Below are 57,671 nucleotides of genomic sequence, written 5' to 3'. Positions count from 1 at the left end.
AAGAGAATTATTTTACAAACCTGGGTATTGATGCCATTTGGCTTACACCAGTGGTAGAACAAATTCACGGTGCGGTAGATGAAGGACATGGAAACACTTATGGTTATCATGGATATTGGGCAAAAGACTGGACTGCCTTCGAGCCCAATTTTGGATCGGAAGAGGACTTTAAAAAGCTTGTAGAAACAGCTCATGCAAAAGGGATTCGTATCGTGCTCGATGTTGTAATCAATCAAACAGGTCCGGTCACAAGCATAGATCCGGTATGGCCCGACGAATGGGTGCGTACCTCGCCCCAGTGCAGTTACCAGGATTATGAGTCGACAATCACATGCACCCTTGTGGAGAATTTACCAGATATAAAAACCGAGAGCAATGAGGAAGTTGAAGTGCCTCTGTTTTTAAAAGAAAAATGGAAAGCCGAAGGCCGACTCGAATCTGAAATGGCTTCGCTGGATTCATTCTTTAGCAAAACTGGCTATCCCAGAACCCCCCGTTACTATTTTATAAAATGGCTTACCGATTTTATTCGAAAGTATGGTATCGATGGATTTAGAATTGATACCGTAAAACATGTGGAAGAATCGGTTTGGCAAGCATTAAATACAGAAGCGCTTAAAGCCTTTGAAGAATGGAAAGAAGCAAACCCAACAAAAGTGCTGGACAACACTGAATTTTATATCGTTGGGGAAGTATATGGCTACAACATCCAGTCGGCAAATAACTACTTTTTCAGCGACACTGTGGTAAACTATTTCGATTATGGGTTTAACAGCCTTATCAATTTTAGCTTTAAGGGCGATGCCCACAGAAGCTACAATGAACTGTTTACAGTATATTCCAATTACCTGAAATGCATGGACGGCAACTGGGTAATGAACTACATTAGCTCCCACGACGATTGGCATAGCTTTGATAAAGAAAGAAAAAATCCTATTGTAGCAGGCACCAAACTTATGCTTACTCCCGGAGCTGTGCAAGTATATTATGGCGACGAAACTGCTCGAAAGCTAATAGTGGAAGGAGAAGAAGGCGATGCCAATCTTCGATCGTTTATGAACTGGGACGAACTTGAGAGTAACCTCGAAAGAAACGGATATAAGATTCAGGATGTGCTGATGCATTGGCAAAAACTGGGTCGATTTCGCCAGGCTCACCCGGCGGTTGGGGCTGGAATTCACACCACAATTTCTTCAAAACCTCTAATATTTTTGCGTGAATATAGTTCTGCATCGCTTCAGGATAAAGTGCTTGTCGGACTCGATCTGAATAAAGGAGAGAAAACCCTACCAATAAACGGAGTGTTTGCTGAAGGAAGCATGCTTACCGATCACTATTCAGGCATGGAAGTTCAGGTAATCGATGATAAAGTAAAAATCAATACCGTTTTCGACATTGTCCTGCTATCCATCAAATAATAAGGAATAGAAATCCAGAAAAACCCGGTTCATTTCTTTCATGAACCGGGTTTTTTAATCCTTACTTAATAGGCGTGGCCCGTAATAATTAATTCCGACAGCCCCCAGTGGAGCGGTTATTACAATACTTAGCACAGCAAGGGCAAGAATTGCCTGTCCGTTTGTTTCGGAAATACTAGTGATAGTGCCTGACTGAATTAGTGAAAGAGGTACCGCTCCAATTGCAGCCTGTACCGTAGCCTTTGGTATATAGGCTATCATGCAGAAGAGTTTTTCTTTACCATTCAGCTTCGAGCCCAGTAGCGACAACCATACGCCAAAGCCTCTGAACAATAAACCCACCAGAAGTATGATTAATCCCGAAAGCAACAACTTACTTTTTAATGCCGCGATTTCGATCTGGGTACCAATGTAAACAAACAGAAGAATTTCTGCCAAAACCCATACTTTATCAAATTTAATAGCTAAACGACCTGCCACTGACGAATATTTCTCCAGCAGCACAAAACCAATTGCCATAATACCCAATAATCCAGCTATTTGAATGTGTTGCTTAATGTATGGAGTTTCCGTAAACTCATAAAACAAAATCGAAACTACCATGAAAATGATCACTTTCTTTGTATCGCGGATGTGTACCTTCCGAAAGTAAAGCATTAACAAATAACCCAATCCCGCCCCAATTAATGCTCCGGCAAGTATTCCAACCGGCACCGAAAATAGCAGGTAAGGAACATTGATCGCATTCCCACTGGCAAGTCCAATAAACACCCCAAAAATGGTTATTGCAAATACATCATCGACCGAAGCACCTGCAAGAATAAGCGTCGGTATCTCCTTCTTTTTACCAAATTTGTTATCTTTTAAATTGAGCATAGCCGGCACAACCACAGCTGGCGAAACTGCCGCGAAAATGAAGCCAAGCAATCCGCCTTCGATCCAGCTTAGGTCAAGCAAATAATGCGCAACAACCATAATTGTAGTTCCCTCGATGGTTCCGGGAATAAAACTCATACGAATGGCAGGTTTTCCAATCTTATTTAAAGTATCACGATTAATACCCAGACCTGCCCGGATTAGAATGACAATGAGTGCCACGGTTTTTAGTTCACCTAAAAGATCGATTACATGATTGTCAACCAGATTAAGAACCGAAGGTCCTAGAAGAATTCCAGCCATTATCATTCCGATAAGTCCCGGCAAACCGATTTTTCTGAAGAGATAATTCAGCATCAGTGCCAACAATACAATAAAAGCAAAACTTGTAAGCATTTAATCCGATTTGAGTTTTTATTTGACTTTTGCCATTTAGGCATATCAACGCAATCTGTAGTTTTAAGCCATGTGTTCAATTTCTTTGATCTCAAATGAAGCTTGAAAAAAAACAAAATAATTTAACATTTCATTTGCATTGGTTTTACAATTATTTCATAACTTTACATCGACTTAAGGGAATGAGGCACTTAATAACGCCCGTTATTAAGTGATGTTAAAACCAGTCAGCTCCAAGCTTGACTGGTTTTACTTTTTTACACTCCCTATCTTTTCTTCGATCGAAAGTATTTTCCCTGCCAATCGCCCTTCTGGTCCCTGACGTATATCGAGCTTAAGTGATGAATAAATCCGCTTGCAATCCGGCTCAAGAAGCATATAGGCTTTGTGTACAAGTTCAAGCGCCTGTTGCAGGTTTTGAGTTTCGACAATGGTACCCATAGGAGTGAGTTGATAACTCTCCCCACTCTCGTCAATCATTTTTATGATACGGCTTACATAGGTACTCACACTTTCTCCCTTGTCGGTAGGGAACATGGCAAATTCAAGCAAAACAGACATGCTTATTTCTTTCTTTCTATTTCAGAATGAAAGGTAATATGATTTTGCTTTTTTGTAGGAAAAATTATTTACAATCGATTAATTTCTTTGTTCAGCTTACCCGAAACAAGTCCTTCCTGGTCGATTTCGAGATGATAAAAGCCAATGGACTTGAAAGAATCCTGCAGTTCAGTCTTCAACAAATTCAATTTTTCGAGTTCGCTAAGCGGCACCTCAATTCTGGCTGCGGATTGGATATAGCGAACACGCACCGAGCTAAAACCCTTGTCCAACAATAAATCTTCAGCCTTTTCCACCATCTTTAACTTCTCTACGGTAATGGATTCGCCATAAGGGAAGCGACTGCTTAAACAAGGACTGGCTGGTTTGTCCCAAACCTCTAATTGGTAATGCTGAGCGAGAATACGGATTGATTCTTTATCGAAACCACACAAAATTAGTGGACTTAAGGCCTGCAACTCCTGAGCTGCAGCTAATCCTGGCCGAAAATCACCCAAATCGTTCAGGTTGCTACCATTTATCAACTCAAAATCAGGGTATTGATACTGCCTTACGGAATGCATGGTAGTAAAGAGTGCATGCTTGCAGAAGTAACATCGGTTAACCGGGTTGGCGGCATAATTAGGATCGGATAGCTCATCAGGAAAGATTTCCTGCAAAACAATATCGTGATTATTGCAAAAATGCTTTGCATTTTCGAGTTCGCGTTGTTTTAAACTAGGAGAAACCCCAATAAGCGCCACTGCATTTTGCTTGCCGCAATATTTTCTGGCCAGGTAACTTAACAGGCAGGAATCGACCCCACCAGAAAGCGCCACAAGTACCCTGGGATGCTCCTTGAACCAATCTTTTAATAGGGCTTCGCAAGAAAGTGCCTTGTTTAACAAAATGAAAGTTTTTTTGCAAGATAATAGAATAAGTCTGTTGCCTTGGCAAACGTAAAGGCAATTAACACAAAGTTAACCAAAAGTGATTGCAATTAAAAAGTGTGAACAGCACATTCAGGGATGAAGAAAACTGAAGCATAGCCGAATTCAGTTTGAGGTAATGAGAATGTGAAATCTTACCGCTGCCCTTTACACTGAAGCCTGGCAGTCCGGATACAAACTGATGGAAACAAAAAAACCTCCTGATTGAGGAGGTTTTGTTTGTGGTACCACCCGGGATCGAACCAGGGACACCAGGATTTTCAGTCCTGTGCTCTACCAACTGAGCTATGGTACCTTGCTAAAACAGCGGTGCAAATGTAAATAAAAAAATGAATCTACAAAAACACAAGCTTCATTTTTGTAGGTTAAGTAGAAAGTAAGCAACGAATCAAGTATTTTACCTTGAATATCAAGCGTTTAGCTTGAAGCAGAAAATGACTTGGAATTTATACATTTGTAGCCTATAAAATAAGGGACTATGGAGGGTAGCATATATGAATTGGGAAATGGCATAAAACTCATTCACAAGCAAACCGATTCGCCGGTAGCACATTGTGGATTGATGATTAATACCGGTTCGCGCGACGAAAAGGATTCGGAGTTTGGGATTACCCACCTAATCGAACACCTTATATTTAAAGGAACACGTAAACGTAAAGCCTATCATATTCTCAGCTGCATGGAAGATGTGGGTGGTGAGCTGAATGCATTTACCACCAAAGAAGAAACCTGCATCCACACCAGTTTTTTCAATAATTATTATTCAAGGGCTTTCGAACTGCTTCGCGACATCGTATTCAACTCCGTTTTTCCGGAGAAGGAAATCATTAAAGAAAAAGAAGTAGTAATTGACGAAATTAACTCCTACAAGGATTCGCCTCTCGAACTGATTTTCGACGATTTTGAAGAATTGGTTTACAAAGGACATCCCATGGCCAACAACATACTTGGATCAGCCGAAAGTATGCAAAGCATTACCCGTAATGACATTTTAAAATTCTATCAGCAAAACTACTCAACCCAACAAATGGTGATTGCCTCTGTTGGAAAGCTTGATTTTAAAAAAGTCAAGCATTATTTCGAAAAACATTTTTCCGATATCCCAACCCGCGCTGCCACCAACCCAAGAAGTGAATTTCAGGTTAAAAACTATCAAGCTTCATTTTTGCAGGTTGATAAAGATACTCACCAAACCCATTGCATTGTAGGAGGGCCGGCTTATAGTTTTAACGACGAAAAAAGGCTGATACTACACCTTTTAAACAATTACCTAGGTGGACCAGGACTAAATTCGAAACTCAACCTGAGTCTGCGCGAAAAAAGAGGCTATGCCTATAATGTCGAAGCCAATTACACAACCTATTCCGACACAGGCATTGTGAGCATTTATTTTGGCACCGATGAAAAAGATTTAAAAAAAAGCCTGGCACTGACACATCGCGAACTGGCAGCCTTACGCAACAAATGCCTTGGTCCAAACCAACTGCAAAGAACCAAGCGCCAATTGATCGGCCAAATAGCCATGTCGGCCGAAAACAACGAAAACCAGATGCTTTCCATCGCAAAAAGTCTGCTGGTATATAATAAGGTAGACGAACTGGAAGAAGTATGTAAAAAAATAGAGCAGATCACAGCCTCTCAGATTATGGAAGTAGCCAACGAAATTTTCGACGAAAAAAATCTTTCGGTGTTGGTATTTAAATAATAAGCGCATGATAGTAAATAGGCCTTTGGAAGATTACCTAGTCCAGCATAGTAGTCAGGAGGATCCGCTGCTTAAAGAACTCAGCCGCGAGACCCACCTGAAAGCTATTAACCCTCGAATGTTATCAGGACACCTTCAAGGAAAGCTTCTTGAGTATATCAGCAGAATGATTCAACCTTTGCGCATACTTGAAATAGGCACCTACACCGGCTACTCCACCATTTGTCTGGCAAGAGGATTAAAAAATGGCGGACACCTTCATACCATCGAATGCAACGATGAAATTGTCCGCATACCAAAAAAGTACTTTAAAAAAGCGGGACTTGAGTCCAACATCACCCTGATTACTGGTAATGCCCTGGAAATTATTCCGAAACTCGATGAAATATACGATCTGGTATTTATCGATGCCAACAAGCAGGAGTACTTGCAGTATTTTGAACTTTGCCTCGAAAAAACACGAAGCGGCTCAACAATACTTGTCGACAATGTACTTTGGGATGGCAAGGTATTAAACGCAGATCTGAACCCTGATGCCGACACAAAAGCCATCATGGATTTCAACCAGAAGTTAGTTACCGATGCAAGGGTGGAGGTTCTAATGCTTCCTCTGCGAGATGGAATCAGCATTATACGCAAACTTTAACTCAAGTTTGTTTAAACATCGAATAAAATTATTTAACAATACATTAAACTATCGTCAATACGATTTGTTATAGACAATAACAAAATTACAATTACTGTCCATGGGTACCTATTCCATTAAAGATCTTGAGCGACTTTCGGGTATTAAAGCCCATACCATCAGAATTTGGGAAAAACGTTACGGGATGATTGAACCTGACCGAACCTCCACCAACATCCGTTCTTATTGTGACCTGGAACTCAAAAAAATCTTAAATATTTCGATATTAAACAGGCATGGCTTAAAAATTTCGAAGATAGCCGAATTATCTGGCGAAGAAATTGCCAGTTTGGTTTTAAAGCTTACCGAAAACCCTACCGACCAGGATAGTCAGATCGAAAGCCTTTACATTGCCATGATTGATATGGACGAAAGCCTTTTCGAGAAGCTGCTTTCGCGAGCAACCATACAAATGGGATTTGAGCAGATGGTTTTGCAATTACTCTATCCCTTCTTTAAGCGAATGGGAGTTATGTGGCAGGCAGGCACCATCACACCTGCCCAGGAGCATTTTATTTCCAACCTTGTACGCCAAAAATTTATTGTAGCTATTGACAGTGTGGTGCCTAACTATTCGCCGGTATCAAAAACCTTTATCCTCTATCTTCCAGAGAAGGAACTCCACGAACTTGGATTACTTTTTTTAAGTTACCTGCTCCGTAAAAGAGGTCACAGGGTTATTTACCTTGGCGCTATGTTGCCACTTAGCAGCCTGGTTTCGATGCAAAAATTAAAACCAACCGATTACCTGGTAACCTCTGTGGTAGGCTCCATGGAAGAGGACGAACTTCAGGAATACTCCCAGGAATTGGCAAAGGAGTTTAAAGATACCACCATCTTCTTTACCGGACATCAGGCCCAAAGTCTCAAGAAAAGTCCGAAGAACATAAAAGTAGTGGCATCCGTAAATGACTTCATTAAGATAATTGATAAACTCAGCGCCTAATACCTCCTTCTTAGTTTCTTGCAATTAAACTATTCATTCACTGTTTTTTACAGTGCATCCGTTTAGTTTTGTTTAATCCTTCTGAAATATATTGTTTAATGTTTAGCATTTTACGTTAAACATTTTAAGATTTTTTAGCTATTTAGAATTCTAATCTATAATTGATTGTTTTTGTGGTGATTATATGTATACATAAAATTTAATTGAGTTAGAATTCAGGGTCAAAAAACGAAACAGATTTGCATTGTGTTTAATCGTTTCATACCTTCGTTAAACAATTTAATTAAAACATACAGCCATGACAGCCATAGAATTTAATTATCAATTGACAAGCCTGAGCGACAACTTGCAGCGTTTTGCTCTAAGCCTTACTTCGAATAAAGAAGATGCCAAAGATTTGCTGCAGGAAACCTTTGCTAAAGCAATTTCATACCGCGATAAATACATCGACAATACCAACCTGAAGGCATGGACCTTTACCATCATGAAGAACACCTTCATCAACAATTACCGCAGGGCATCGAAAGCAAACACCACTTTTGACAACACCGACGATTTGTTCTACCTTAACCTGAACCGCGAAAGCCGTTCCGAAACGCCCGAAAGCGAAATATCAGCCAAGGAGATAAACAAAGCCATCAGCGAATTGGAAGACGAATTTCGTATCCCTTTTTTAATGCACACCCAAGGTTTTAAATACAAAGAAATTGCAGATGAGCTCGACCTTAAGATTGGCACAGTGAAAAGTCGCATCTTTTTTACCCGCAAAAAGTTGATGGAGAAATTACAAGATTACGCTTACTAAACAGTACACACCATGAATGCACAAAATAAAACCACGGTATATGCAGAAAATACCGAATCGATACGCTCGCGCGAATTTTTAAAGATTATCTCCCCTTCTGACGAACCCAAACTCGACCGAAACGATTTACATCTCGACACAGAGATGCAAGATACTGAAACCCGCATCAATCTGATATCAAATCACTTTGCCGAGATTATGCGACTATTGGGTCTTGACCTGGAAGACGAGAGTTTGCGCGACACACCCAAAAGAGTAGCGAAAATGTATGTCAACGAAGTTTTTAGCGGGTTAAACCCTGCCAACAAACCGAGTGTCACATTATTCGACAACAGTTACAATTACAACGAAATGCTGATTGAGAAAAACGTGAAGGTACATTCGTATTGCGAACATCACTTCGTTCCAATCATAGGCAAAGCCCATGTAGCTTACATTTCGAACGGTAAAGTAATTGGATTATCGAAAATTAACCGTATTGTCGATTTCTTCAGCCGCAGGCCACAGGTGCAGGAACGCCTGACTGTGCAAATAGCCGAAGAACTTAAAAAAGCTCTTCAAACCGAAGATGTAGCAGTGGTGATAACAGCCGACCATATGTGTGTTACCCTGCGTGGAATAAAAGACCAGGACAGCTCGACCTATACCAGTAGCTTTCATGGCAAATTTAAAGAACCGGAATACCGGCGGGAGTTTCTCGATCAGGTCAAACAAGCATAACCACAAAACAACATACAAAACCAAATTACCACCTTAAGTTTTAAGGTGGTTTTTTGTTGAAATCCCCTTCAACAGGAGTTTGCAGGCCACCACCATAGTGGTGGCCACAAATCAGTTCCGTGAGTCAATAAGTTTTATTATTTTTGCACCAGAAATAAACCAAAGGTATGAGCAAAGCAGAACGTTACGGCAGCAGAGGAGTTTCGACACAAAAAGAAGATGTGCATTCGGCCATTGCTGACATAGACAGCGGTTTGTACCCCAATGCTTTCTGCAAAATTCTGCCCGACTACCTTACCAACGATCCCGATTATTGTATTGTGATGCATGCCGATGGGGCCGGAACAAAATCATCTTTAGCCTATATTTATTGGCGCGAAACGAGCGACTTTTCGGTCTGGAAAGGAATTGCCCACGATTCGGTAATCATGAACCTCGACGATCTTTTGTGCGTAGGTGCCACCAACAACATTTTACTTTCATCGACCATAGGCCGTAATAAGCTAAAAATACCCGGCTCTGTAATTATGCACATCTTAAAGGGTTATGACGAACTGATTAAAGAACTGGCCAAACATGGTGTACACCTGCACCTTACCGGAGGCGAAACAGCCGACGTAGGAGACCTTGTGCGCACCATCATTGTCGATTCAACAGTCGCTTGCCGTATGCCACGGAAAGATGTGGTTGTAAACAATATACAGCCAGGAGATGTGATTGTAGGGCTTTCTTCTTTCGGACAAGCCTCCTATGAAAAACAATACAACGGCGGTATTGGCAGCAACGGACTTACTTCGGCCCGTCACGATATGTTTAAAAACCATCTGGCACTGAAATACCCCGAAAGTTACGACGACCTGTTGCCCCAATCGCTTGTGTATACTGGAAAATTCGATTTGACAGATGACATACCCAGCTTAGGAGTCGATGCCGGACAATTGGTACTCTCTCCTACCCGCACCTATGCACCAATTATCAAATTGGTACTTGAAAAATTAAGACCTCATATACACGGAATGATTCATTGCTCCGGCGGTGCGCAAACGAAAGTGTTAAAATTTGTAGACAAGCTGCACATCATCAAGGATAATATGTTTGAAGTACCACCGCTATTCAGAATGTTACAAAAACAATCCGGCACCGACTGGTCGGAGATGTACGAAGTATACAACATGGGGCATCGTTTCGAGATCTACTTACCTGAACAATATGCCCAAAGTGTAATCGACATTTCTAAGTCTTTTCAGGTAGATGCGCAAATAGTTGGGCGTGTGGAAGCGGCAACAGAAAAAAAACTAACCATTAGCAGCGAATTTGGCACTTTTGAATATTAGTGCCTTTGCGATATTGTGGAAGAGTGAAGCAGCATGGCTGTTATCGCTCTTTTTTATTTTAGCGAATACAAACCAATAATTTCCAAAACAGGAAAAATGAGCGAGAATTTTATTTTAGAAAAACTTAGAGGAATTAATCAACGTTTTATTGAGGTTGGCGATTTAATTACCCAACCTGATATTGTTTCAGACATGCAACGCTATGTCAAACTCAATAAAGAATATAAAGACCTTGAACCGATTATTGAGGCGTACAAAAAATTCGAAAATCTGTTGAGTAATATAGCCGATGCACGCGAGATATTAAATTCCGAAAAGGATGAAGAAATGCGTGAAATGGCCAAAGCCGAACTCGAAGCTTTGCAACAACAGGTAGAACCTATTGAGGAAGAAATTAAAATACTACTGCTTCCATCTGACCCGGAAGACTCGCGCAATGTTACGCTCGAAATAAGGGCAGGCACAGGAGGTGATGAGGCCAGTATTTTTGCCGGCGATTTATTGCGTATGTACAACAAATACTGCGAATCGAAAGGTTGGAAATCAGAAGTAATTAGCTTTAGCGAGGGTACATCCGGCGGCTATAAAGAGATTATACTCAATGTTTCAGGGCTGAAGGTTTATGGCACACTCAAATACGAATCGGGAGTGCACAGGGTACAAAGGGTTCCGCAAACCGAAACCCAGGGACGCATTCACACTTCGGCAGCTACTGTGGCCGCTTTGCCCGAAGCAGATGAGTTTGATATCGAACTAAAAAACGAAGACATCAAGCGCGACGAATATTGTTCGTCAGGACCTGGCGGCCAATCTGTTAACACCACTTATTCAGCCATTCGTCTGACACACATTCCAACTGGTGTTGTTGTAACCTGCCAGGACCAGAAATCGAAGCTTAAAAACCTCGAAAAGGCCATGAAAGAACTCCGCACCCGGCTTTATAACCTCGAGTATCAAAAACGTATGGATGAAATAGCTGCCAAGCGGAAAACTCTGGTATCGACCGGCGACCGTTCGGCAAAAATCAGAACCTATAATTATCCTCAAGGAAGGGTAACCGACCACCGAATTAACCTAACGCTTTATAACCTTCAAGCGGTTGTTAATGGCGACATTCAGGAAATAATCGACAAATTGCAGATGGCTGAAAACTCCGAGCGCCTTAAGGAAAGTGGTATGGCTTAAGCAGAAATTAACCATTGAAAGAAAAAAAACTTCTACAGAAACAGTTTATTTTGAACCAAGGAGATTGTAAACTCAAAACAGGCAACTATGGACTTAAAACATCTGGTTGAACAGATTAAAAAAAAACAAAGCTTTTTGTGTGTTGGCCTCGACAGCGATCTTGAAAAAATACCCACACAGCTTTTATCGCACAAAAGACCTGTTTTTGAGTTTAACAAGGCCATTATCGATGCCACTGCTCCCTATTCCATTGCATACAAACCCAACACTGCCTTTTATGAATCGCGGGGAGCCGAAGGATGGATTGATCTGGAACTTACTGCCAACTACATTAAAACTCATTATCCCGAAATTTTTCTGATTGCCGATGCCAAACGTGGCGATATCGGAAATACATCGGGTATGTATGCCGAAGCTTTTTTTAAGCAAATGCCCTTCGATTCAGTTACCGTAGCACCATACATGGGTGCCGATTCCGTAAAACCATTTCTGGCATTCAAGAACAAATTTGTCATTCTGCTTGCACTCACTTCGAACGAAAGTGCGGCTGATTTTCAATACTTCAGCAACCGCGAGAACATTCCGCTTTTTACCGAAGTTATTAAGAAATCCAGCAACTGGGGTACCCCTGAAAATTTAATGTTTGTGGTAGGAGCTACCAAAGCCTCTATGCTCTCACACATCAGGGAATATGCACCCAATAATTTTTTGCTTGTTCCGGGTGTCGGGGCCCAGGGTGGTTCGCTTCAGGAAGTAGCCAAATATGGCATGACAAATAATTGCGGATTAATTGTCAATGCCTCTCGTTCCATTTTATTCGCCGGTAAGGGTGAGCAATTTGCAGAGGCTTCTGCCAGAGAAGCACAAAACATGCAATCTGAAATGGCTGAATTATTAAAAACATATACTACCTAAACGGCAGCAATTTTTTTCTTCGAAAGAAACTTTTTAGGAGGTTATTGGTTTATTCTATTTAAAGGATAGCAAGTTTGAACCGGGTTTAGGCATTTAAAAGAAATTAAAAATTTCAACAAATGCATACCCAATCAAATGAAATATCGTTAAATAAGAACACAAAACTACCACACCATGACAAAGAGATTTTTCTTTGCATCATTCGCCATGATACTGGCAACTTACGCACAAACTGTTTTTTCTCAGCCCAATTTTAAGTATGGTTTTGGAGGCGGAATCAACTTCGCACAAATCAGCGAAGTAAATTCTTATTCCCTGTACGAAGACCTTACCGGTAACCCTTACTCAAGCAATTATTCAGGGTTGTTTTCCAATCTTGGAAACCAGTTTTTTTTTCATGGCGAGATTGTATTTAAACATTTTGTAATCGCCTTAAAACCTGGCTTCTATACCTTTCGGTTCAGCAAAACAGACCAGATTGATTTTATTACCGAACCAGTTGAACAAACAAACACCTACCTGTTGCGTTACCTTCAGATTCCTTTAGAAATTAAATACATGCTGGGAAATGCCAAGCTAAAACCCTTTATTGGAGGTGCAGCCAGTTACGGACACCTGCTTCAGCAAGGTGGTAATGCCACACATTCGTTTATTCGTCCTAAAATAAGTGTGGCCCCCATTGGCGGTGCGCATTATTCCTTTACATCATTCGAACTCGTGCTTACCGGCGCCTATAATTTAGGCATGCATAGTATTACCGGAAAAGATGAACGCTTCATGACCGATTCCGACACACCCTATTCGCAAAGCGATATAAAGCTAAACGATCTATCAATCAGTTTGTCGGTGTTGTTTTATTTGGATCAATCCGAATCGAAAGGTGCCCTTGATTGTCCGGCACCCGGACAAGCCAAACAAAAGCAACCGAAACCAAAAAACAGAAAATAAGAATGAAAACACATATATTTTCCCTTATTCTATTGGCAGGAACACTTTCTTCCTGCGAATTAAACCAGAAAGATATAAGCCCAACCGACAATTTTGTCAAAATATACAACCATCCCGACGAAAATCTGGCTTTTTATGCCGAAAGTGTGCTCCAGCTTGCCGATGGTTATTTAATCCTGTCGGGAATAAAAAACTACAACGACAATCTGAACGAATATCCCACCACATCGCTTATCAGAACAAATAGCCTGGGTGAAGTTAGCTGGAGCAATGAATCTGAATGGAGAGCTCCGGTTTCGAACCTGCTTACATTTAATGGTGCCACAGGTTTTGTGGCAATGAACGCCTCCGAAGATGCTTATTTTGTGGAAGTAAATATCGAAAACGGTAGCCTGTCCAGCCAGGCGCTGAACCTCAAAATGCCTTTGGCTGCTTTTGTCAACAGCGATGGGAACCTGGCTATACTTAGTTACGATTATGTCTCGTGGAGCTCCGTAATTTCTCTTTTTTCACCTTCCTTTACTTTACTGAATTCCGTGAACCTTTTTGTTGGCGACGACCTGGTTGTTCCTGTTCAAAAACATCTGAACAAAGCAGATACCCAATTCCCTTTCTTCTTTGGCGATTGGCAAAACGAAAGCCTTAGTGGTTTTTTTGTGAACTGTTTATCAAACTACACCCTTGGTGTGCGCTTTTTTACATCCGACGGAAATTCTACTGGAGGTTGGATTTATTCCCACCAAATTGAGAATGCTGTAAGCTCCCTGCTCCATAAAGAAGGCAATTTATATGGTATGACCCGCTATTTTAACCGGAAGAATTACCTCAATTCCACAGTGGAGGTGGATGTAACCTCTTTGCAAAACTTTAACGATTCCACTCAAAATCCAATACCGGAAATTGTACCCGATGCCAAAGTCGAAGCAATTCGGGCTACCTTTGACAATACCGACTACCTGCTTTTTGCCAGTACCACCAACTCCAACTCCATTGTTATTTTTAAGTATAGCCTTGAAAACGATGAACTACTCAAAGAAGTAGAGGTGAGTTTTGCCTACAATATAGAAGTAAGAGCTATCATACAAGACCCCTCGGATGAAGGTATCATACTCTTAGCTCACCATTTTGTTACCGGCCGATACCTGAGACCGGTTTTGATAAAAATTCCAAAACGCGATTTTTAACACTTTACAGCATAAAAAAACGGGAGATCATGTGTGACCTCCCGCTTTTTTTATGGTACTCTCGTTACTGCTTAATAAATGCCGACACAAACACTTTCTTTCCTGCCCTTACCTGAGCAATGTATTTGCCTGCATCGAGGCCCGAAGCATTCATTTCGAATTTATTGGTGCCATAAAGACCGTTACCTTGTTGAGTAAATACCTGTTTGCCTTCGAGGTTAAAAAAAATTACCTGGTACAAACCCGGACCAGTAAGATAAAATTCGGCCGTAAATAAGCTCTTTACCGGATTGGGAAATACCTTCAGCTGACTTCTATCTGCTGAACCCATCAGATCCCTGGTGTTGGTTGTGCCAATCAGGTCGATTTTATTGCCAACCCATTCGTCGAAACCTGTAGCTATCAAGGCCTCATCGCTTGCGCCCAGCCAATCCTGAACCACCGAAGTATAAATCTGTCGGTAATCGATATTGTATTTGAGGTTGCCATTTTCCAAGTCGTTCAAATCTGGGTTCACCCCATGAACGCCTGCATTCAGTCCAGTTCCAAATAAAATTACCGGAGTAGAGGTACCATGGTCTGTGCCATAACTGTTGTTGGAATAAGCACGTCGGCCAAATTCTGTAAAGGTCATCGCCATCACCTTATGATCCAGGTTCAGTGCCTTCAGGTCGTTAAAAAATGCTTTAACCCCTTCGGAAAGGTGATAAAGCAATGCTGCATGCATACCCAATGAAGGCTCACCGGCCACTACCTGTTCACCATGCGTATCGAAACCACCAATACGCACCAGGAAAATCTTTGTTTTAATTCCTCCGCTAAGCAGTCGGGCAATTAACCTTAATTGAGGTGCCAGCTGGTTGTTGATATAAGCTTTTGGTGCATAACGGGGGTATGCATCGGGATATACTGTAGAGGAGTTTGTACCAGCTTCGTAAACAGCCTTTAACCTGGGTGCATACTGATTGTTTTTAGCCTCAAACTCCATAATGTATCGCAGCTCATCGCCTGCATGGCTGTCGGGGTAAACAATGGGGGGTTGGGTGGTATAGTTTCCTACGCTGTTTATCAATTCATAAAAACCTTCGGGACTATAAAAGCTTAATCCGTTAGGAATTCCTGTTTCGGTATGAAAGGCAAGCGATTGAGCCCCGCTTAATTCTATGCCGAGAGGGTCAGGCATAGTGCTGTTTGGATAAGCATCTGGATAACCCGGATAGGTATACTCGAGGTAGCGACCCATCCAACCCGATTCGTAATCGCTTTGAGCATCTCCACCCATAAAAACAATGTCGGTACCACGGAAATGAGAAAGGTTCATTTCGGGATAACCCACATTTTGCACCAGGGCAACCTTCCCCTCATCGTACATTTCTTTCAGGGCAATCATTTCGGGGTGTGCCCCTACTCGGTATTCATCGCCCAGGCTTGAATCGAGTTCTTTGTAACCTCTGTCGCCCGATTGCAAAATAGCCAGGTTGGGCCGTAATTCGTAATACCGGTCGTATTGAGCCACCGGAATGAGCGTATTCAGGGCATCGTTTCCGCCGTGAAGTTGAATAAAAATAAGCACCTTATCGCTGTTCGCCGAGGCGGCTGCCAGCTGGAAAAGTCCATTTCCTTTCATTGCGTTGACCGGCACACCACCTAATACCATGGCGCCTGCGCTAGTATAGGAAAGACGTCGTATAAAATCTCTTCTTTTCATAATCTATAGGAGTTGAAATTCGGGTGTTTGAATTAATTTAGAAACCAGGTATTCGATGCGTTCCCGCACCACCGTATCACTGCCACCACCTTTGTAGACTCCCCATTCGTTTCTCCATGAGGCAGCAGTAAGGGTATCAAGAAATACGGTGTTCAGGAAGTATTCGTACCGCTCGGTATTGATTTGGACAGCCAGCAAGTGAGTAGTGAAAAAAGTCACCAGCTCATTTGCATCGCCCGGGTCTGAGATATGTCCCGAATTTTCAACCCAACCAAATACATCCATGCGAAAGCTAAAGCCCTCAGTACCTCCAATGCGTTTCATAAACACTTCACCTACCTGATAGCGTCTGGCAAGTTCGGTTGGCATCACCCAATTCCGGCCAAACCCCGGCATTTGATGAAAAGCCGGAAAACCAGCAACCTCAAAGGGTTCGTAAAAATTCAGCCCCTGCTCCACAAATCGCGGAAGAATGCCGTTTATAAAGTCGTTGTAAAAAGCTGTAGTTTGTGTATCTCGGTCGGGCAGCACAGTTTCAAAAAAACGCAGAAGCCCTACACATAAATCTACCGGCGACTTAATCACCCCACCTATGTTGTTGTTGGAGGTAAGCGCATCGTCGGCATCGTAAAAATGCTGGCTCTTGAATAATTGCTTTAGCACAGCCTGTATCTCGTAATTGTTGGCAGAAAGGGTATTGGCAAGCGGTACAATAATATCGTTCTCGACCTCTTCGGATATAAAATGGTACACAAAAAACCGGTAGAGTTTGCGTACAATAAACCGGGCTGTTTCTATTTCATCAAAAATCATATCTATCATGTCGCTCAGCTCCTGGCGGGCAGCAGCGAGGGTAGCATATCCACCATCCAACTCTGCAGGTTGAATGCTTTGGTTGCTGAATGCAGCACTAAAGGTTTTTGGAGAAAAATCGTGGGCGGTAGCCTGATTTCCGACACTTTGTAATTTACCGCTTGGCCAGCTATGGTCGGCATCGAGGGTAGTAAAAGTATCATCGAACAACCAACCAGTAAGTACTTTGGTTGCTTCTCTGATATCAAGCTCGGTATAATTGGTATAATTTCCTTCTTCAAGCTGGGGACCTTTGCCAATGCTGTATAGCTCAAGCATTTCGCGGGCAAAGTTTTCGTTTGGACTGTTGCGGTGGTTGGTATACCCATCGAGGTATTTCAGCATGGCATTGTCGATACAGATTTTCTTAAAAAGTTCCTTAAAACTTCGAAGAGCATAGTACCTGAACACAGCATTCTGGTAATAAATAGCCTCGCTTGAGTTCACTTCAGTCCATGCTACCGGTAAGTGTGTATGGTAGAACCAGGTTATGCGTTCCACCACATTTAATTCTGATTTTATCATTACATCGCTGTGCCAGGCACGGAAGTAATTTATTAAGGTATCCTGTTCGCTATTCACATCGGCAATTGCCTTCGGGTAAGCAGGCGGATTAACCCATGAGCTACCTGTGGCAGGATCGATAGGTGGAAGAGGAACTGGGACCAAATCGGGGTTGGCCGGAAAAAGCAGATCGACCGCCTGAGCCGGAGTAAGGCCAGAAAAAGTGTTGATTTGATCAACCGTAGGGCCGAAAGTACTACGCCGAAGCAAATGCGCAGCCATTGCAGAACCCAACTGGTTTGTAAACTCAGCTAGAGATGCCATAGTTTGTGGTTTAGAATTGTGGTTAAAAAATATTGCAAATATTGCTTACTTAAAACGCTATCTGTGAAGAAAATATTCTAATTTACAACTAATATTGTTTCACTAGTGGGCATTATAAATTAAGTTACGTTCTTTGAAATTCTTTGTACATCGCAGTTGTAGCGTTTTTTGATAGCGTGACGATTTGAATTGAATAGTTAGATATTTGCTTCAAAACAAGCAAATTCTATGAATCAAGGTAAATTATCTTCGCACAACTTACAGATTTTTTACCCCGCAGGGTTTTTGATCGGATTGTTCAAAATCATGAAGGGAATAAGTATGTTAGAACATTCACTTGTTGGAATCAGATGCTTTGCATGGTCTTTGGACAGCTAACTTCAAGAGACAGTATGCGTGATCTAATGCTTAGTTTGGAAGCACATCAACCCAAATATTATCACCTTGGATTTGGGCCTTCAGTATCCCGACGAAATCTAGGCACTTCAAATGCAAAACGCAGTTATAGAATATTTGAAGAGTTTGCTTACGTTTTAATTGAGCAGGCCAGAAGGAGTTGCTACAAAACCGATTTCGAAGTCAAGGTAGACGGTAACGTTTATGCATTAGATTCCACAACTATTGATCTATGTTTGAGTGTTTTTTGGTGGGCTGAGTTCCGAAAGGCAAAGGGAGGCATAAAACTTCACACCTTATATGATGTGAAGACATCCATCCCAAGCTTTTTACATATCACCAAAGCAAGTGTCCATGATGTCAATATACTTGATCTCATCCAATTTGAAGCTGGAAGTTTTTATGTGGTTGATAAAGCATATATTGACTTCCGTCGTTTGCATAGATTGCATTCTCAAGGCGCATATTTTGTAACAAGAGCCAAAGAAAATATGCGTTTTAGGCGACTATATTCCAGAGTTGTTGACAAAACAAAAGGAGTACAATATGATCAGGTTGGAAAGCTAGAAACACACTATTCGAAAAAGGAATATCCCGATAAACTTCGCAGAATAAAGTATTATGATCAGGAAAGTAAAAATGAACTTGTTTTCTTAACCAATAATACCGAGTTAGAAGCCAAAGAGATCGCCATGTTGTATAAGAAACGCTGGGAAGTTGAACTATTTTTCAAATGGATGAAACAACACTTAAAGATTAAATCCTTTTGGGGAAATTCAATGAATGCTGTTAAGATCCAAATATATTGTGGGATCATTGCTTACTGTTTAGTCGCCATAATTGGAAACAAACTGAAAGTTGACCGTCCAATCTACGAAATATTACAAATATTCAGCATTTCTCTACTCGATAAAACGCCTGTAAGAGAGATACTTACAAAATGCGATTACAAATATGTCAAAGAACTTCAAGTTAAACAATTAAAAATCAGTGGGTTTTAAGTGCCCACTAATGATATTGTTTTGTAAAAAGTCTCATTCCAAAAAGTCGTTCTAAATAACCAACAGCAATATAAGTCAATTGCTCATTGCTTTACGTTATGACTGTATAAATTATTTATTAAACATCAGGCAATTTTGGGGTCCCATACCTGTCGGTTGGTCAAGGATACCAATACCTTATTCTAAACCAAACACCATGCACGAGGAATTCCTTCATCATTTATGGAAAAACCAGCTTTTTCTTCAGGAAGATCTGCGAACCGTTCAGAACCAAGCACTCGAAATCATTACTCCTGGCACACACAATACCGATGCCGGACCCGATTTTCTGAATGCCCGCATTAAGCTCAACAACATTATATGGGCAGGAAACATAGAAATTCATTGCGACTCGACACAATGGACCAAGCATGGGCACCATAAAAATAAAGCTTACGACAACGTTGTACTCCATGTAGTTGCAAACCACAACGCCAATGCAAGCAACACACGGGGAGAAATCATACCTACCTTTATTCTGCCTGTACCAAAAAATCTGGAAGACAGCTTTAAAAATTTAATGTCAGCCTCGGGTAAAATTCCTTGCAGCGGCAAACAGCATATTGCTGCCCCAATCGAATGGAAAATGTGGCTTGACCGCATGTGCATCGAACGGCTCGAAGAAAAATCAGAATTCGTCTACTCGCTATTAAGCCAAAATCAACAAAACTGGGAAGATTGTCTTTATCAAATGATTGCCAGAAGTTTTGGGTTCAACACCAACTCATTGCCCTTCGAGATGCTGGCCAGGCTAACACCTTATCAACTCGTCAGCAAATATTACGAGAATCTTTTCCAGCTCGAAGCCCTGCTTTATGGTCAAGCCGGATTTCTGCATGAAAAACCAGCAGATACTTATATGCAGAAGCTTACTGCTGAATACCAATACCTTCAAAAACTTCATGGACTAAAAAGCATAGATAAACATTTATGGCGCTTTATGCGGTTAAGGCCAGGAAATTTCCCAACCATCCGGCTGGCACAATTTGCCACTTTTCTTCATCACACAGATCATCTTGTTTCCAGTTTAACCGACTGTGACAAGCTTCAAAATCTGCAGAAAATTTTCCAATATCCGGTTAGCGAATATTGGAAAAACCATTACACCTTTGGCAAAGAGGGCAAATCGTCCACCAAATCGATTAGTACAGAAAGTTCCAATATTCTACTCATAAATGCCTTCATTCCTTTTCTGTTTGTCTATGGCAAAGAAACCGCAAGGCCTGTACTATGCCAGCGCAGCCTCGAACTACTGGAGACCCTGCCGGCCGAAAAAAACGCTGTTACCAAACACTGGGAAAAGCTTCAGATACATGCAGCAAACGCAGCACAAAGTCAGGCACTGATTCAACTAAGCAAAAAATACTGTACCGAGAGAAAATGCTTGTATTGCCAGGTCGGAAACAGTATTTTACTTCAATCTTTTCAGACTAACTAAATGGTGTTATCATCCTAGTCTTTAATTAAATATTAAGAAAAATAGCAGTTTAACTTAAAATATTCCGAGGCAGAAAAGAATTGATTCGAAGCTTCCGTTTTTTTTGAAAGGCACTTGTTGCCTCGTAATAAAAAATACCTATCTTTGCAGGCTCGCAAAAGTTGCGTAGTGAATTAAACTAATTTTTATGTATTTAACAGCTGTAAAGAAAACCGAAATTTTCGGTCAGTACGGAAAGTCTAATGAAGACACTGGATCACCCGAAAGCCAGATTGCCTTATTTTCCTACCGTATCAATCACTTGACAGAGCACCTGAAGCTAAATAAAAAAGACTTCAGCACGCAGCGTGCCCTTTTAAAGTTGGTTGGTAAGCGCAGGAGATTACTAGATTATTTAAAACATAACGATATCGAAAGGTATCGGGCAATCATTAAAGACCTTAATTTGCGTCGGTAAAAAACAAAAGGCAATTGACAGTCAATTGCCTTTTTTCATTTAACAAAAAGGGGAATAAAAAAAATAAATAACTTTAATCCCTTCACAACATATAAAAACAATAGTAAAGATGTACAAATTGTCAGTAAAAAAAATCGACCTGGAAGATGGTAGAACAATTGAAATAGAAACCGGGAAACTGGCCAAACAAGCAGACGGAGCTGTGGTGGTAAAGATGGGACAAACCATGCTTTTAGCTACTGTAACCTGCGCCAAAGAAGCCAAAGAAGATGTGGACTTTATGCCCCTTTCTGTAGAATATCAAGAAAAATATGCTGCTGCGGGGCGTTTCCCTGGTGGATTTATGAAAAGAGAAGGCCGCTCAGGTGATTATGAAATTCTTGTTTCGCGTTTGGTCGACCGTGTGCTTCGTCCTCTTTTCCCCGATGATTTTCATGCTGAAACTTTTGTTACAGTTCAACTCATTTCAGCCGAAGCCGACATTATACCCGATGCGCTTGCCGGTCTTGCAGCATCTGCCGCCCTTGCAGTTTCAGATATTCCTTTTAACGGACCAATTTCCGAAGTACGTGTTGGCAGGGTAAACGGAAAACTCATTATCAATCCTACATTCACAGAATTACAAAAAGCCGATCTCGACATTATGGTAGGTGCCACCATTGACAACATTATGATGGTAGAAGGCGAAATGAGCGAAGTATCGGAAGCAGATATGCTGGAAGCATTGAAATTTGCACATACTGAAATTAAAAAACATTGCCAGGCCCAACTTGAACTGATGGCCGAGGTAGGAAAAACAGTAAAACGGACATATTCGCACGAAGTAAACGACGAAGAACTTCGCAGTCTGATGAACGAAAAACTTTACAAGCCAGTTTACGAGGCTGTAAAAAACACACCGGGCAAACATGAACGCCACGATAAAATCGATGCCATAAAAGCACAATTTGTAGAAGAATATAATGCCTCACTTGCCGAGGGTGTTGCCGCCAATAAATCCCTGATCAACCGGTATTTCCACGATGTAGAGAAAAAAGCCATGCGCAATTTGATTCTGGACGAAAAAATACGCATCGATGGACGGAAAACAGACGAAATACGTCCCATCTGGAGCGAAGTAGACTACCTGCCTGCTGCACATGGTTCGGCCGTTTTTACCCGTGGCGAAACCCAATCGCTTACTACCGTAACACTGGGTACCAGGATGGACGAAAAAATGATCGACCAGGTATTGACCAAAGGAACCGAGAAATTTGTACTGCACTATAACTTCCCTCCATTTTCCACAGGAGATGCACGTGCCTCAAGGGGCTTAAGCCGCCGCGAAGTGGGACATGGAAACCTGGCGCACAGAGCTTTAAAACGCATGATACCGGACGATTCCCGTTATGCTATTCGTGTGGTATCGGATATCCTCGAATCGAACGGATCTTCTTCTATGGCTACTGTTTGCGCCGGCACCCTTGCGCTGATGGATGCAGGCATTCAGATTAAAAAACCTGTAGCCGGAATTGCCATGGGCCTTATTACCGATACAGGCGCAAGTCGTTATGCCGTGCTTTCTGATATTTTAGGCGACGAGGATCACCTGGGTGATATGGACTTTAAAGTAACAGGAACAGTCGATGGCATCACAGCCACCCAAATGGATATTAAAGTGGATGGCCTCTCTTACGAAGTTTTAGCCAAAGCCCTCGAGCAGGCAAGACAAGGTCGGTTACATATTATGGGTAAAATTATGGAAACCCTTACCGAACCGCGTGCCGACCTTAAACCACATGCACCACGCATTGAAAAAATTATCATTCCCAAAGAAATGATTGGTGCTGTAATCGGACCTGGAGGTAAGATTATTCAGGACATCCAGGCAAAATCTGGAGCTACAGTGGTGATTGAAGAAGTGGAAGGAGTTGGAGGTGTTGTGGATGTTTTTGCCAAAGACCGCGAAAGCATCAATACTGCCATGCGTATGATAAAAGGTATTGTGGAAGTTCCGGAAATTGGTAAAGTATACATCGGTAAAGTTAAGTCAATAGTGGCTTTTGGAGCCTTTGTGGAAATTCTGCCGAACAAAGACGGACTACTGCATATTAGCGAGATTGAATGGAAACGTCTCGAAAAAGTCGAAGAGGCCCTAAAAGTTGGGGAAGAAATAGAAGTTAAACTGATTGATATCGATGAAAAATCAGGAAAACTCAAGCTTTCGAGAAAAGTACTCCTGCCAAAACCTGAGCGTAGTGAAAAAGAAAAAAGTCAGGAATAAGATAGCATCAAGGCTCCATTGATTTGGAGCCTTGACTCTTTAAGATGCTTATTCATAGAAAACAGGCAGTCAATCGAGACCAAGGACGGATCAAACAAAGAGACCAAAATAAATTATCCTTAATTTTAGTTTATCAGCAAAGATTTCTAACCACTTGCAAATAATATGAATAGGTTTCGAGCACTAAATTCAAGGTGACCATGCAGAAAATCATACTCTTTTTGATATCTTTTCGAGGGGAATGATTTTTTTTTTATTAAACTATTAGTATGTTTGTAAGTAACTATTACACAAGTAACCAGCAAAACTAAATTGTAAATCAAATAATTATTCTGAATTATGAAAAATTTAAAACTAAACCTTCTATTAATTGCAGCAGCAACAATAGTTCTGAATAGCTGCGGTGGCTTAAGCAAGATGGTTGAAAACTCAAACACAGTAAAATACCAGGTAGTTCCATCGCCACTTGAAACTCACGGCGGTCAAGTTGATGTAACAATGACCGTTACCTTCCCCGAAAAATATTTTAACAAAAAGGCTACTGTTACTGCAACCCCAGTATTGAAATACGAAGGTGGACAGACAGAATTCGAAGCTACTATTTTACAAGGCGAAAGCGTTGAGGCCAACAACAAGGTGATTCCTTACGCTGGTGGAAACTACACCTACACCGGTAAAATTCCTTACAAAGCCGAAATGCTTAAATCTCAGCTTGTAGTTGAAATGAGTGCTCAGATTGGAGACAAAACTCCAGTAGAAATCCCTGGCATTCCTGTTGCAATTGGCGTTATAGCTACACCAACACTGGTGCAAATTACTCCTCAGGCAATTATGATGGGTGACAAATACCAACGCATTTCTCCAGAGAGCTACAATGCTCAGATACTTTATGTGATTAATAAATATGATGTAAGAAAAACTGAACTTTCTAAAGCCGAAGTTGCCGAACTGAACAAAAAAATCGAAGAAGCACAAGCCAACGAAAGAATTCAGCTTAAAGGAGCAAAAATTTCAGCTTATGCCTCTCCAGATGGTGAAGTTGATTTGAACACCAAACTTTCTGAAAACCGTGGTAAATCAGCCGAAAACTACCTGAAACAAACCATGAAGAAACTTAAAGTTACAGAAGCAGAAAGCGCTGAATTCCTGAAAGTAGTATCTACTGCAGAAGACTGGGATGGTTTCAAAACTGCTATGGAAGCTTCGAACATAAAAGACAAAGAACTCATCCTTCGTGTTCTTTCTATGCACTCTGATCCAGCGGTAAGAGAAAAAGAAATTAAAAACATTGCTGCAGCTTACAACGAAATTGCAGAAACTATTCTTCCAGAATTGCGCCGGTCACAAATGATTATTGATGTTGAAAAAGTAGGTTATTCTGATGAAGAACTCGTTGCACTAACACAATCAAATATCGACACTCTAAATCTTGAGGAACTTCTTTATGCCGCTACTCTTATTGCCGATAATAGCGCAAAACTAGCTGTATATCAAAAAGCTGCTCAAAAATATCCTGATTGCGTAAGAGCACACAACAATGTTGGATATGTTCAGATTCAACTTGGCAATGTAGCCGAAGCCAAAGCCGCTTTCGAAGCTGCAAAAGCCATTAAAGAAATTGATGTAGTGAAAAACAACCTTGGCGTAATTGCGATGCTCGAAGGCGACATGGCAACTGCCGAACAACTCTTTACCTCAGCCATGGGCGCAGGCGATGCAGTTAATGCCAACCTTGGTATCATTAAAATTCAACAAGGCGATTATAAAGCTGCAGTAAGCTACCTCGGCAACCAGGTATCTTTTAACTCTGCTCTTGCTCAATTGCTGAACGGCGAAACCGAAAAAGCACAAAATACCATTGGACAAGTTGAAGGTGAAGTAGCCATAAACTACTACCTTAAAGCTGTTGCTGGTGCACGTGCTGGTCGCGAAGAAGAGGTTATCAACAACCTTCGTCGTGCTATCGAACTCGACGGTGCCTGGAAAGCTTATGCTATCAAAGATGCTGAATTCAGTAAATTTGTTGCAAGCGAAGGCTTTGCTGCCCTTGTAAAATAATATTTGAATACAACATAAAAAAAAGCGGAGATTTAATTGCTCCGCTTTTTTTGTTTTTATACCTGCTTTACTGAATCAGGTAGTTCTTCGAAATCTCCCATAAAACAATTCCGGCACACACCGAAACATTGATGGAGTGTTTGGTACCAAACTGAGGTACTTCGAGCACGGCATCGCAAAGATCTATAACCTTTTGCTGCACTCCACGCACTTCGTGGCCAAATACCAAAGCTATTTTCAGTTCTGGTTCAAATGCTATGCTGCCAAGTTTTATACTATTTTCAGCTTGTTCGATGGCCAATAGCCAATAACCTGATTTTTTAAGGTTTTCTAAAACCTTTAGAGTATCAGCTTCATACACCCAGCTTACTGTTTCGGTAGCACCCAGCGCTGTTTTGTGAATTTCGTTTTGTGGTGGTGTAGCCGTTATACCACACAGATACAGCTTCTCTATAAGAAAAGCATCTGCAGTGCGAAATACCGAGCCAATGTTATTCATGCTTCGCACATTATCAAGCACCACAGCCACAGGAATCTTTCGGCTTGCACGAAACTCTTCCGGTGTTAATCTGTTTAACTCATGGTTGTATAATTTGCGCATAGACTTAAGCTAAGAAAGAACATTCGCGAATTAAAGAAAAAATAAATACATTAGTAAGCTATAGTAAAAAAATAGTCATGAATATTCACGAATATCAGGGTAAAAGCATCTTAAGAACGCATGGAGTTAAAGCACCCATGGGAATTGTGGCCTTTACACCCCAGGAAGCCGTTGATGCAGCCAAAAAGATCATGCACGAAACAGGAGCCATGGCCCTGGCTGTGAAAGCACAAATACATGCCGGAGGAAGAGGGAAAGGTGGTGGTGTAAAAATTGCCAAATCTCTGGCCGATGTTGAAACCTATGCACGTGCAATTTTAGGAATGACTCTTGTAACTCACCAAACAGGCCCGGAAGGAAAGAAAGTTAATAAAATCCTGATTGAACAAGGAATCTATTATCCGGGCGAAAGTGAAGTTTCGGAATTTTATATGAGTTTGCTACTCAACCGGGCGACCGGAAAACCTATCCTCATGTATTCTACCGAAGGAGGAATGGACATTGAATCAGTAGCTGAGAAAACACCACACCTTATTTTTCAAGAGGAGATTGACCCCTTAATTGGATTGCTAGCTTTTCAGGCACGACGCATCGCCTTTAACCTAGGTTTGTCGGGAAAAGCCTTTGTTGAAATGACCTCTTTTGTGAGCGCACTTTATAATGCCTATCTGGCCTGCGATGCAACACTATTCGAAATAAATCCTGTTTTTAAGACATCCGACAACCAGGTAATGGCTGCAGATGCCAAAGTAACGCTGGACGACAATGCTCTCTACCGTCACAAACAATACCTCGATTTTCGTGACCTCTCAGAAGAAGACGCCGCAGAAGTGGAGGCTTCGAAATACAACCTAAATTTTGTTAAACTCGATGGAAACGTAGGATGCATGGTGAATGGGGCGGGTTTGGCCATGGCTACCATGGATATCATAAAACTCTCCGGAGGTGAGCCAGCCAATTTTCTTGATGTAGGGGGTGCAGCCAATGCCACTACTGTAGAGGCAGGATTTAGAATAATATTAAAAGATGCCAATGTAAAAGCGATTCTGATTAACATATTTGGTGGCATAGTGCGTTGCGACCGAGTGGCAGAAGGTGTGATAGAAGCCTACAAGGCCATCGGATCGATAAGAGTGCCGGTAATCGTCAGATTGCAGGGTACCAATGCCGAACTGGCAAAAGAATTAATCGATAAATCGGGCTTAAAAGTTCTTTCGGCCATTACACTTCAGGAGGCAGCAGATAAGGTAAAAGCTGTTTTTAATTAAAAATGAGTAAACAGAAATCCGAAATCTTCTTAAGCCTTTCCTTCTCCTGTAAAGTATTAAAAACTCCGGCGAAGAGGCATGGTCATGCACCGTGCTCCTCCTCCTCCCCGGGCAAGTTCTGAACCATCGATGGTCACCAGACATTTTTCGTGCTTTTCGATGGTTACCAGACCATTCATTACATCTTCGGCAGTGAGAATATGATATCCTGCCCTATTCAGCGCATCAGCCGTATGGATATTGCGGGCGTAACCCATAATCTTTCCTGGGGCAAATGCAAAAAAATTAGCGCCGCTATGCCATTGTTCTCTTTCCTGAAACATTTTATCACCCCCTCCACAAAAAATTGGCTTATAGTCAAACCCTAAAATCTTCAATCCGTCAATCAGATCACGGATGTAGGTAATCTCCTTAGTCTCTCCATTCTCAACCTTAATCAGAATAGAATGATAATGCGATTCGTCGATAATAACAGGCCGGTATACCATGCACTCGTGATCGGATAAGAAAGTAAAAACCATGTCGAGATGAATAAAGGACTCTGGTTTACGAGGTAACTCCTGTACCAGCACATACTTTAGGGGCTGATAGGTTGCCACCTTTCGAATCAGGGTATCTACCGCTTCAGGGCTTGTGCGCAGACCAATGCCAACCATCAGAATTTCGGGAGAAACAACCAGCACATCGCCACCTTCGATGGTAATGAGCTCTGATTCAAGCTCATTGAGGTACACCACATTGTGACCTGGAGCAAGTGTATTCTTGTAAATAATTTCCATCATTCTGGCTTCAGGTTTACGAATGGCGCTGGCCATGGAACTGATAAACACATTTTGGCCAATGGTAAAAGATGCATCGCGCATGAAAAACATGTTATGCAAAGGATTGATGGCAAATTTATCGTTGCGTAAAAAGTTCGAAAGCGATAACTGCGGCATAGGCACACCTTCGATTAGCGAAACAATGAGCTCCTCATCGCTTTTCTGATTAAACTCTACCCGAAGCTGTGGTTGCTGCGAGTAATATACCAGGTTGTCAATTATCTCGCCACGGGCTCCAGGATTTTTTATGGCTTTGGACAAAAGGTCCTTTACCTCTATAACTTCTGCCACTTTTTGCAGAACCCCTTTAAATTCAATGTATTCCTGTTGCGCAATAGGCAAATTAAGTATATCGCTATAAAGTGCCCGCTCGGCAGTTTCGGGTGTCATATTCTCTACCTCGGCACCTGGTTGATGAATAATAACTGTTTCGAGTTTAGATGTTTCAGAAAAAATTCCAGCTTGTAGCATGATGTTTCTTTGAGATTGAAAAATTAACGCCTTTAATCGCTTGCCCAGCCAATCTTACGGTGGGTACCATCGCAATAAGGCATATTGTTCGAATGGCCACAACGGCAGAAGGACGCAATTCTCATTTTTTTCATTTCCTGGCCATCGGCACCGGTAACTTTAAATTCACCCTTTACTACCAAAGGACCATCGCGCATTACCCGAACTTCTACTGACAGTGGGCTACTATCATTTTTTTCCTCCATATGGATTTGCTGTGATGCGGCGGGTTTTGCAGTTACCTGGTTATATTTATAGGTAAGTGCATCCGTAGGGCAAAGGTTTACAATTCGAATTATCTCTTCTGTCGAGGCTCCCTTCATATTTACCCAGGGTCGCTTCCCGGGATCGAATACCGAGCGCAATTCCCTAAAGCAAGTAGTTGCATGCACGCATTCTTTCGGACGCCAGTAAACGGTTATTTCACCATTGGTATATTCCCTGTTATTCTCTTCCATTCATTCGCCAGCTTAAATTTTTCACCCTAATCATATCAAAGGTAGAACATAAATTTTATAATTTCGTTTAAGCATTGAGCAACAAAATCTCGAAAATTTGTCCTTTTTTTTAGACATGCGTTTTGCGAATGGTATGAATATTGTGATATACCGGTATGATGCAAAAAATCCTTAGCATATTATCCTTTATTTTATTATTTGGTGCAAACCTGCATGCACAGGACACACTGGCTGCAAAGGGTGAGAATGTACTCTACGGAATAGTTGTCGATGGAGATACCATTCTGGTTGCTTCTATTAAAGAGGTATACATACTTCCAATGCGCACCTTTAACTCGCCAAGAGATATGCGCAGGTACCAGAAATTGGTGCGAAATGTGAAAAAAGTTTACCCTTACGCAAAAATGGCAAAAAACAAGTACGATGAAGTAGCTGTGAAACTTTCAACTTTAAATACTGAAAAGGAAAAAAGGAAATACATGGACCAGGTTGAAGTAGAGTTGAAAGAAGAATTTGAGGGTGAACTAAAAAAACTCACAATCTCGCAGGGTACCATTCTGATTAAATTGATTGATAGGGAAATCGGTGAGACATCATATGACTTATTAAAAGAACTCAAAGGGAACTTCTCGGCTTTTTTCTGGCAAACCCTTGCCCGTGTGTTTGGACATAACCTGAAAACAACTTTCGATGCCGAGGGAGAAGATAAGTTGATTAATGAGATTGTGATGCTAATTGAAAATGGTCAGCTCTGATGCATTTGCAATGGCCAACCGCAGGCTTTTTATAGCCATTGAGGTAGAACCTACCAGAGCCATTCAGAATTTCTATTTATCACTAATAAAGGAACTTGAGGAGTATCGTGTGAAGTGGATGCTACCAGAGTATTTCCATATCACCCTTCGCTTTTTAGGAAATACACCGCCCAATCTGATTGATCCACTCAACAAAGTTTTAGAACACACAGCAAGTTGTTTTCATCCTTTCGAGATACAATTGCACGGTCTGGGAATCTTTGGCGGCATGCAGCCTAAGGTACTTTGGATGGGCATCAAACCAACCCCTGAACTGGACAAGCTTTACTTAAACGTAAACGAAGTGATTAACAATCTGGGATTTAAGCAAAACGAATCAAAAATAATGCCCCACATTACTTTAGGGAGAATCAATAAATCAACCACTTATGAAGCAATTTTAAATGTACAGGTAAAACATAATGTGGCATTCGGACCTCAGATCGTTAAAGAGATTTGTCTTTATGAAAGTATACTTGATAAAACCGGCGCCAGGTATGTCATTCTCAACCGGCATGAATTGAGATGATACTACATCCCTTTGCGCTTCAGAATGGTATTGAGGGTGTAGATCATTATTTTAAAATCGACATAGAGCGACATGTTATCGAGGTATATCAAGTCGTACTTCATACGACGAATCATCTCATCGATGTTTCTGGCATAACCATATTTAACCTGACCCCAGCTGGTAATACCCGGTCTGACCTTTAGCAATTGGATAAACTGAGGTGCTTTTTGCACAATCTGATCGACATAATATTTGCGCTCTGGTCTTGGCCCCACTAAAGACATATCTCCCTTCAGCACATTGATAAAATTAGGTATCTCATCTAGTCGCGAGCGGCGCATGAATCGTCCAAAGGGTGTAGTTCGCATATCGTTTTCCGAAGACAATTCCGGACCATTTTTTTCGGAATCAGTATACATTGACCTGAATTTAAGTATGGTAAATATTTTCCCGTTTTTACCCAAGCGCTCCTGCCTGTAAAGAATTGGCCCTTTGGAAGAAAGCCTCACTCCAATAATTAAAAATACAATGAGTGGAAATAAAAAGATTAATGCCATTAAAGAAAAAAGGATATCTAAAAAATACTTAAGGTTTTCCTGCCAGGGAGGAATTAATTGATGAGAAATTTCAACCAGAGGAATGCCCATAATGGCTGACATTTTTACCTTACCAGTTATAATCTCGTACATGCCCGGAATGGCTTTTACAGATACATTGCTATCAATTAAAACATGCAGAATTTTTTCAATGATATTATGTTCGCTGTATTCAATAGCAATAATAACCTCTTCAACAGCAAATTCAATTATAATTTGCTTGATATTTTTAAGGTTACCAAGAAGGGGTAATTGAACCGATAGGGGATGTTCATTTCCATTGTTAACCGAAATAAAGCCTACAATGCGGTTACCAGTGCTATAGGGTTGTGACAGAATTTCGTTATAGACATTCACTGCTTTTTCGTTGCTTCCAATAATTAAGGTATTAAAACCAACCTCGCCTCTGTGAATGCGATTGGCCATTTGGGTACTAATAATAAGCCGGGGCAGATAAGTAAGGCTAAACTGAAGCATAAACAAAACACCAAACAAGCGGTAATAATTCGAATAGCTCTCAACCACATCGTCGAGCACCAAACCAAAAAAGATTATCACTACCCCAAGCAAGGTCATCCGCATTGTATACCAGAGTTCGGCCAGGCGCGATTTTCGTATTACTTCGCGATAATAACCCGAAGCAAAATAAAGTAATATCCAAGCCAAGGGTATAATAGCAACTCCAATGAAAAACTTGTTGTTCAATGCAATAGGCACTGAATGACCAAAATGCAATGGTTCGACCTGTGTTTTTCGGTATACATAGAATAAAACCCAGGCAGCAATAGCCGTGATGTAATCACTAATCAGGTATTTAAGAAATTGATTTCTGGAGTTCATTCAAAATTAGGAGTAGCATTATACTTGACCACAAATATAGAAATATTGGCGTTGGCTCAACAAAATCTTAATCAGTAAAGAGAACTTTGTTGATCAAACCAGCGAAAAAGTGACTTTTGATAGAATACTTATTAACATTCAATGCCTAATAATTATTTGGATTGGGTTATAATATAAGTTTTACTTTTGCCCCAAACGGAGAAATTAGCCTGATGGAAGATAGTTTTTTGCACAAGGGGCTTCGGCGTAGACTCGTTGAAGAGATTAGAAGTAAAGGCATCACAGACGAAAATGTGTTGGCTGCTATTAATAAGGTGCCGCGACACTTTTTTATGGACAGTGGATTTATTCATTTCGCTTATAAAGACAAAGCCTTCCCGATTGCTGCCAACCAAACCATATCGCAACCCTATACGGTGGCCTACCAAACCCAGATGCTGGAAATTAAGAAAGGTGATAAAGTGCTTGAAATTGGCACCGGTTCAGGGTATCAATCGGCTATTTTAGTAGAGTTAGGTGCCCAGGTATTTACTATTGAGAGACATAAAGTTTTAAGTCTGGGTGCGCAAAAGTTATTACTTGAATTGGGCTATTCTCCACAATTTTTTTACGGCGATGGCTTTAAAGGATTGCCTACCTATGCCCCTTTCGACAAAATTATTGTAACAGCTGGCGCACCCGAAGTTCCTGATGCCCTGGTTACTCAACTTAAACCAGGCGGACGCATGATTATTCCGGTAGGCGACAATCACAAACAGGTAATGAATCTTATAATTAAAACCGAAGCAGAAAAAACTACCTGTACCGAACATGGCGATTTTTTATTTGTTCCTATGCTAAAAGGAAGGTCATAATCCAATAACAATATGATTACACTCAAATATTTTGTTTTCAATAGTTTTCAGGTAAATACCTATCTGCTTACCGATGAAACTGGTACAGGTATTATAATTGACCCCTCTTTCGAAACAGAAACGGAATACGCACAACTGAAGGCTTATCTGAAGGAAAAAAAAATAAAACTCACCGCTGTTGTAAATACACATGGGCATGTGGATCACCTCCTTGGTGTAAGCCGCATGGTAAAGGATCTTAAAATCCCTTTCAAAATGCATCGTAATGAGGAGTTGTTGCTTTCTTCGGCCCGGATTACTGCCGAAATGTTTGGTCTCGCTTTTGACGAAACTCCGGTAATTAACCAATACATTGATGAGTCGGACCGGATTGAAATCGGAAAGCATACATTGCAGGTGATGCATATACCTGGTCATTCACCTGGTGGATTGGCATTTTATTCGGCGGCGGATAAATTTGTTATTGTGGGCGATATTTTATTTAGAAGTTCTATCGGACGAACCGATTTGCCTGGAGGAGATTACGATAGTTTGATTAGTGGCATTAAACAAAAACTACTTACCCTGCCACCCGAAACGAATGTTTACAGCGGACATGGCCCAAGCACCACAATTGGAGCAGAACATGATACAAATCCTTTCCTCATCTGAGAATAATTAAAAAATTTGTCGACATATAACTGATAAAACTAAAATGGCAGCAGAAAATTTTGTTCATCGGCATTTAGGGCCACGTGAATGGGATGTAGACCAAATGCTTGGTGAAATGGGTCTTAAGTCTCTCGACCAACTCATTGAAAAAATCATACCCGCCACTATTCGTTTAAAAGGCCCGCTAGACTTACCTAAAGGTGTAAACGAATACGAGTATTTTAAAAGCATAAAAAAACTTGCTTCGAAGAATAAAGTATTCAAATCATACATAGGCACCGGATACCACCACACCGTTTTCCCTGCGGCCATACAGCGAAATATTCTCGAGAATCCAAGCTGGTACACATCTTACACACCTTACCAGGCAGAGATATCGCAAGGCCGGCTGGAAGCATTGTTAAATTTTCAAACTGCCATTACTGAACTTACCGGTTTTGAAATAGCCAATGCCTCCTTGCTCGACGAAGCTACTGCCGTTGCCGAAGCCATGATTATGCTCCATAACGCACGGCCACGAAAAATGATGCAGGAAGATTACAATGAATTTTTTGTCGATAAAAATATATTTCCGCAAAACCTGGCTGTGCTCGAAAGCAGGGCAGAACCCCTCGGTATTAAAATAATTGTAGGCAACTTCCAGACCTTCACGCCAACACCAAAACTATTTGGGGCTTTTCTTCAATACCCCTCGGGCGATGGTGAGGTAATTAATTACGAAGATTTTATCAACCAGATGCATGCTTTTGGAGCACGCGTGGTGCTGGCTGCAGACTGCATGAGCCTTGTATTGCTGCGTTCGCCTGCTGATTTAGGTGCTGATGTGGCAGTGGGTTCGACACAGCGATTTGGTATCCCGATGGGTTTTGGAGGTCCACATGCTGCCTATTTTGCAACAAAAGATGAATTTAAACGCTTTATGCCCGGAAGAATTATTGGGGTGTCGAAAGATAAAAGTGGAAAAACAGCCTTACGCATGGCGCTTCAAACGCGCGAACAACACATTAAGAGAGAGAGAGCTACTTCGAATATATGTACTGCACAGGCACTCTTGGCCACCATGGCTGGGATGTACACAATATACCATGGGCCCGAAGGTCTTAAACGTATTGCCCTTCATTGCCACCAGGCCGCCGGCACCCTTTGCTCCAGACTTATTGAGCTGGGTTTCATCAACGTATACACTAACTATTTCGATACTTTGCGGATAAGGCTTACACAAGGAATTACCCAAAAAGACATAAGGATTCATGCCCTTGAACAAGAAATAAACCTTCGCTATTTTGAAAATGGAGATGTGGGTATAAGTCTCGATGAAACCACCAGTATAGCCGATCTGAACAACCTGTTGGAGGTATTTGCTGCCACTAAGAAGAAGAAGTTCGGAAATATTCAGGAATTCGAAAATAAAACCTGGCTTTCGAAAGAATTCCTGCGCACAGACAATTACATGCAGCAGCCTGTCTTTAACCAATACCGTTCCGAAACCCAATTGATGCGATACATCAAAAAACTCGAGCGTCGCGATATTTCGCTCACTCATTCTATGATATCGCTTGGCTCCTGCACTATGAAACTGAATGCAGCCGTAGAAATGCTTCCCTTGAGCTGGCCGGAATTTGGCGAAATCCATCCCTTTGCCCCCATCGACCAGACCGAAGGATACCAACAGTTGTTTCACGAACTTGGCAAAATGTTGCTAAAAATTACCGGATTCGAAGCCATTTCATTTCAACCTAACTCCGGAGCAGCCGGTGAATATGCAGGATTGCTTGTAATTCGGAAATACCATCAGGCCAATAAACAGGGGTATCGAAACATCATGCTAATCCCTTCTTCGGCACACGGCACCAACCCTGCCAGCGCAGTAATGGCAGGTATGGAAGTAATTGTTGTAAAGTGCGACGAACAGGGAAACATTGACCAAAACGATTTAAGTAACAGAGTGCTGGAGTACAGCGAAAAGCTGGCAGGTATTATGATTACCTATCCTTCAACGCATGGTGTTTTCGAGCCTACCATCAAAGAGATGATCAAACTGGTTCACCAGCATGGAGGTCAGGTATATATGGATGGTGCCAATATGAACGCTCAAGTTGGGCTAACAAGTCCGGCCGCAATTGGAGCCGACGTTTGCCATTTGAACCTGCATAAAACTTTTGCTATTCCGCATGGTGGCGGCGGACCCGGAATGGGGCCTATCTGCGTTGCCAGCCACCTTGTAGAATTTCTGCCTACACACCCCGTTGTACAAACGGGTGGAGTAAACGGCATAAAGGCTGTAGCTTCAGCTCCATACGGCAGTGCCAGTATCTTGACAATCTCGCACGCATATTGCCATTTGCTTGGTGGCGATGGTTTGACACTTTCTACGAAAATAGCCATATTAAATGCCAATTACCTTGCGACAAAATTAAAACCATACTATCCGGTACTGTATACGGGTACAACAGGCTATGTAGCTCATGAAATGATACTCGATTGCCGTGGATTTAAATCCTCGAGCCAAATCACTGAAACCGACATAGCCAAAAGGCTTATTGATTACGGCTTTCATGCACCTACCCTATCATTCCCTGTGCACGGCACCCTCATGATAGAACCTACCGAAAGTGAATCGAAAGAAGAGCTGGATCGTTTTATTGAAGCACTGGTAAGTATTTACCACGAAATACAGGATGCTGCCGGTGACAGCAACCCCGACAACCCACTGGTGAATGCCCCTCACACACAAGATGAAGTCACCGCCGATGCATGGAGTCACAGGTATTCAAGAGAGAAAGCTGCCTTTCCTTTACCCTGGCTGAAAGAGAATAAATTTTGGTCGTCGGTAGCACGCATCGACGATGCCTATGGCGACCGCAATTTGATATGTACCTGTCCTTCTCCTCTGGAATATTCGAAATAAGGTATTATTTTTAGCTCATATTGAAGAAAGTAGCCTAAAAAAGGTTACTTTCTTTGCTTATTCAGAATTAATCCATTGGGCACAAAAAAAGAATATACCAACGAATCCCTTCTACTTGGCTTACAAGAAAAGAACAATAAGGTATTGAAGTATATTCTTGATCAGTGTTCGAAACCGGTAAAGCATTATGTTATTTGCAACAACGGTACGCTGGACGATGCCAACGATATTATACAAGAGTCGATTATTGTACTGTTCAGAAAGGTTCAGGAACCTGGGTTTATACTTACCAGTTCTCTTACTACATTTGTATATTCCATTGCAAAACTAATGTGGTTGAAAGAGCTTGAAAACAGAAGGTTGAAACCTATTTATGCCGAAAGTTACGATACAATTGATGAACACAGCAATATTCTTTATACCATTGAAAAAAACGATAGATTAAGACTGTATCGTAGCAAATTTGATGAATTAGGGGAAGATTGCAAAAAAGTATTGAGACTCTTTTACCAGGGAACCCCAATGAGCGAAATAACCAGATTTATGGGTTATGGCTCAGACGATTATACCAAGAAAAAAAAATATACTTGCAAGAATGCGTTGTTAGAAAAAATTAGAAATTCAAATCAATTCCGGGAATTAGGTTATGAAAAATTTTGAAACAATTGAAGATTTTCTTGATGGCACCCTTCACGAGGACCAAAAAGAAGTGTTTAAAGCAGAACTTAAAAAGAATGAAAAACTGGCTCAAGAGGCTGCCTTTGTGAGTGAGGTGAATGAAAGCATTCGAGACGAAGATGCTAATTCCTTGAGAGAACAATTAAGACACCTGATAACCCAAGGCTCAAAAAGAAAGCATTTCACACGAATGGCGATAGCCGCTGCTGCCTCTTTGGTTTTACTTTTTAGTATTGTCGCACTCACTTCTGGCAACAAATTAGAAAAAGCTTTTAACAAATACTATACACCCTATGCAATCGATCTTTCAACGCGTTCTGCACATGCCAATCAAATGAGCGGACTCGACCTCGGAATTCAGCTTTATGCCAATGGCGATTATCAATTTGCCTTTTCCATGCTCGAAAACTACAACAAAGAAGTATGTAACCATTCTATCGGCATTTTCTACCAAGCACTTTGTGCACTTGAGCTTAACAAACCGCAACAAGCAGAAGAATTGCTATTGATAATAGACCAGGAAGGAGATTATGCCTACTCGATGCATGCCAAATGGTACTTAAGTTTGCTCTACCTAAAAGCTAACAAGCCCTATCTTGCCAAACCCTATTTAAATATCCTTTCTTCATCGACCAATTTTTACACTGAACGATCGGAAAAAATATTGAGCAGGTATTTCTGATAACACCAGGCATTAATCCTTACCTGCGCAGATGCCAGCGAATTAGAAGAAGTAGCAACAACAAAAAAACAAGTGGGGTGATCCACCCAATTAATCGGATATTTAACCCCTTATATACTACAGGATTACCTAAAGAAACGTACCCAGCCCAATAATATGGGTGGTGAAAAAGGGGATCTTCGTAGTTTAAAAAATCAATTTTAGCCTGCTGCAAGGCCCTGTCGCTGGAACTACCCTTCGAAAGTGCGCGGTAATAATAATACATCAGACGGGCACTCGACCTGTCAGCTACGGCCCATTGAGTAACTATAAGGTTTAACACCCCCATATTGAAAAAAGCCCTTGACATATTCATCAGTCCTTCGCCAGTAACAAGGTTTCCCGAACCTGTATTGCATCCGCTTAACACCACAAGTTTAGAATTGAAAGCCCTGCCATAAAGCTCATAACTAAACATTTGATTAGTCGAATCTCTTTCTGATCCGCTGAAGTACATTCGGCTATACATAGGATCGATATCAGAAACCTCCGTATGCAATGCCAGATGAAGAAGTTGGCCCTGGGGAGCTTTTTTGAAAAAATTTTCTTTACTTGCTTTGGTTTTACTGAATTTCCGACCCTTAAAAAAGCCTCTGGCATAAGAAATTTCTTCTTCGGCTCCGGGTAATGGGCATAGGGAAAAAGAGTTTGAATCTGCAAGCTTATTCGAATATTCAGGAGCAAAACCTACCAGCGTACTTCGTCTGGAAATCTGCCCGGGTGAAACCAATAGCTGTTCAAGGGTATTTAGGTAGGTTATCGGGCAACTTTTCATTAAATAAGGCAAATCCTTATAACCCTTTCCGGTTGTAGTTTCTTTTTGGGTAAGGAGAAGATCGAATGGTACCAGATGCAATTCGGCATCGGGAAGAATCACTAACCTTTTTTCACCAATCAGCTTCTTTATTGGCTCCAAGATAATAGCATAAATACCAAATGACCGATCAACGAATTCATCCATATTAGTCTCCCGCGAATATCCCGGATGGGTTTCTAGCAAATGACTTCTGAATTCAAGAATATCCTGACCCAAGCCTTCGACATCTTTAACTTCACTAACGGCCAGAGTATCCTGGCTTATACTCTGAATGTATAATCTTTTACCCTGGTAATTGGAAAAAAAATAACTAATCACCAATTGGTTGGATTCCAACGACTCTTGCAATTGTGATAAATCAAAATTCCTCTCCTTCAGCTTGTTGGAAAGTATCCCTGGAAATCTCTCCTCAAGTATATGATTCAGGGAGTCATACCTGGTACGAAGAATAGTTAGTTGAATTCTGATTTCGTTACTCAACAACGAATCCAGAGGTGTTTCTTTTTGACCGCCCAGGTAATATTCGAGCCGTATAATTTTTTTTCTGAGATCCGACTCAAAACTTCGCAAGGATTCAGGCATGTCAACAAGCTTAATTGCCTGGGTTCTTTGCGAGTTTGCCTTAAGCACAATAGCCTTGTTCAATTCAGAAAGATGGATAAGTTCCTCGAGGTATTTTTTTTCTCCAGTGGTCGAAAACAATTCATATCCAATCGTATACGCCCCATCGAGGTAAAACCTTAAGTGCGAAAGGTATACCAGTTTTGTTTTATCTTCTGTTAAAGCATTGTAAGATTTTACAGTGTTTCTTACAACCTGGTTGATTAGCTTGTATGAATTTAAAAGTGGTTTGATCTTTTCAGAATCTTCCATCCATAGCTTAAAATTGGCAGTTGCCTCATCAGCCAATATTTGGTTGAGCAACTGAATATTGAGTTTCTGCAAATAGTGATAGTTTTCGCTATTTCGGGCATACAGAAAATTTTCAATCGTTGCAAGAGATTTTTGATACATCCCATTGGCTAAATAGTATTCGTTAAGTCCCTTGACTGTATAAGCCTGGTACTCCGCCAAGGAATTGTCTTCCAGCGCAAAACCAGATGCATTTTTGTAATAATAGAGAAGTGAATCAGCATCGTTCATTTCACTGTAATACCATCCGAAGGAATTAAGTACCGAGAGTTTATATTCCTGCAATACCCCTTTTTTATTTAACTCCTGCATTGCACGATTATAATAGCTTTTTGCTTTAGAGGAATTCTTGAGTTCCATATACGAGTGCCCCAGAATAAGGAGCATCGATATTCGCGCATTTGGATCGAGTGTAAACAGCAGACCGTTCTGAAGGTATTTGATTGCCTCCGTAAACTGTTGGTTGTTGTATTGCAGCATACCCGCATTGTAATAGATCTTCGATTGATTCAGAAACTTTGATTTCCTGGAGAGAAGGAAATCGAGGCATTCTCTTGCCCTGTCGGTATCGTACAATTTGGTATAAACCAGACTTAATTTGAACCAAAGCATCTCTTCGAGATAGGTATCGGTCGAATTTATTTCGAGTGCCTTTCGGTAATGAAGACGAGCCTGTTCGTAATTGAGCTGATGAAATTCGATTTCACCACAAAGAAATACCTTTCTCCTTAGTTCACTTCCTTTAAGGAACTGGAAAGTAGACGAAAAGTCCCTTATCAATTGATAATATTTCTCGGGATACACAATTGCCACTCGTGTAATTGCCATTTCTTCGAGGCTGGCAAGTGCATACAAGGCAGAGTCGGCCGCTGTGGCAGGACTATTGCTCATCAATAAATCGGAAAAATGCGCCAGAGCAAGAAATGCCATATCTTGCTGCAAATAACTGTAACCGGACTTATAATGACTTAAAATCTGATAATGAGAAAAATTGCCCTCTTTAGCCAGGATGAATGCACTATCGTATTTGGCTCTGGATTGTGCATTGTCCGTGTTGTTCAACAACCGGTTTCCCTGCTCCAGCAAAGTTTCGATTTTTACCTTTTGTGCAAAGGAGCATTGCGGATAGACAACCGCTAGAATAATGACCAGAAATTTCAGTCTGTACAAAAGCATGTGATTCTATTTCCGGAATGAATTGAAGGCCTCCGCAACTTAAGGATTTTGAAGTTAGGTGTAAAGTTTGAAAAATCAAACCTTTCCGGCAAATAGTGTTAAAAAAGGTCAGACAAAATCTCTTCCATTATTTCCTTCAAATCAAGACCTTGGGCACGCACCATTTTGGGTATTATACTTTGCTTACTCATTCCGGGTATAGTGTTGATTTCGAGCAAATAAAGCTCTTCACCGGAAATGATATAATCGACACGGGCAAACCATTTACAATGAAATAAATCGTAAATACGCAACGAGAGTTGTTGGCAGCGTTGCGCAATCTCTTTGTCAATGCGTGCAGGAATAATCTCTTCGGCCAGGCCATCGGTGTATTTGGCTTCGTAATCGAAAAATCCGTTTTTGCTCACTATTTCTGTTATCGGAAAAGTGTAGGCCGATTTTGAGGTGCGTAACACCCCACAGGTAATTTCTGTACCGGTAATCATCTTTTCAACCAAAACCTCATCGTCTTCGGTCATGGCTTTTTGCACGGCATCCTGTAGTTGATCAAAACTATTTACTTTACTCACTCCAAAACTGGAACCCGCATTGTTAGGCTTCACAAAACAGGGGAAGCCAATATTTACCGGAATTTCTTCGAGTTTGTAGCCCAGGCTCTGACTTAGCAGGATCCAGTCGGCCGAGAGAATTCCGTAACTCTTCAGGTATTGTTTTGTAAAGTGTTTGCTAAAAGTTGCAGCTGAGCTTAGCAGATTAGAGGAAGTATAGGGGATGCCAAGCATATCGAAATAGCCCTGTAGTTTCCCGTCTTCGCCCGGGTCGCCGTGGATCATGATCAGGGCGGCATCGAACCTGACTTTTTGTTGGCTTGTAGTAAAAGAAAAGTCATTCTTATCAACAGAAACCATAAGCCCATTTGTTGTGAGCACCTGCCAGTCGGAACCTTTAATCTCAACCCGGTAGGCCTCAAAACGGTTCTTGTTGATGTTTTCCATGATGGTATCGGCACTCTTCACCGAAATCACATACTCCGATGAGTTTCCTCCTGTAACAACCGCCAGTATTTTTTTCATACAGTAAAAATCATTTCTATGCTGCAAAGAAAAGTGATTTTAAGAATGCCTGCACCGATGAACTCCTGTTTTTAATAACAAAAAAACCCGGTTGCTCGAACCGGGTAATTCACTGGAACAATTTCTTCGTCGATGGTGTTGAATCAGATAGAATTCGCAGTGGTTTGTAAACCTAATCGTTTAGTTTCGTGAAAAAAGGCAAAACAAATAAACTATACACGTAGCAGCCTACACAAAAATTAAATACACATTCGAGGCCGGCAAAAAATATAAGCATGGCTCCAATGGCAAAGGAAGCGGATTGAATGTTGATTAGAGCCAGCAGCAAGGCTGCAGCTATCATCACTAAACCCAGGCGGGCTGCAAAAATTTTAGGTGCTTTGTCAATCAGGTTACTCTTAAAACCAAATCGATCGGAAAAGGCACGTGATGCATGGCTCAACAAACTGAATCGCCCATAACCAAATCCCCTTGCAAAGAAATCGGCCAGCAAAAATACCAGAATAAGGGTGTAACCGGTAGCCACATAAATTAGCAATAAGCTTATAACAAACAAGGCAGTAATGCGGGGTAGATGCTCAGGAATACGTTCGGATGAAATAGGGCAAACAATGTTTTTCATAGCAGATAATCTGTTTTGTATCATGCAAATTAAGTGGCTTTTCGGCAAACATCCCTACAAAACAAACGCATTAACAATTTTTTAACTACTTATCCTATTCTTTTTGTAGGTTACGCTCATTGAATCATAATAGACTTTTCATAAGTATTATTTAGAATGCCTTTAAATAGAGGGTCTTACTTTTTATCGCCACTAAACATTCATATTTTTAATCCCCATCATATAAAAGCAAAAAAATGATAGACTTTAATGCGCTCTTCAAATTAAGTTATGGTATGTACGTGGTATCTTCAGGTACCAAGGAAAGTGGTAACGGGTTTATCAGCAATTCGGTTTTTCAGGTAACCGCCGAACCACCCCAGATTGCTGCCTGCTGCAATAAAGACAATTTTACCGCCGGACTTATTGCGGCTACTGGAGCCTTCTCCATTTCGGTTTTAAAGCAGGATGCCGATCGTGATACTATAGGCACATTTGGATACAAGTCGGGGCGTACGGTCAATAAATTCGAAAAATTTGAAGTAAAAAAGGGTCAGACAGGCATTCCTGTTTTAATAACTGATACCATAGCCACACTGGAATGTAGGCTTGTAAACACCTTCGATGTAGGCACTCACCTGATATTTATTGGCGAAGTGGTGGCAGCTGAATTGCTTGCCGACAACATTCCGCTCACCTATGCACATTACCGCGAAACCCGCAATGGGGTTGCCCCCAAAAATGCACCGACATATATCGACAAAGCAAAACTGGAAAAGCCAGCACCTAAAACTTCCACAAAAAAATACAAATGTGTGATTTGTGGGCATGTTTATGACCCGGCACTAGGTGATCCGGATTCAGGAGTAGCCCCTGGCACAGCCTTCGAAGACTTACCATCGGGATGGCAATGCCCTGTATGCGGTGCCTCGAAAGACGATTTTGAAGAAATTTAATAATAACAAATATGGAAAAGAGCATTAAGGGAACCAAAACCGAACAAAACCTGCTAAAAGCCTTTGCTGGAGAATCGCAAGCACGAAACCGCTACGATTTTTTTGCCTCGGTGGCGAAAAAAGAAGGCTATGAGCAAATAGCGGCCATATTCCAGGAGACAGCCAATCAGGAAAAAGAGCATGCCAAGCGGTTTTTCAAATTCCTCGAGGGAGGAATGACTGAAATTACAGCCTCTTACCCTGCAGGCAATATCGGTACAACAGTAGATAACCTTTTAGCAGCAGCAGCTGGTGAAAATGAAGAGTGGACAGAATTATACCCCCATTTTGCCGAAATAGCCAAAGAAGAGGGTTTTCCAAAAGTGGCTGCCGCCTTTAGAATGATAGCCAAAGTAGAAGAGCAGCATGAAAAGCGTTACAGGAAACTAGCCAAAAACATCGAAGAAGGAACTGTTTTCTTAAAAGATGGCAAGGTATTTTGGGTATGCCGCAATTGCGGGTATGTATACGAAGCAGAAAAGGCTCTGGATATGTGCCCTGCATGCGAACATTCGAAATCGTTTATGCAATTATTCGAAGAGAATTATTAGTATTTTTTAAAAATTAAAGAAGGGCAAGATCGGTACAAAGCCGGATAATTGCCCTTTTTTCATTTATAGACTGCAATTAACACTGTTATTGATGCAGGGCTAAGGATGGAGCAACTCCATAGGAATTGTTACCTACTTGTTACTGCAAAAAGAAAAAACCTCTCAACATCAGTGTGTTAAGAGGGTTTTAGGGTACCCGGGGCGGGACTTGAACCCGCACAGCCGTTGCAGGCCATTGGATTTTAAGTCCAACGTGTCTACCATTCCACCACCCGGGCAAAAAGTAGTTTTTCTATCTATGCGGCACAGGCATTGTAACAAAGCTTGTGCATAGAGAAAAAAAAAGAGCGGTTGTGACGCTCTCTTCACCTTTTTTTCAAGAAACCTAGTGAGCGGGAAACGAGACTCGAACTCGCGACCCCGACCTTGGCAAGGTCGTGCTCTACCAACTGAGCTATTCCCGCATTTTGCGAATTGCTTCCTGATGTATTCTATTCATCTTCGTGTTCTACTCCAGATGTACATCGGGAAGCTATTCCCGCTTGTTTTTAAAGGTGGTGCAAATTTATACCTCTTTTTCTTTTCTGCAAAAAAAACAGGCTTTTTTTCACCTGTTTCACCTTTAATTTTTTAAGCTATCCAACAAAACGGCCCTATTCATCCTTTTCTGATGATTTGTGGAACCTGTTCCTGTCTATTAAAAGAACTACATAATCTCTAAAGTCCGGCAAATTTCTTAATCTCGTTCAGCTTGTTTAATGCCTCCATCGGTGTCAGGTTATTGATGTCGGTGTTTTTTATTTCATCGCGTATCTGTTTGAGCACCGGGTCATCAAGCTGAAAAATACTCATTTGCATGCCCTCGCGGCTTGCAGCCAGCTTTTTTACTGGTTTCTGGAGGGGTTGTTTGCGATTGTCATTCTCCATTTGGGCAAGTATATCGGTGGCACGGGCTACCACACTTTTAGGCATGCCGGCCATACGGGCCACGTGAATACCAAAACTATGCTCTACACCTCCCCGCTTAAGCTTACGCAGAAAAATCACTTTATCGTCGAGCTCCTTCACTGTCACATGAAAGTTTTTAATGCGGTCGAAAGTCGACTCCATTTCATTAAGTTCGTGATAATGTGTGGCAAACAGGGTCTTGGCTTTTCCGGCACTTTGCTCGTGAAGAAATTCCACAATAGCCCAGGCGATAGATATTCCATCGTACGTGCTGGTACCCCTGCCAATTTCATCAAGAAGAATAAGGCTGCGGCTGGAAATATTATTCAGAATACTGGCTGTTTCAAGCATCTCTACCATAAAGGTCGATTCGCCGAGCGAAATGTTATCGGAAGCCCCTACACGGGTAAATATTTTATCGACCATGCCAATGCGGGCGCTGCGGGCCGGAACAAAACTTCCTATCTGTGCCATAAGCACAATAAGTGCAGTTTGGCGCAGCAAGGCCGACTTTCCGGACATGTTCGGCCCGGTGATAATAATGATCTGCTGCGATTGACTGTCGAGCAAAAGGTCATTCGCAATAAAAGGCTCATCGATGGGCAGTTGGCGCTCGATTACTGGGTGGCGCCCCTCTTTTATTTCAATTATTTCCGAATCGTTAAGCTCAGGCCTGAAATATTTGTATTCCATAGCACAACGGGCAAAACCCAAAAGGCAATCGAGCCGGGCAACCTGAAAAGCATTGAGTTGAAGTGCTTCGATGTAATCGCTCAGGCTGAGCACTAATTCGTTGAACAACCTGGTTTCCAGAACCAGGATTTTTTCCTCTGCACCCAGAATCTTGGTTTCGTAATCCTTCAACTCTTCTGTAATGTATCGCTCGGCACTCACCAGGGTTTGCTTACGTATCCATTCTGGTGGCACTTTTTCTTTGTGCGTATTTCGAACCTCGATATAATAACCAAACACATTGTTATAAGAGATTTTAAGGGAAGATATTCCGGTACGCTCGATCTCGCGCTGCTGAATGCCAATAAGATAATCCTTTCCGGAACTTTGAATCTGCCGCAGTTCATCTAGTTCAGCCGAAACACCATGTGCAATAACACTGCCCTTGTTAATGGCTGCAGGAGGATCGGGTTGTAGCTCTTTTTCGATTCGTTCGCGGATCGATTGGCAAGGATTGATTTGCTCGGCAATTTTTTGCAGAGCACTCTCCATCGACTTCTCACAAAGTTCTTTGATAGGCCGCAGGGCATAGAGCGCATTTTTTAATCCAATCAGCTCACGGGGAGTAACGCGGCCCATGGCAATTTTCGACACAAGTCGCTCCAGATCTCCGATGTGGGATATATTGTCCTGAATTTCGTTTCTTACCTCAGGCTGCTTCAGGTAGTACTCCACAATATCAAGCCGCTCGTTGACCGGGGCCATATCCTTTAAAGGAAGAGCAATCCATCGCTTCAACAACCTGCTTCCCATGGGAGTAGCGGTTTTATCAAGCACCTCCGACAAAGTTTTCGCTCCTTCGTTGATAGATCCAAAAAGCTCGAGGTTGCGGATTGTGAACTTATCGAGCCATACATAGCGGTCTTCTTCGATGCGTGAGAGGTTAATAATATGCCTGGCGTGCGAATGTTGTGTAATGTCGAGGTAATGCAATATGGCACCAGCAGCCACCACACCCAAACGCAGATTATGTACGCCAAAGCCTTTCAGGCTGGTAGTTTCGAAATGTTTTTGCAGTCGTGAATAGGCGGTATCTTCATTAAAAATCCAGTCTTCGAGTTTAAAAGTGTAATACCTCGATCCGAAGCAATCTTCGAAAAGGTTTTTCTTTCCCGACTCAAACAACACTTCTTTGGGTGAAAAATTACTCAGGAGTTTATCAATATATTCGAAAGTACCTTCGGCGGTAAGAAATTCGCCGGTAGAGATATCGAGAAACGCAACACCAGCCAGCTTTTTATCGAGATGTACACAAGCCAGAAAATTGTTTTCGCGGTGGTTAAGCACCTGGTCGTGGAGCGAAACGCCGGGTGTAACCATTTCGGTAATACCCCTTTTGACAATGGTTTTGGTAAGTTTAGGGTCTTCGAGTTGTTCGCAAATAGCCACCCTTTGCCCTGCCCTTACCAATTTGGGCAAATAGGTATCGAGCGCATGAAAGGGAAAGCCGGCCAATTCAACATAGCTGGCAGCCCCATTGGCCCTGCGCGTAAGGGTAATGCCAAGTATTTCGCTGGTGCGTATTGCATCGGCTCCGAAGGTTTCGTAAAAATCTCCTACCCGAAAAAGTAAAATGGCATCGGGATGCTGGTCTTTAATCGCATAATATTGTTTCATAAGCGGGGTTTCCACCGCTTTACCCTCAGTGCTCAATCGCTTCGTAGTTTATGTGCATGCTAATTTAAGGTAAGGTCCCATGCAGTCAAAAGAACCAGGCAAAAGGTTATACAATTTTAATTAACAACATAATGCAAAAGGCATTCAATGGCAGAATAATGGCTTTCATCAAAACTTTGAGGGGTTTAGACAATATGCTAGCGGAAGCCTGCCTATCGGTAACCAAATTACCGTATTTTTAGCCTGCCGTTGTTACCAAGAAATACCTTATGATTTCAAAGTTTAAAAATGCCCAACTGGTCTTTGTGGATGGAGACAAGCCGGTGCGTATCAAGCGAGCCGTTCTCGAAAACGGCAGGTATCTTTACGAAATTAGAGAGACTGGCGAGGTATTGCCCGAAGAACGGTTAAGCCTTCTAAAACTCTGAGCCAGCTTTAAGCTCGCTCAAAATGTTTTAGTCTAAAGTGGTTCCGGGGTAATATTCAATCGTATATTCTTTAAAGGTAGGATGATATTGATGCCTGCGCCCCTGCTCGATTATAATTTCTTCGGTTTGAAACTGTTCAGGCCTGATTGCCCCTACTTCCATCATTACCCGGATATATTCCTCCTGCGGAAGTGGTCTTACACTTGCTTCGCGCACAATCCACCATCCTTCTGTCTGACAGATTTCCACAAACTTTCGGCGTTCTTCATAAGGCAACACAACCGCCAGCCTTCCGGAGGGTTTTAACAACAATTTTGTCCCTTTTATCAATTGTTCGAGACTTAGCGAATCGTGATGCCTTGCCAGTGCCCTCGGGAGATGTCCGGAACGATGGCCACTGGAAAAAAAGGGCGGGTTGCTTACAACCAGATCGTAAGGTGTTGTATTTAAAGGGATAAATTCAGAAAGTGACTTGTAGTAACAATTAAGTCTATCGGCCCAGGGACTTTGATTGCAATTATCCCTGGCCTGTTCTGCTGCCTGATGGTCGATATCGATGGCTTCGATCAGACCCGTAGTTCTTTGAGCCAGCATGAGCGCCAGGATGCCGGTACCAGTTCCAATGTCCAGAATATGCAGGTTACCTTTTGCATTCACCCAGGCACCAAAAAGTATCGCATCCGTACCAATTTTCATCGCACAGCGATCTTGCCAGATGGTAAAATGCTTTAATTGGAAATAATTATTTGCCAAAGGTTGTATTTTAGTTCACAACAGTTTATTCTAATCCCCAATTGCGCATTAGTGCAATATACTTTTATCGACTCCCGCACCAAAGAGTGCAAAATCGTACCTGGCCGGATCATTGGCATCGAATTGCCGGAGCTTTTCGGTTAATTCCAATACCGCCTTCCAGTCATTCTGCTTCCGTTCCAGAAGCAGCAATTCACGTGCAGTGCGCCCGGAATGTACATCGAGAGGAAGATAAAGTGCAGATGCAGGGATGGTTTTCCAGATACCAAAATCCACTCCACGCTTATCATGCCGGATCATCCAGCGAAGAAACATATTAAGCCGCTTGGCCGAAGACCCTGCCTGAATGTTGGCCAGGTGTTTCATCGACCTGTCTTCGTGGGGAATTTCAGAAAAAAACTGGTACAAAGCCATTAACCCATCCGAAAGCCTTTGTTGCTTTTGGTATGCTTCGTTAAAAATCTTTTCAAGTCCGCCCTGCAGATAAATAAGACGAAGAGTGCGAATGAAAAATCTAAGATCGGTAGTCTGAAATGTTCTGTAATAGAAGCAGTCGATTCGATTTAGTTCTGCTTCAGAAGCCTCGCACACAAATTCAGCAGGTGCCTGGTCCATCAGATTCATCAAATACCTTGCATTTTTAACAATCTGACTGCGCTGACCCCAGGCAATGGTAGCAGCAAGAAAACCCGCTATTTCAATGTCCTCTTTTTTTGAAAAAGAATGCGGTACTGAAATAGGATCTTCTTCGATAAATGCCACACAATTATAACGATCGTGCAACAATTCCAGCAATTCTTTTATTTCAGCCTTTTCGAGCAATGGGGTTTTTGATTAACTTGTGCAAAAATAGAGTGTCTCATGCGATTAATTGCCAACCTTTTGTGGATAATTTTAGGTGGAGGAATTATTCTCTTCCTCCTATACTTCCTGGGTGGATTCTTGCTTTGCCTCACCATTATTGGCATACCATTCGGCATTCAGAAATGGAAGCTGGCGTTTTTTGCCCTTGCACCTTTCGGCAGAAATGTGCATGAAAGTCCTGCCACTGCGGGTTGCCTGGCCATTATTTTTAATGTATTGTGGATTTTATTGGGTGGCTTCTGGATAGCTGTAAGCCACCTGGTTCTTGCCCTCGTTTTTGCCATCACTCTCATAGGCCTTCCTTTTGCCCGTCAGCACCTTAAGTTGGCAGGTCTGGCCATTGCTCCGTTCGGAAGAGTAGTAGTTTAAGCTAATAACTCAATGCATGCTGGTTTTCGGCATAGCTTATTGTGTCATCGGAAGCAGGCATAGCTGAAGCAGGCAAACTGATTATTACCCTGGTACCCTTGTGAATTTTACTATTAATTTGGATAGTACCTTTGTTTTTCTCTACAAACTCTTTACAAAGTTTTAGCCCGATACCCGATCCCTTTTCCTGCATAAGACCGAGGGTAGAATAAAGTTTGTCGTCGTCGAAAAGGGCACTTACCACCTGGGCATCGATGCCCACGCCGCTATCTTGAATATCCAGCACAACAAAATTACCTTCGTGCCTGATGGAGATCACTATGGAACCATGGTTGGGAGTAAATTTCAGGGCATTGGAAAAAACGTTTCGCAGCGCAGTATTCATTAAATTTATGTCGACAAAAACAGGGGCGCTATCGCAAAGTTCAAAATGAAAACCTATTTTTTTCTGTTTTAAGGGTGATTGAAACAGCAGTACATTTTGCCTTACCAGGTTATTGATATCGATATTCTGAGGATGGAATGGAATCATATCCATCTTGGTGCGTGTCCAGTTCAAAAGATTATCCATAAGCAAGAAGGTATTTCTTGCCGACTCATCGAGTGATCGGAGCGATTCAGAAAGTTCGGCATGAGTCATTTTATCAAAGCTGCCTGATAGAGTTTCGGTGATATTTTTTACCCACCAGAGTGGATTGCGCAATTCGTGTGCGATAATTGAAAAGAATTTATCCTTTTCGCGGTTTACCATTTTAAGTTCCTGGTTTAGTGCGGTAAGCATTTTATTGGCCTCGTGCTTTTTCGAATAGCGCGAAAAACTTACCATAGCCAGCACCGTCATGAGCAAAAAGCACATGAGAAATAGTAAAATCACCAGGTTCTTTTGTTTTATTTGAAGGGTTTTCACCTGGTTCTCGGCCCGCAGCAATTCATTCTGCTTTAATTGTTTTTCATTTTCCATGGTTGCCTTTAACGAAGCAATCTGCTGGTTGTATACCTCCTGAAGCAAGGTGTCACTAAGCTGAATGTATTTCAGCCCTGCATCGTTCGATTGTTTATAGTCGCCCAGGTATTCGTAACAAACCTGTAGGCCGAGATAACAATCGCGTATTACCTGATTGCTTTTGTGTTCTTTGGCTTTTTCCAGACAGGAATGATAATTCTCCACAGCACGCGAATATTCTTTTTTTTGTTTGTATAAACCCGCCAGGTTCAACTGAGCCTGCAGAATTCCCTTCGTATAGCCAATATTCTCCGAAAGACTTTTACTCTTTATCCACGAGTCTTCCGCTTCATTTAAAAGCCCTTTCTTTTGCTGCAGCAATCCAATATGAAGGAGCCCCTTGATGGTACCCTTGGCATATCCCACTTTGTTAAACAAGATTAATGCTTCCCTTACATAGTACTCCGAACTATCGAACTGATTTTGCTGATAATGCATTTTACTTAAGTTCAGGTAAGATTTACCAACGCCTTCGTCGTATTGTAAAATTCGCCTGGTATTTAAGGCTTTATGATGGTAATACATTGAATTTTCAAAATCATTCAGCGCGGCATAAATATTACCTAAATGGTTGCAGGTAGTAGAAAATGACGCCTGATCAATAATGCTTTCTTGCTGAATGCTATAGGCCTTTAAACAATAATGAAGACCATTCATCATTTCGCCATTATCGGTAAAATGATTGCCTATATTGTTATACAAACTAATCATTTGAACCGTATCGTGTATTTTTTTGGCAATTTTAAGAGCGCCCTCGTAATAATCAAGTGCTTCGTTGAAGTTACCCACGGTATGGTAATACTTCCCTATGAGGTTCTTGGCTTTGCTTTCCAATTCCGGATAGCGGTATTGCAACCCAATGGTGTTGGCTTCGAGGAAATATTTTAGGGCTAACTGATATTGCCCCCTGTTGTAAACAATTTCTCCAATCACCAGGCTAATTTGCGCAATTTCGTATGAATTGTTTGTGCGGATTGCTTCGTCAAGTTTTTGTTCCTGGAGATTGAGCTCGGCATTACTAACCCTGGGAAAATAATCAGGCAAATCTGAGAAATTATCAATTGCTCTGAGGCTTACCTGCGCGTTGGATTGACTTGGAGACAGCACGACCGGATTTAACTCCATTTCCTGTTTCTCTCCATTTCCTTCCTGAGCTTCAGCAGTAAAAAGACTAATAAAAAGAAACAAGAAAGCTACTTTCGCACTTTCAGCTATATAGAAGTCTCTTCTCATATTAGCTTAATAAACCATGTTGAATGGCATAACGGGTAAGTTCTGAATTGCTCGAAATGCTCAATTTTTTCATGATACTGTTTCGGTGATTGCTTATGGTATTCTTACTTACCGATAAACTGCTGGCGATATCGCTCTTTTTAATGCCCTGAACCAGAAGATGCAATACTTGGTACTCGCGGTCGGTTAAAAGATTATGGGCTGTCTGTCGGAAGGTGTTTAAATGGCCTGTATAATTTTCCAAAAGTGCATTCTGCTTAGATGTGATGTACTTCCCTCCGCACAGAATGTGCCTGATAATGGATATAATTTGCTCAGGCTGGGTTTCTTTATTTACATAGGCCGAAGCACCGTTGGTAAACATGCGCGCCGCAAACGACTCATCCGGATTCATGGTGAAGATTACAACCGGAAGTGAAGGGTAAGTGCTCTTAATCTCTTTCAAGGTATCCAACGCATCTTTTCCCGGCATGGAAATATCGAGAATAACCAGATCGTAGACCGATGCTTTGAGCTTGCAAAGCAGTTCGTCGCCATTGCGTGCCTGTTCAGCCAATCGAAGGTCGATGGTTTGATTAAAGATGAGTTTTAGACCAGTGCACACCACAGCATGATCGTCGGCAATAATTACTCTGTACACAGTTTATCCTGTTAAAAGTCGAAAAGTAATTCAGTTGAAAAGAAAACATGGGAACTCTAAGTGAATCTTTCGTTAAGTTTTAATTAAGAAATCCGCATGCTCACTTTGTATAGTATTCATATACTGTAGATTAGATTTATGAAGGAAGAGGAATAGTCATTCTTACTATGGCTTATGAAAATCCAATAGCCCTATTTTGCAAAGAGAATTAAACAAACATTACACCCAAAAAATTTTAACACATGAAAAAACTATTACTTATTCTATTTACAAGCTTCCTGGCCGGCCTTGGAATCAATGCCAACGGCCAGGGCATGGTTGATGTAAGCATTATTGCCACCGGCGATGTAGTAACAGACTCACTCTTTGTAGAAGATGGAGAAGGAAATGTCATCGACACTATTGTGGTATCCTTTGCCCTTTCTTCGGACGATGCCGAGCAGGAAAATGATGAAATTGACGCTCTTTACGACGATGACCTTGATGCAGGTTGGGAAGGCCAGGAAGGTGACGAAAACATTTTAACGATGGGTCTTCGCTTCCAGAACATTACAATTCCGCAGGGTGCCACCATCGATTCGGCATTTATTATCGTTTACTCGCACGAAGCCAAACTCGAAGACGATGTGGCCAATGTCACTATCTATGCCGACGATACCGACAATGCCATTACCTTTTCTGAGGACAGCCTTATTACCGACCGCGCTGCCACCGCCGCCCAGGTAGATTGGGTTGTTGCCGAGGAATGGCAATTATGGGAAGCTTATAGCACTCCTGACCTTAAAAGTGTCGTTCAGGAAATTGTTGACCGTTCGGGATGGAGCTCAGGCAATGCTATTGCTTTTGTGTTGGCTGGAGAAAACCAGGGTGTAAGCGACGTGGAAAATGCACGTGAGATGGAATCATACGAAAACATTTCCGATCCGGAAGATGAAGATGCAAACGGCACTCCGGGCGATGGACAAAATCATCCTGAGAGAGCTCCCCGCCTGATTGTATATTACAACGGATATTCTACATCAGTAGAGGAGTCTAATAACGTGGACAATTTGAGCGTATACCCAAGTGTGGTAACAAATGGCCAGATTGTAATCAGCTTCGAAGGTTCTTATTCACAAAAAGGTCAGGTATACAACTCGAATGGCCAAATGGTAATGGATCTTTCATCAATCTCGCTTCTGAGTGGCACCGCAATCGATGTGAACCAATTATCTGCAGGACTTTACCTGGTGCAATTGCAGGTAAATAATCAAACTAAAACTGTTCGTTTTATTGTAAAATAATCTATTACATAAATGTTTCCCGATAGTTCAGACCTACTAAATGGGTAGGTTGCGCTTTTGGGAAACATTTTCTTTTTTCTTTCTACATACCGACTTCAAATAAAATGCGCTATTTTATTCCTTTCGCACTTCTGTGTTTCTTTGCTTTTCCATTTTTAGCAAATGCACAATCTACAATACCAAAAACCGGCAAAGTCACCGACAGTAAAACTGGCGAATCGCTGCCCGGAGCCAGCATTCAAATGGTGGGGGCACCAGACAAATTATCGACCATCACCGACATGGAAGGTAATTTTAAACTCCTGGGCAACCCCAAAGAGGGACAGCTGTTGCGAATTACTTACATTGGCTACGAGCCCATGGAATATGAGCTAAAACAAGGGGTTCAGAGAATTGAAATTAAGCTTGAACCCATAACCCGGCAAATAGAAGCCGTAGAAGTTACCGGGCTTGCCAAAGGACAGGTAAAGGCCCGCGTGGACCAGCAGAACGCCGAAAACATAAAAAACATCATTTCATCAGAACAAATCGAACAATTTCCGGATTTAAATGCTGCTGAAACACTACAAAGAATTCCAGGTATCAGTCTTCAGCGCGACAAAGGCGAAGGACGCTTTATACAACTGCGTGGCACACCTCCCGAATACACCAATTTTAATGTCAATGGTGAACAGATACCCTCGCCGGAAGGTAATGTAAGGTACGTAGGTCTCGATGTCATTGCCTCCGACCAGATCGAATCGATTGAAGTCAATAAGGTACTTACCCCCGATATGGATGCCGATGGCATTGGCGGTTCGGTAAACATTATCACTAAAACGGCCAAAAGCGAAACTCCCGAAATAAATGCCCTTGTTTCGGGTGGCTATTCCGACTTACGGGGAACAACCAATTATCAGGGGCAGTTTTCTTTTGGCCAGCGATCGGGCAAGCTTGGCTTTAACATCAACGCCAACTATTATCTCAATAACCAGGGTGCCGATAACATGGAATTTGAGTACAGAAAAGGACCATTCTTTGGTTCCGCTTCGCAGGAAGAAGGTGCTGATAATTACCATGTTCAATATACCGAATTCCAGCTCAGGCACTACGCCATAACTCGCGAGCGCGTGGGTGTTAGCTCATCGCTCGATTACCAGTTTAACGAAAAATCGAAACTATACATCCGGGGAATGTACAACCAGTTTATGGACAATGAAACCCGCCGAAGGGTTATTTATACCCTCGACGATGCTGTTTCGGAAACCTATTACTTGTATGGCGGAATAGAAAGAGACCTGAAAGACCGTATTAAAAACCAAACCATTAGCACTTTGAACCTGGGCGGGGAGCAGAAATTGGGCTTGATTAAACTCGATTACGAAGTATCTTATTCTGTGGCCAAGGAAGCGGAGCCCAACCGAATGGAAATTGCTTTTAGCAACCCCGGACAGGCTATATTTATGAAAATTGACGTAAGCGATCCCGACTGGCCGGTAGTATCCTTTCCGGATAGCAACAATGCCTCCAATGCAACAAACTATGCAGAATATGAGATGGATGAAATGCGCCAGGAAAAGCTCCTTGTTACAGATAAAAACAAAGCAGCCAAGATAAATATCACTATTCCCTACAGCAACTCCCGTGGCTTATCGTATCTTAAATTTGGTGGCAGGTTAAGACTCAAAGAAAAAGAAAGAGATTATAACACCCAGATCTATACTCAGTATAATTCGGAAAATGTACCAGGGCACACGGGCACAGCCCCTGATTCCTTGTTGCCCGAGCTATACGATGGCTTTGTCGAAAACAACCTGCTCAATCATGGCTATACAGTCGACTGGACACCAGGGCCTCAGGAAACCCGCGATTTTTACGAATACTACCCACAGCATTTCTACTTGAATAAAACCGATACCAAAGACAATACTTTTGGCGAAGACTATTTTGCCACAGAAGACATTTATGCTGCCTATGGAATGGTGCGGCACGATATACACAAATTTATGCTGCTGGCCGGATTGCGGTATGAGTATACCAAAATTTACTACAAGGGTAACCAGGTTATCAAAGACCGCAGGGGAAACTTCGTAAGTCTCAGCGATTCAACCGATAGCCGCACCCACCAGTTTTTATTGCCTCAGGTTCAACTAAAATACACTCTTAACGAACGTACTAATTTCAGGGCTGCTGCCACGCGTACCTTTTCGAGACCAAATTTTGAAGATGTGATTCCCCATAAAAATGAAGAAAGCGATAAACTAAAACTTGGTAATGCCGACCTAAAATTTCCACAAGCCATAAACCTGGACCTGCTTGCAGAAAGATACGGTAAAAATAACAGCATGATCAGCGGGGGTATCTTCTACAAAAAAATTGATGATTACATCTACTATTACCGCCTTTATACCCGTGCCGGAGATCCCGCCTATGGTAATTTTCCGCGCATTCGTACCGAGGTTTCACGAAACGGAAAACGCGCTTTCGTTTATGGTGCAGAGGTATTAAGCCAGTTTAAATTAACTTTTCTGCCTTCAGTATTAAAAAACCTGGGTCTATACCTTAATTACACTTATACTTATTCCGAAGCCTACATCGGAAAAAGGCTTAGTGGTAACGATTTTTCTTATGTTCCAATATTAAGCTCAGACCTAATAGCCAGCCTCGATACCCTTCCGGGTGAAGAAAAGATTACACTACCGGGGCAGGCGAAACACACAGCCAATGCCGCCATTTTTTACGAGTCGAAAAAACTCTATCTAAAGCTGGCATTGAACTACTCCGACGATTTTATTGTTACCCTTGGCATGGACAAAGACCTCGACGAATACTATGCCCCTTCCCTGCAACTGGACGCCAATGCCAGCTATGCCATCACCAACAACCTGAAAGTATTTTCCGATGTTAAAAACCTGACCAATGCACCCTTAAAATATTACTTAGGTAAACCCGAGGCAAACCGCATGCTTAAACAGGAGTATTACTCCTGGTGGTTTCGAATAGGCATAAGACTTAGCATGAAATAATTAACTTTAAACCAGAAAATTTTATACAATGATTCAACTACCACTTTCCAGCCGTCTATCTTTCCTTTCCCTGCTTTGTGCTGCAGGTATAATGGTTACTAGTTGTGTAAAAAATCCATTCAGCCCAAAAACCAGCCATGTGCAAAATGACTCATCAGTAAATGCCACAATCGAAACAGACCCTGTAATAGCCTTGCTTGACGAAGATGCTGCCGACGACCCTGCCATTTGGTACAACCGCGAAGACCCAGCTAAAAGCCTGGTAATCGGAACCAATAAAAAAGGCGGAATAAACGTTTATGACCTTTCGGGTAAAGAATTGTACTATTACCCGGTAGGCCTGGTAAACAATATAGACCTTCGCTATGACTTTCCCCTCTCCGATGGACGCAAAATTGATATTGTAGCAGCCACCAACCGCAGTGACAACAGTATCGAAATTCATAGCATCGATGCCCTGACAGGAGCACTTATCAATGCAACTGCACGAAAAATTATTTCGAAAGTTGGCGAAGTTTATGGCATAGCGCTTTATCATAGCGCTAAATCGGGGAAATTTTTTGTTTTTGTAGGCGGTAAAATGGGCGAAACTGAACAATACGAGCTATTTGCTTCGGAAAACAATACGGTGGATGCCATGCTGGTGCGTAGTTTTAATTTTGCATCTCAATCCGAAGGCATGGTTGCTGACGATGAACTGGGCTTTCTTTATATCGCCGAAGAAGATTGCTGCATCTGGAAAATAGACGCCGAACCCACTAAAAGTTTTAAACCTGCAAAACTTGCGCAAAGCGATTCTACAAACACGAAATT

The 57,671-nt window shown here is 41.8% G+C and carries 47 protein-coding genes, 3 tRNA genes and 1 pseudogene (2 of these 51 cut by a window edge); 31 read left to right on the top strand and 20 right to left on the bottom strand.

Annotated features, from left to right (window positions below):
* Window positions 1-1,418: the 3' portion of an alpha-amylase gene (locus IPM71_10715; protein ID QQS50067.1), read on the top strand. The gene continues 247 nt to the left of window position 1, outside the view; 1,418 of the gene's 1,665 nt are visible here — the last part of the coding sequence; the start codon falls outside the window, past its left edge; the stop codon is at window positions 1,416-1,418.
* A gap of 54 nt (window positions 1,419-1,472) precedes the next feature.
* Here the strand turns inward: IPM71_10715 and IPM71_10710 are convergent, their stop codons facing one another.
* From IPM71_10710 to IPM71_10695, 4 genes are all read right to left on the bottom strand, one after another.
* The gene (locus tag IPM71_10710) at window positions 1,473-2,690 is read right to left on the bottom strand and encodes a cation:proton antiporter (protein ID QQS50066.1); all 1,218 of its coding nucleotides are present in this window, start codon (window positions 2,688-2,690) and stop codon (window positions 1,473-1,475) included.
* A gap of 249 nt (window positions 2,691-2,939) precedes the next feature.
* Window positions 2,940-3,251 (bottom strand): MTH1187 family thiamine-binding protein, encoded by a 312-nt coding sequence (locus IPM71_10705; protein ID QQS50065.1) that lies wholly within the window; start codon window positions 3,249-3,251, stop codon window positions 2,940-2,942.
* 68 nt (window positions 3,252-3,319) lie between these two features.
* Window positions 3,320-4,141, bottom strand: a complete 822-nt coding sequence (gene larE / locus IPM71_10700; GenBank protein ID QQS52819.1) for an ATP-dependent sacrificial sulfur transferase LarE — start codon at window positions 4,139-4,141, stop codon at window positions 3,320-3,322.
* A 261-nt stretch (window positions 4,142-4,402) separates the two neighbouring features.
* Window positions 4,403-4,475 (bottom strand) — tRNA-Phe (locus IPM71_10695).
* 183 nt (window positions 4,476-4,658) lie between these two features.
* Between IPM71_10695 and IPM71_10690 the strand changes: the two genes are divergently transcribed.
* From IPM71_10690 to IPM71_10645, 10 genes are all read left to right on the top strand, one after another.
* Window positions 4,659-5,885, top strand: a complete 1,227-nt coding sequence (locus IPM71_10690) for an insulinase family protein (protein ID QQS50064.1) — start codon at window positions 4,659-4,661, stop codon at window positions 5,883-5,885.
* A 7-nt stretch (window positions 5,886-5,892) separates the two neighbouring features.
* The gene (locus IPM71_10685) at window positions 5,893-6,531 is read left to right on the top strand and encodes an O-methyltransferase (GenBank protein QQS50063.1); all 639 of its coding nucleotides are present in this window, start codon (window positions 5,893-5,895) and stop codon (window positions 6,529-6,531) included.
* A 100-nt stretch (window positions 6,532-6,631) separates the two neighbouring features.
* Window positions 6,632-7,516 (top strand): MerR family transcriptional regulator, encoded by an 885-nt coding sequence (locus IPM71_10680; GenBank protein ID QQS50062.1) that lies wholly within the window; start codon window positions 6,632-6,634, stop codon window positions 7,514-7,516.
* Window positions 7,517-7,814: 298 nt separating this feature from the next.
* On the top strand, window positions 7,815-8,321 hold the full coding sequence (locus tag IPM71_10675) for an RNA polymerase sigma factor (protein ID QQS50061.1): 507 nt from the start codon (window positions 7,815-7,817) through the stop codon (window positions 8,319-8,321).
* Window positions 8,322-8,333: 12 nt separating this feature from the next.
* The gene (gene folE, locus IPM71_10670; GenBank protein QQS50060.1) at window positions 8,334-9,041 is read left to right on the top strand and encodes a GTP cyclohydrolase I FolE; all 708 of its coding nucleotides are present in this window, start codon (window positions 8,334-8,336) and stop codon (window positions 9,039-9,041) included.
* A 167-nt stretch (window positions 9,042-9,208) separates the two neighbouring features.
* Window positions 9,209-10,375 (top strand): phosphoribosylformylglycinamidine cyclo-ligase, encoded by a 1,167-nt coding sequence (locus tag IPM71_10665; protein ID QQS50059.1) that lies wholly within the window; start codon window positions 9,209-9,211, stop codon window positions 10,373-10,375.
* A gap of 96 nt (window positions 10,376-10,471) precedes the next feature.
* A complete protein-coding gene (gene prfA, locus IPM71_10660; protein ID QQS50058.1) occupies window positions 10,472-11,560 on the top strand; it encodes a peptide chain release factor 1 in 1,089 nt (362 codons plus the stop codon).
* Window positions 11,561-11,647: 87 nt separating this feature from the next.
* Window positions 11,648-12,475, top strand: coding sequence for an orotidine-5'-phosphate decarboxylase (gene pyrF / locus IPM71_10655; protein QQS50057.1), 828 nt, complete (start codon window positions 11,648-11,650; stop codon window positions 12,473-12,475).
* Between the two features lie 174 nt (window positions 12,476-12,649).
* On the top strand, window positions 12,650-13,423 hold the full coding sequence (locus IPM71_10650; GenBank protein QQS50056.1) for a hypothetical protein: 774 nt from the start codon (window positions 12,650-12,652) through the stop codon (window positions 13,421-13,423).
* 2 nt (window positions 13,424-13,425) lie between these two features.
* Entirely contained in the window at window positions 13,426-14,607 is a 1,182-nt protein-coding gene (locus IPM71_10645) for a hypothetical protein (protein ID QQS50055.1), read from the top strand.
* 64 nt (window positions 14,608-14,671) lie between these two features.
* On the opposite strand, the gene IPM71_10640 is transcribed toward IPM71_10645, so the two are convergent.
* Together IPM71_10640 and IPM71_10635 are read right to left on the bottom strand one after the other, a co-directional pair.
* On the bottom strand, window positions 14,672-16,315 hold the full coding sequence (locus IPM71_10640) for a DUF1501 domain-containing protein (protein QQS50054.1): 1,644 nt from the start codon (window positions 16,313-16,315) through the stop codon (window positions 14,672-14,674).
* Between the two features lie 3 nt (window positions 16,316-16,318).
* Complete coding sequence (locus tag IPM71_10635) at window positions 16,319-17,995, bottom strand: DUF1800 family protein (protein ID QQS50053.1); 1,677 nt, start codon at window positions 17,993-17,995, stop codon at window positions 16,319-16,321.
* Window positions 17,996-18,223: 228 nt separating this feature from the next.
* Here IPM71_10635 and IPM71_10630 point away from each other — a divergent pair.
* The 5 genes and pseudogenes from IPM71_10630 to IPM71_10610 all read left to right on the top strand — a co-directional run bounded on the left by IPM71_10630 (window position 18,224) and on the right by IPM71_10610 (window position 25,647).
* Window positions 18,224-19,392 (top strand): annotated as a pseudogene (locus IPM71_10630) (IS4 family transposase).
* A gap of 196 nt (window positions 19,393-19,588) precedes the next feature.
* Window positions 19,589-20,869 (top strand): DUF2851 family protein, encoded by a 1,281-nt coding sequence (locus IPM71_10625; protein ID QQS50052.1) that lies wholly within the window; start codon window positions 19,589-19,591, stop codon window positions 20,867-20,869.
* Window positions 20,870-21,056: 187 nt separating this feature from the next.
* Window positions 21,057-21,326, top strand: coding sequence for a 30S ribosomal protein S15 (gene rpsO / locus IPM71_10620; protein QQS50051.1), 270 nt, complete (start codon window positions 21,057-21,059; stop codon window positions 21,324-21,326).
* A gap of 109 nt (window positions 21,327-21,435) precedes the next feature.
* A complete protein-coding gene (gene pnp, locus IPM71_10615) occupies window positions 21,436-23,589 on the top strand; it encodes a polyribonucleotide nucleotidyltransferase (GenBank protein QQS50050.1) in 2,154 nt (717 codons plus the stop codon).
* Window positions 23,590-23,928: 339 nt separating this feature from the next.
* The gene (locus IPM71_10610; GenBank protein ID QQS50049.1) at window positions 23,929-25,647 is read left to right on the top strand and encodes a hypothetical protein; all 1,719 of its coding nucleotides are present in this window, start codon (window positions 23,929-23,931) and stop codon (window positions 25,645-25,647) included.
* A 67-nt stretch (window positions 25,648-25,714) separates the two neighbouring features.
* Here the strand turns inward: IPM71_10610 and IPM71_10605 are convergent, their stop codons facing one another.
* Complete coding sequence (locus IPM71_10605; GenBank protein QQS50048.1) at window positions 25,715-26,248, bottom strand: RNA methyltransferase; 534 nt, start codon at window positions 26,246-26,248, stop codon at window positions 25,715-25,717.
* Window positions 26,249-26,325: 77 nt separating this feature from the next.
* On the opposite strand from IPM71_10605, the gene sucC reads away from it, so the two are divergent.
* The gene (gene sucC, locus IPM71_10600) at window positions 26,326-27,516 is read left to right on the top strand and encodes an ADP-forming succinate--CoA ligase subunit beta (GenBank protein ID QQS50047.1); all 1,191 of its coding nucleotides are present in this window, start codon (window positions 26,326-26,328) and stop codon (window positions 27,514-27,516) included.
* A gap of 56 nt (window positions 27,517-27,572) precedes the next feature.
* Here sucC and IPM71_10595 read toward each other — a convergent pair whose 3' ends face one another.
* Together IPM71_10595 and IPM71_10590 are read right to left on the bottom strand one after the other, a co-directional pair.
* Window positions 27,573-28,808 carry an arginine deiminase gene (locus IPM71_10595; GenBank protein QQS50046.1) on the bottom strand — a complete coding sequence of 412 codons (1,236 nt, stop codon included), beginning with the start codon at window positions 28,806-28,808 and terminating at the stop codon, window positions 27,573-27,575.
* 32 nt (window positions 28,809-28,840) lie between these two features.
* The gene (locus tag IPM71_10590) at window positions 28,841-29,305 is read right to left on the bottom strand and encodes a (4Fe-4S)-binding protein (GenBank protein ID QQS50045.1); all 465 of its coding nucleotides are present in this window, start codon (window positions 29,303-29,305) and stop codon (window positions 28,841-28,843) included.
* Between the two features lie 155 nt (window positions 29,306-29,460).
* Between IPM71_10590 and IPM71_10585 the strand changes: the two genes are divergently transcribed.
* Together IPM71_10585 and thpR are read left to right on the top strand one after the other, a co-directional pair.
* Entirely contained in the window at window positions 29,461-30,060 is a 600-nt protein-coding gene (locus IPM71_10585) for a DUF4294 domain-containing protein (protein ID QQS50044.1), read from the top strand.
* Window positions 30,047-30,628 (top strand): RNA 2',3'-cyclic phosphodiesterase, encoded by a 582-nt coding sequence (gene thpR / locus IPM71_10580; GenBank protein ID QQS50043.1) that lies wholly within the window; start codon window positions 30,047-30,049, stop codon window positions 30,626-30,628. Before IPM71_10585 ends, thpR begins: the two co-directional genes overlap by 14 nt.
* Window positions 30,629-30,630: 2 nt before the next feature.
* Here thpR and IPM71_10575 read toward each other — a convergent pair whose 3' ends face one another.
* A complete protein-coding gene (locus IPM71_10575) occupies window positions 30,631-32,046 on the bottom strand; it encodes a sugar transferase (GenBank protein QQS50042.1) in 1,416 nt (471 codons plus the stop codon).
* Window positions 32,047-32,258: 212 nt separating this feature from the next.
* Here IPM71_10575 and IPM71_10570 point away from each other — a divergent pair, with 212 nt between their 5' ends.
* From IPM71_10570 to IPM71_10550, 5 genes are all read left to right on the top strand, one after another.
* A complete protein-coding gene (locus tag IPM71_10570; protein QQS52818.1) occupies window positions 32,259-32,900 on the top strand; it encodes a protein-L-isoaspartate(D-aspartate) O-methyltransferase in 642 nt (213 codons plus the stop codon).
* Between the two features lie 12 nt (window positions 32,901-32,912).
* Complete coding sequence (locus IPM71_10565; protein ID QQS50041.1) at window positions 32,913-33,551, top strand: MBL fold metallo-hydrolase; 639 nt, start codon at window positions 32,913-32,915, stop codon at window positions 33,549-33,551.
* 43 nt (window positions 33,552-33,594) lie between these two features.
* Entirely contained in the window at window positions 33,595-36,459 is a 2,865-nt protein-coding gene (gcvP, locus tag IPM71_10560; protein QQS50040.1) for an aminomethyl-transferring glycine dehydrogenase, read from the top strand.
* 75 nt (window positions 36,460-36,534) lie between these two features.
* Window positions 36,535-37,119 carry a sigma-70 family RNA polymerase sigma factor gene (locus IPM71_10555; protein QQS50039.1) on the top strand — a complete coding sequence of 195 codons (585 nt, stop codon included), beginning with the start codon at window positions 36,535-36,537 and terminating at the stop codon, window positions 37,117-37,119.
* The gene (locus tag IPM71_10550; GenBank protein ID QQS50038.1) at window positions 37,106-37,819 is read left to right on the top strand and encodes a hypothetical protein; all 714 of its coding nucleotides are present in this window, start codon (window positions 37,106-37,108) and stop codon (window positions 37,817-37,819) included. The genes IPM71_10555 and IPM71_10550 overlap by 14 nt, the downstream gene beginning before the upstream one ends.
* A gap of 19 nt (window positions 37,820-37,838) precedes the next feature.
* On the opposite strand, the gene IPM71_10545 is transcribed toward IPM71_10550, so the two are convergent.
* From IPM71_10545 to IPM71_10535, 3 genes are all read right to left on the bottom strand, one after another.
* Complete coding sequence (locus tag IPM71_10545) at window positions 37,839-40,763, bottom strand: CHAT domain-containing protein (GenBank protein ID QQS50037.1); 2,925 nt, start codon at window positions 40,761-40,763, stop codon at window positions 37,839-37,841.
* A gap of 98 nt (window positions 40,764-40,861) precedes the next feature.
* Entirely contained in the window at window positions 40,862-41,836 is a 975-nt protein-coding gene (locus IPM71_10540) for a D-alanine--D-alanine ligase (GenBank protein ID QQS50036.1), read from the bottom strand.
* A gap of 172 nt (window positions 41,837-42,008) precedes the next feature.
* Entirely contained in the window at window positions 42,009-42,458 is a 450-nt protein-coding gene (locus IPM71_10535) for a DUF4395 domain-containing protein (GenBank protein ID QQS50035.1), read from the bottom strand.
* Between the two features lie 236 nt (window positions 42,459-42,694).
* On the opposite strand from IPM71_10535, the gene IPM71_10530 reads away from it, so the two are divergent.
* Together IPM71_10530 and IPM71_10525 are read left to right on the top strand one after the other, a co-directional pair.
* Window positions 42,695-43,393, top strand: coding sequence for a flavin reductase (locus IPM71_10530; protein ID QQS50034.1), 699 nt, complete (start codon window positions 42,695-42,697; stop codon window positions 43,391-43,393).
* A gap of 11 nt (window positions 43,394-43,404) precedes the next feature.
* A complete protein-coding gene (locus IPM71_10525) occupies window positions 43,405-43,983 on the top strand; it encodes a rubrerythrin family protein (GenBank protein QQS50033.1) in 579 nt (192 codons plus the stop codon).
* Between the two features lie 193 nt (window positions 43,984-44,176).
* On the opposite strand, the gene IPM71_10520 is transcribed toward IPM71_10525, so the two are convergent.
* The 3 genes from IPM71_10520 to mutS form a co-directional block, all read right to left on the bottom strand.
* A tRNA-Leu gene (locus IPM71_10520) sits at window positions 44,177-44,261 on the bottom strand.
* A gap of 113 nt (window positions 44,262-44,374) precedes the next feature.
* A tRNA-Gly gene (locus IPM71_10515) sits at window positions 44,375-44,447 on the bottom strand.
* 253 nt (window positions 44,448-44,700) lie between these two features.
* On the bottom strand, window positions 44,701-47,280 hold the full coding sequence (mutS, locus tag IPM71_10510) for a DNA mismatch repair protein MutS (protein ID QQS50032.1): 2,580 nt from the start codon (window positions 47,278-47,280) through the stop codon (window positions 44,701-44,703).
* 269 nt (window positions 47,281-47,549) lie between these two features.
* On the opposite strand from mutS, the gene IPM71_10505 reads away from it, so the two are divergent.
* Window positions 47,550-47,708 (top strand): hypothetical protein, encoded by a 159-nt coding sequence (locus IPM71_10505; GenBank protein ID QQS50031.1) that lies wholly within the window; start codon window positions 47,550-47,552, stop codon window positions 47,706-47,708.
* A gap of 27 nt (window positions 47,709-47,735) precedes the next feature.
* On the opposite strand, the gene IPM71_10500 is transcribed toward IPM71_10505, so the two are convergent.
* Both IPM71_10500 and IPM71_10495 read right to left on the bottom strand, forming a co-directional pair.
* Window positions 47,736-48,404 carry a methyltransferase gene (locus IPM71_10500; protein ID QQS50030.1) on the bottom strand — a complete coding sequence of 223 codons (669 nt, stop codon included), beginning with the start codon at window positions 48,402-48,404 and terminating at the stop codon, window positions 47,736-47,738.
* Between the two features lie 105 nt (window positions 48,405-48,509).
* Window positions 48,510-49,283 carry a TIGR02757 family protein gene (locus tag IPM71_10495; GenBank protein QQS50029.1) on the bottom strand — a complete coding sequence of 258 codons (774 nt, stop codon included), beginning with the start codon at window positions 49,281-49,283 and terminating at the stop codon, window positions 48,510-48,512.
* A gap of 39 nt (window positions 49,284-49,322) precedes the next feature.
* On the opposite strand from IPM71_10495, the gene IPM71_10490 reads away from it, so the two are divergent.
* A complete protein-coding gene (locus IPM71_10490; protein QQS50028.1) occupies window positions 49,323-49,694 on the top strand; it encodes a YccF domain-containing protein in 372 nt (123 codons plus the stop codon).
* 1 nt (window position 49,695) lies between these two features.
* Here IPM71_10490 and IPM71_10485 read toward each other — a convergent pair whose 3' ends face one another.
* Complete coding sequence (locus IPM71_10485) at window positions 49,696-51,930, bottom strand: tetratricopeptide repeat-containing sensor histidine kinase (protein ID QQS50027.1); 2,235 nt, start codon at window positions 51,928-51,930, stop codon at window positions 49,696-49,698.
* Window position 51,931: 1 nt separating this feature from the next.
* Window positions 51,932-52,570, bottom strand: coding sequence for a response regulator transcription factor (locus IPM71_10480; protein ID QQS50026.1), 639 nt, complete (start codon window positions 52,568-52,570; stop codon window positions 51,932-51,934).
* A 242-nt stretch (window positions 52,571-52,812) separates the two neighbouring features.
* On the opposite strand from IPM71_10480, the gene IPM71_10475 reads away from it, so the two are divergent.
* From IPM71_10475 to IPM71_10465, 3 genes are all read left to right on the top strand, one after another.
* Window positions 52,813-53,853, top strand: a complete 1,041-nt coding sequence (locus tag IPM71_10475; GenBank protein QQS50025.1) for a T9SS type A sorting domain-containing protein — start codon at window positions 52,813-52,815, stop codon at window positions 53,851-53,853.
* Window positions 53,854-53,957: 104 nt separating this feature from the next.
* Complete coding sequence (locus tag IPM71_10470; protein ID QQS50024.1) at window positions 53,958-56,858, top strand: TonB-dependent receptor; 2,901 nt, start codon at window positions 53,958-53,960, stop codon at window positions 56,856-56,858.
* Window positions 56,859-56,886: 28 nt separating this feature from the next.
* Window positions 56,887-57,671 carry the 5' portion of a phytase gene (locus IPM71_10465; GenBank protein ID QQS50023.1) on the top strand. It continues 379 nt past the right edge of the window, so only the first 785 of its 1,164 coding nucleotides appear in the window; it begins with the start codon at window positions 56,887-56,889; the stop codon falls past the right edge of the window.

This window comes from Bacteroidota bacterium (assembly GCA_016699695.1).
GTDB lineage: Bacteria > Bacteroidota > Bacteroidia > Bacteroidales > UBA10428 > UBA10428.
The sequence above is the reverse complement of the archived record's forward strand: the minus strand, read 5'-3'. Positions and strand labels throughout refer to the sequence as shown.

What these genes read in the sequence shown, in the direction of transcription:
- IPM71_10710 (QQS50066.1), bottom strand. Translation starts at nt 2,690, where the DNA reads ATGCTTACAAGTTTTGCTTTTATTGTATTGTTGGCACTGATGCTGAAT.
- IPM71_10705 (QQS50065.1), bottom strand. Translation starts at nt 3,251, where the DNA reads ATGTCTGTTTTGCTTGAATTTGCCATGTTCCCTACCGACAAGGGAGAA.
- IPM71_10690 (QQS50064.1), top strand. Translation starts at nt 4,659, where the DNA reads ATGGAGGGTAGCATATATGAATTGGGAAATGGCATAAAACTCATTCAC.
- IPM71_10685 (QQS50063.1), top strand. Translation starts at nt 5,893, where the DNA reads ATGATAGTAAATAGGCCTTTGGAAGATTACCTAGTCCAGCATAGTAGT.
- IPM71_10680 (QQS50062.1), top strand. Translation starts at nt 6,632, where the DNA reads ATGGGTACCTATTCCATTAAAGATCTTGAGCGACTTTCGGGTATTAAA.
- IPM71_10675 (QQS50061.1), top strand. Translation starts at nt 7,815, where the DNA reads ATGACAGCCATAGAATTTAATTATCAATTGACAAGCCTGAGCGACAAC.
- folE (QQS50060.1), top strand. Translation starts at nt 8,334, where the DNA reads ATGAATGCACAAAATAAAACCACGGTATATGCAGAAAATACCGAATCG.
- IPM71_10665 (QQS50059.1), top strand. Translation starts at nt 9,209, where the DNA reads ATGAGCAAAGCAGAACGTTACGGCAGCAGAGGAGTTTCGACACAAAAA.
- prfA (QQS50058.1), top strand. Translation starts at nt 10,472, where the DNA reads ATGAGCGAGAATTTTATTTTAGAAAAACTTAGAGGAATTAATCAACGT.
- pyrF (QQS50057.1), top strand. Translation starts at nt 11,648, where the DNA reads ATGGACTTAAAACATCTGGTTGAACAGATTAAAAAAAAACAAAGCTTT.
- IPM71_10650 (QQS50056.1), top strand. Translation starts at nt 12,650, where the DNA reads ATGACAAAGAGATTTTTCTTTGCATCATTCGCCATGATACTGGCAACT.
- IPM71_10645 (QQS50055.1), top strand. Translation starts at nt 13,426, where the DNA reads ATGAAAACACATATATTTTCCCTTATTCTATTGGCAGGAACACTTTCT.
- IPM71_10640 (QQS50054.1), bottom strand. Translation starts at nt 16,315, where the DNA reads ATGAAAAGAAGAGATTTTATACGACGTCTTTCCTATACTAGCGCAGGC.
- IPM71_10635 (QQS50053.1), bottom strand. Translation starts at nt 17,995, where the DNA reads ATGGCATCTCTAGCTGAGTTTACAAACCAGTTGGGTTCTGCAATGGCT.
- IPM71_10625 (QQS50052.1), top strand. Translation starts at nt 19,589, where the DNA reads ATGCACGAGGAATTCCTTCATCATTTATGGAAAAACCAGCTTTTTCTT.
- rpsO (QQS50051.1), top strand. Translation starts at nt 21,057, where the DNA reads ATGTATTTAACAGCTGTAAAGAAAACCGAAATTTTCGGTCAGTACGGA.
- pnp (QQS50050.1), top strand. Translation starts at nt 21,436, where the DNA reads ATGTACAAATTGTCAGTAAAAAAAATCGACCTGGAAGATGGTAGAACA.
- IPM71_10610 (QQS50049.1), top strand. Translation starts at nt 23,929, where the DNA reads ATGAAAAATTTAAAACTAAACCTTCTATTAATTGCAGCAGCAACAATA.
- IPM71_10605 (QQS50048.1), bottom strand. Translation starts at nt 26,248, where the DNA reads ATGCGCAAATTATACAACCATGAGTTAAACAGATTAACACCGGAAGAG.
- sucC (QQS50047.1), top strand. Translation starts at nt 26,326, where the DNA reads ATGAATATTCACGAATATCAGGGTAAAAGCATCTTAAGAACGCATGGA.
- IPM71_10595 (QQS50046.1), bottom strand. Translation starts at nt 28,808, where the DNA reads ATGCTACAAGCTGGAATTTTTTCTGAAACATCTAAACTCGAAACAGTT.
- IPM71_10590 (QQS50045.1), bottom strand. Translation starts at nt 29,305, where the DNA reads ATGGAAGAGAATAACAGGGAATATACCAATGGTGAAATAACCGTTTAC.
- IPM71_10585 (QQS50044.1), top strand. Translation starts at nt 29,461, where the DNA reads ATGATGCAAAAAATCCTTAGCATATTATCCTTTATTTTATTATTTGGT.
- thpR (QQS50043.1), top strand. Translation starts at nt 30,047, where the DNA reads ATGGTCAGCTCTGATGCATTTGCAATGGCCAACCGCAGGCTTTTTATA.
- IPM71_10575 (QQS50042.1), bottom strand. Translation starts at nt 32,046, where the DNA reads ATGAACTCCAGAAATCAATTTCTTAAATACCTGATTAGTGATTACATC.
- IPM71_10570 (QQS52818.1), top strand. Translation starts at nt 32,259, where the DNA reads ATGGAAGATAGTTTTTTGCACAAGGGGCTTCGGCGTAGACTCGTTGAA.
- IPM71_10565 (QQS50041.1), top strand. Translation starts at nt 32,913, where the DNA reads ATGATTACACTCAAATATTTTGTTTTCAATAGTTTTCAGGTAAATACC.
- gcvP (QQS50040.1), top strand. Translation starts at nt 33,595, where the DNA reads ATGGCAGCAGAAAATTTTGTTCATCGGCATTTAGGGCCACGTGAATGG.
- IPM71_10550 (QQS50038.1), top strand. Translation starts at nt 37,106, where the DNA reads ATGAAAAATTTTGAAACAATTGAAGATTTTCTTGATGGCACCCTTCAC.
- IPM71_10545 (QQS50037.1), bottom strand. Translation starts at nt 40,763, where the DNA reads ATGCTTTTGTACAGACTGAAATTTCTGGTCATTATTCTAGCGGTTGTC.
- IPM71_10540 (QQS50036.1), bottom strand. Translation starts at nt 41,836, where the DNA reads ATGAAAAAAATACTGGCGGTTGTTACAGGAGGAAACTCATCGGAGTAT.
- IPM71_10535 (QQS50035.1), bottom strand. Translation starts at nt 42,458, where the DNA reads ATGAAAAACATTGTTTGCCCTATTTCATCCGAACGTATTCCTGAGCAT.
- IPM71_10530 (QQS50034.1), top strand. Translation starts at nt 42,695, where the DNA reads ATGATAGACTTTAATGCGCTCTTCAAATTAAGTTATGGTATGTACGTG.
- IPM71_10525 (QQS50033.1), top strand. Translation starts at nt 43,405, where the DNA reads ATGGAAAAGAGCATTAAGGGAACCAAAACCGAACAAAACCTGCTAAAA.
- mutS (QQS50032.1), bottom strand. Translation starts at nt 47,280, where the DNA reads ATGAAACAATATTATGCGATTAAAGACCAGCATCCCGATGCCATTTTA.
- IPM71_10505 (QQS50031.1), top strand. Translation starts at nt 47,550, where the DNA reads ATGATTTCAAAGTTTAAAAATGCCCAACTGGTCTTTGTGGATGGAGAC.
- IPM71_10500 (QQS50030.1), bottom strand. Translation starts at nt 48,404, where the DNA reads ATGAAAATTGGTACGGATGCGATACTTTTTGGTGCCTGGGTGAATGCA.
- IPM71_10490 (QQS50028.1), top strand. Translation starts at nt 49,323, where the DNA reads ATGCGATTAATTGCCAACCTTTTGTGGATAATTTTAGGTGGAGGAATT.
- IPM71_10485 (QQS50027.1), bottom strand. Translation starts at nt 51,930, where the DNA reads ATGAGAAGAGACTTCTATATAGCTGAAAGTGCGAAAGTAGCTTTCTTG.
- IPM71_10475 (QQS50025.1), top strand. Translation starts at nt 52,813, where the DNA reads ATGAAAAAACTATTACTTATTCTATTTACAAGCTTCCTGGCCGGCCTT.
- IPM71_10470 (QQS50024.1), top strand. Translation starts at nt 53,958, where the DNA reads ATGCGCTATTTTATTCCTTTCGCACTTCTGTGTTTCTTTGCTTTTCCA.